The organism is Thauera aminoaromatica (genome assembly GCF_000021765.1).
Lineage (GTDB): Bacteria > Pseudomonadota > Gammaproteobacteria > Burkholderiales > Rhodocyclaceae > Thauera > Thauera aminoaromatica.
Map to the genome: position 1 here is coordinate 2478114 of NC_011662.2, position 55140 is coordinate 2533253.

The 55140-nt window shown below is 68.0% G+C and carries 54 protein-coding genes and 1 CRISPR repeat array (2 of these 55 running past the window's edge); of the genes, 34 read left to right on the forward strand and 20 right to left on the reverse strand.

Annotation, left to right across the window (positions count from 1 at the left end):
• The 5 genes from dapD to TMZ1T_RS10870 form a co-directional block, all read left to right on the forward strand.
• Positions 1–303 carry the end of a 2,3,4,5-tetrahydropyridine-2,6-dicarboxylate N-succinyltransferase gene (gene dapD, locus TMZ1T_RS10850; protein WP_012585417.1) on the forward strand. The gene continues 519 nt to the left of window position 1, outside the view, so the window shows 303 of its 822 coding nt (coding positions 520–822); its start codon lies beyond the left edge, outside the window; the stop codon is at positions 301–303.
• 73 nt (positions 304–376) lie between these two features.
• On the forward strand, positions 377–1549 hold the full coding sequence (locus tag TMZ1T_RS10855) for a PilT/PilU family type 4a pilus ATPase (RefSeq protein WP_004315100.1): 1173 nt from the start codon (positions 377–379) through the stop codon (positions 1547–1549).
• Between the two features lie 24 nt (positions 1550–1573).
• Positions 1574–2731, forward strand: coding sequence for a succinyl-diaminopimelate desuccinylase (gene dapE / locus TMZ1T_RS10860; protein WP_012585418.1), 1158 nt, complete (start codon positions 1574–1576; stop codon positions 2729–2731).
• 59 nt (positions 2732–2790) lie between these two features.
• Positions 2791–3744, forward strand: coding sequence for a 50S ribosomal protein L3 N(5)-glutamine methyltransferase (gene prmB, locus TMZ1T_RS10865; RefSeq protein WP_004315104.1), 954 nt, complete (start codon positions 2791–2793; stop codon positions 3742–3744).
• 55 nt (positions 3745–3799) lie between these two features.
• A complete protein-coding gene (locus tag TMZ1T_RS10870; protein WP_004315106.1) occupies positions 3800–4258 on the forward strand; it encodes a response regulator in 459 nt (152 codons plus the stop codon).
• Positions 4259–4366: 108 nt separating this feature from the next.
• On the opposite strand, the gene iscX is transcribed toward TMZ1T_RS10870, so the two are convergent.
• From iscX to cysE, 10 genes are all read right to left on the reverse strand, one after another.
• The gene (gene iscX, locus TMZ1T_RS10875) at positions 4367–4561 is read right to left on the reverse strand and encodes a Fe-S cluster assembly protein IscX (protein WP_004315108.1); all 195 of its coding nucleotides are present in this window, start codon (positions 4559–4561) and stop codon (positions 4367–4369) included.
• A 1-nt stretch (position 4562) separates the two neighbouring features.
• Positions 4563–4904 (reverse strand): ISC system 2Fe-2S type ferredoxin, encoded by a 342-nt coding sequence (gene fdx, locus TMZ1T_RS10880; RefSeq protein WP_012585419.1) that lies wholly within the window; start codon positions 4902–4904, stop codon positions 4563–4565.
• A gap of 10 nt (positions 4905–4914) precedes the next feature.
• Positions 4915–6783 carry a Fe-S protein assembly chaperone HscA gene (gene hscA / locus TMZ1T_RS10885; protein ID WP_012585420.1) on the reverse strand — a complete coding sequence of 623 codons (1869 nt, stop codon included), beginning with the start codon at positions 6781–6783 and terminating at the stop codon, positions 4915–4917.
• A 27-nt stretch (positions 6784–6810) separates the two neighbouring features.
• The gene (hscB, locus tag TMZ1T_RS10890) at positions 6811–7344 is read right to left on the reverse strand and encodes a Fe-S protein assembly co-chaperone HscB (protein ID WP_004315113.1); all 534 of its coding nucleotides are present in this window, start codon (positions 7342–7344) and stop codon (positions 6811–6813) included.
• Between the two features lie 10 nt (positions 7345–7354).
• Positions 7355–7678: an iron-sulfur cluster assembly protein IscA gene (gene iscA / locus TMZ1T_RS10895; RefSeq protein WP_004315114.1), complete on the reverse strand. Its 324-nt coding sequence runs from the start codon at positions 7676–7678 to the stop codon at positions 7355–7357.
• A gap of 26 nt (positions 7679–7704) precedes the next feature.
• Positions 7705–8088 carry a Fe-S cluster assembly scaffold IscU gene (gene iscU / locus TMZ1T_RS10900; protein WP_004315115.1) on the reverse strand — a complete coding sequence of 128 codons (384 nt, stop codon included), beginning with the start codon at positions 8086–8088 and terminating at the stop codon, positions 7705–7707.
• Between the two features lie 66 nt (positions 8089–8154).
• Positions 8155–9366 carry an IscS subfamily cysteine desulfurase gene (locus tag TMZ1T_RS10905; protein ID WP_004315116.1) on the reverse strand — a complete coding sequence of 404 codons (1212 nt, stop codon included), beginning with the start codon at positions 9364–9366 and terminating at the stop codon, positions 8155–8157.
• Between the two features lie 57 nt (positions 9367–9423).
• Positions 9424–10587 carry a cysteine desulfurase family protein gene (locus tag TMZ1T_RS10910; protein WP_012585421.1) on the reverse strand — a complete coding sequence of 388 codons (1164 nt, stop codon included), beginning with the start codon at positions 10585–10587 and terminating at the stop codon, positions 9424–9426.
• Positions 10588–10595: 8 nt separating this feature from the next.
• Positions 10596–11078, reverse strand: coding sequence for a Fe-S cluster assembly transcriptional regulator IscR (gene iscR, locus TMZ1T_RS10915; protein ID WP_004302094.1), 483 nt, complete (start codon positions 11076–11078; stop codon positions 10596–10598).
• A 206-nt stretch (positions 11079–11284) separates the two neighbouring features.
• On the reverse strand, positions 11285–12052 hold the full coding sequence (gene cysE / locus TMZ1T_RS10920; protein WP_004302095.1) for a serine O-acetyltransferase: 768 nt from the start codon (positions 12050–12052) through the stop codon (positions 11285–11287).
• Positions 12053–12255: 203 nt separating this feature from the next.
• On the opposite strand from cysE, the gene TMZ1T_RS10925 reads away from it, so the two are divergent.
• The 3 genes from TMZ1T_RS10925 (at position 12256) to TMZ1T_RS10935 (ending at position 14142) form a co-directional block, all read left to right on the forward strand.
• Entirely contained in the window at positions 12256–13029 is a 774-nt protein-coding gene (locus TMZ1T_RS10925; protein ID WP_004302097.1) for a M90 family metallopeptidase, read from the forward strand.
• Between the two features lies 1 nt (position 13030).
• Entirely contained in the window at positions 13031–13495 is a 465-nt protein-coding gene (locus TMZ1T_RS10930) for a flavodoxin family protein (protein ID WP_004302098.1), read from the forward strand.
• A 206-nt stretch (positions 13496–13701) separates the two neighbouring features.
• Positions 13702–14142: a host attachment protein gene (locus TMZ1T_RS10935; RefSeq protein WP_004302099.1), complete on the forward strand. Its 441-nt coding sequence runs from the start codon at positions 13702–13704 to the stop codon at positions 14140–14142.
• A 231-nt stretch (positions 14143–14373) separates the two neighbouring features.
• On the opposite strand, the gene thpR is transcribed toward TMZ1T_RS10935, so the two are convergent.
• From thpR to ispD, 3 genes are read right to left on the reverse strand one after another with little or no spacing between them, the layout of a single operon-like run.
• A complete protein-coding gene (gene thpR / locus TMZ1T_RS10940; RefSeq protein ID WP_012585422.1) occupies positions 14374–14934 on the reverse strand; it encodes an RNA 2',3'-cyclic phosphodiesterase in 561 nt (186 codons plus the stop codon).
• Positions 14927–15421 (reverse strand): 2-C-methyl-D-erythritol 2,4-cyclodiphosphate synthase, encoded by a 495-nt coding sequence (gene ispF, locus TMZ1T_RS10945; RefSeq protein ID WP_004302101.1) that lies wholly within the window; start codon positions 15419–15421, stop codon positions 14927–14929. The genes thpR and ispF overlap by 8 nt, the downstream gene beginning before the upstream one ends.
• The gene (gene ispD, locus TMZ1T_RS10950; RefSeq protein WP_187283002.1) at positions 15418–16128 is read right to left on the reverse strand and encodes a 2-C-methyl-D-erythritol 4-phosphate cytidylyltransferase; all 711 of its coding nucleotides are present in this window, start codon (positions 16126–16128) and stop codon (positions 15418–15420) included. Before ispD ends, ispF begins: the two co-directional genes overlap by 4 nt.
• Positions 16129–16257: 129 nt before the next feature.
• Between ispD and amrB the strand changes: the two genes are divergently transcribed.
• The 8 genes from amrB to TMZ1T_RS10990 all read left to right on the forward strand — a co-directional run bounded on the left by amrB (position 16258) and on the right by TMZ1T_RS10990 (position 26344).
• A complete protein-coding gene (amrB, locus tag TMZ1T_RS10955) occupies positions 16258–17082 on the forward strand; it encodes an AmmeMemoRadiSam system protein B (protein ID WP_004302104.1) in 825 nt (274 codons plus the stop codon).
• Positions 17069–17635: an AmmeMemoRadiSam system protein A gene (gene amrA, locus TMZ1T_RS10960; protein WP_012585423.1), complete on the forward strand. Its 567-nt coding sequence runs from the start codon at positions 17069–17071 to the stop codon at positions 17633–17635. The genes amrB and amrA overlap by 14 nt, the downstream gene beginning before the upstream one ends.
• Positions 17632–18756: an AmmeMemoRadiSam system radical SAM enzyme gene (gene amrS, locus TMZ1T_RS10965; protein ID WP_004302110.1), complete on the forward strand. Its 1125-nt coding sequence runs from the start codon at positions 17632–17634 to the stop codon at positions 18754–18756. The genes amrA and amrS overlap by 4 nt, the downstream gene beginning before the upstream one ends.
• Positions 18757–18774: 18 nt before the next feature.
• Positions 18775–19431: a dienelactone hydrolase family protein gene (locus tag TMZ1T_RS10970; RefSeq protein ID WP_004302112.1), complete on the forward strand. Its 657-nt coding sequence runs from the start codon at positions 18775–18777 to the stop codon at positions 19429–19431.
• A 20-nt stretch (positions 19432–19451) separates the two neighbouring features.
• Positions 19452–20084 (forward strand): putative metalloprotease CJM1_0395 family protein, encoded by a 633-nt coding sequence (locus TMZ1T_RS10975; protein ID WP_012585424.1) that lies wholly within the window; start codon positions 19452–19454, stop codon positions 20082–20084.
• A gap of 158 nt (positions 20085–20242) precedes the next feature.
• Positions 20243–23716: a transcription-repair coupling factor gene (mfd, locus tag TMZ1T_RS10980; RefSeq protein ID WP_012585425.1), complete on the forward strand. Its 3474-nt coding sequence runs from the start codon at positions 20243–20245 to the stop codon at positions 23714–23716.
• A gap of 29 nt (positions 23717–23745) precedes the next feature.
• Positions 23746–24711 (forward strand): magnesium/cobalt transporter CorA, encoded by a 966-nt coding sequence (gene corA / locus TMZ1T_RS10985; RefSeq protein ID WP_004302118.1) that lies wholly within the window; start codon positions 23746–23748, stop codon positions 24709–24711.
• A gap of 295 nt (positions 24712–25006) precedes the next feature.
• A complete protein-coding gene (locus TMZ1T_RS10990; RefSeq protein WP_012585426.1) occupies positions 25007–26344 on the forward strand; it encodes a M48 family metalloprotease in 1338 nt (445 codons plus the stop codon).
• A gap of 44 nt (positions 26345–26388) precedes the next feature.
• Here TMZ1T_RS10990 and ccoG read toward each other — a convergent pair whose 3' ends face one another.
• The gene (ccoG, locus tag TMZ1T_RS10995; protein WP_012585427.1) at positions 26389–27786 is read right to left on the reverse strand and encodes a cytochrome c oxidase accessory protein CcoG; all 1398 of its coding nucleotides are present in this window, start codon (positions 27784–27786) and stop codon (positions 26389–26391) included.
• A 214-nt stretch (positions 27787–28000) separates the two neighbouring features.
• On the opposite strand from ccoG, the gene TMZ1T_RS11000 reads away from it, so the two are divergent.
• Positions 28001–28594, forward strand: a complete 594-nt coding sequence (locus tag TMZ1T_RS11000) for a cytochrome c oxidase subunit 3 family protein (RefSeq protein WP_041589849.1) — start codon at positions 28001–28003, stop codon at positions 28592–28594.
• Between the two features lie 2 nt (positions 28595–28596).
• On the forward strand, positions 28597–28905 hold the full coding sequence (locus tag TMZ1T_RS11005) for a hypothetical protein (protein WP_012585429.1): 309 nt from the start codon (positions 28597–28599) through the stop codon (positions 28903–28905).
• Here TMZ1T_RS11005 and TMZ1T_RS11010 read toward each other — a convergent pair.
• Both TMZ1T_RS11010 and TMZ1T_RS11015 read right to left on the reverse strand, forming a co-directional pair.
• Positions 28900–30312, reverse strand: a complete 1413-nt coding sequence (locus TMZ1T_RS11010; RefSeq protein WP_012585430.1) for an aminotransferase-like domain-containing protein — start codon at positions 30310–30312, stop codon at positions 28900–28902. The genes TMZ1T_RS11005 and TMZ1T_RS11010 overlap by 6 nt on opposite strands.
• Before the next feature lie 138 nt (positions 30313–30450).
• The gene (locus TMZ1T_RS11015) at positions 30451–31050 is read right to left on the reverse strand and encodes a DNA-3-methyladenine glycosylase I (RefSeq protein WP_012585431.1); all 600 of its coding nucleotides are present in this window, start codon (positions 31048–31050) and stop codon (positions 30451–30453) included.
• Positions 31051–31317: 267 nt separating this feature from the next.
• Between TMZ1T_RS11015 and TMZ1T_RS11020 the strand changes: the two genes are divergently transcribed.
• Genes TMZ1T_RS11020 through cas2e form a run of 8 tightly spaced genes read left to right on the forward strand, consistent with a single transcriptional unit; the run spans position 31318 to position 39898 of the window.
• Complete coding sequence (locus TMZ1T_RS11020) at positions 31318–33948, forward strand: CRISPR-associated helicase/endonuclease Cas3 (protein WP_012585432.1); 2631 nt, start codon at positions 31318–31320, stop codon at positions 33946–33948.
• Between the two features lie 3 nt (positions 33949–33951).
• Positions 33952–35532, forward strand: a complete 1581-nt coding sequence (locus TMZ1T_RS11025) for a CRISPR-associated protein Cse1 (RefSeq protein ID WP_012585433.1) — start codon at positions 33952–33954, stop codon at positions 35530–35532.
• Positions 35529–36059, forward strand: coding sequence for a type I-E CRISPR-associated protein Cse2/CasB (locus tag TMZ1T_RS11030; protein ID WP_012585434.1), 531 nt, complete (start codon positions 35529–35531; stop codon positions 36057–36059). Before TMZ1T_RS11025 ends, TMZ1T_RS11030 begins: the two co-directional genes overlap by 4 nt.
• A 38-nt stretch (positions 36060–36097) precedes the next feature.
• The gene (cas7e, locus tag TMZ1T_RS11035; protein ID WP_012585435.1) at positions 36098–37282 is read left to right on the forward strand and encodes a type I-E CRISPR-associated protein Cas7/Cse4/CasC; all 1185 of its coding nucleotides are present in this window, start codon (positions 36098–36100) and stop codon (positions 37280–37282) included.
• A gap of 1 nt (position 37283) precedes the next feature.
• Positions 37284–38015 carry a type I-E CRISPR-associated protein Cas5/CasD gene (gene cas5e, locus TMZ1T_RS11040; RefSeq protein WP_012585436.1) on the forward strand — a complete coding sequence of 244 codons (732 nt, stop codon included), beginning with the start codon at positions 37284–37286 and terminating at the stop codon, positions 38013–38015.
• Positions 38012–38728 carry a type I-E CRISPR-associated protein Cas6/Cse3/CasE gene (cas6e, locus tag TMZ1T_RS11045; protein ID WP_012585437.1) on the forward strand — a complete coding sequence of 239 codons (717 nt, stop codon included), beginning with the start codon at positions 38012–38014 and terminating at the stop codon, positions 38726–38728. Before cas5e ends, cas6e begins: the two co-directional genes overlap by 4 nt.
• Positions 38722–39615: a type I-E CRISPR-associated endonuclease Cas1e gene (cas1e, locus tag TMZ1T_RS11050; RefSeq protein WP_012585438.1), complete on the forward strand. Its 894-nt coding sequence runs from the start codon at positions 38722–38724 to the stop codon at positions 39613–39615. The genes cas6e and cas1e overlap by 7 nt, the downstream gene beginning before the upstream one ends.
• Entirely contained in the window at positions 39587–39898 is a 312-nt protein-coding gene (gene cas2e / locus TMZ1T_RS11055; RefSeq protein WP_012585439.1) for a type I-E CRISPR-associated endoribonuclease Cas2e, read from the forward strand. The genes cas1e and cas2e overlap by 29 nt, the downstream gene beginning before the upstream one ends.
• Positions 39899–39957: 59 nt before the next feature.
• Positions 39958–42793: direct repeats of the CRISPR family, unit length 29 nt; unit sequence GGTTCCCCCGCGTCCGCGGGGATAGGCCC.
• 76 nt (positions 42794–42869) lie between these two features.
• Here the strand turns inward: cas2e and TMZ1T_RS11060 are convergent.
• The gene (locus TMZ1T_RS11060; protein WP_012585440.1) at positions 42870–43553 is read right to left on the reverse strand and encodes an SDR family oxidoreductase; all 684 of its coding nucleotides are present in this window, start codon (positions 43551–43553) and stop codon (positions 42870–42872) included.
• A gap of 168 nt (positions 43554–43721) precedes the next feature.
• On the opposite strand from TMZ1T_RS11060, the gene TMZ1T_RS11065 reads away from it, so the two are divergent.
• The 4 genes from TMZ1T_RS11065 to serB all read left to right on the forward strand — a co-directional run bounded on the left by TMZ1T_RS11065 (position 43722) and on the right by serB (position 46533).
• Positions 43722–43958 carry a hypothetical protein gene (locus TMZ1T_RS11065; protein WP_041589656.1) on the forward strand — a complete coding sequence of 79 codons (237 nt, stop codon included), beginning with the start codon at positions 43722–43724 and terminating at the stop codon, positions 43956–43958.
• Between the two features lie 130 nt (positions 43959–44088).
• Positions 44089–44472 (forward strand): cupin domain-containing protein, encoded by a 384-nt coding sequence (locus tag TMZ1T_RS11070; RefSeq protein ID WP_004302141.1) that lies wholly within the window; start codon positions 44089–44091, stop codon positions 44470–44472.
• A 142-nt stretch (positions 44473–44614) separates the two neighbouring features.
• The gene (locus TMZ1T_RS11075; RefSeq protein ID WP_004302143.1) at positions 44615–45691 is read left to right on the forward strand and encodes a 3-deoxy-7-phosphoheptulonate synthase; all 1077 of its coding nucleotides are present in this window, start codon (positions 44615–44617) and stop codon (positions 45689–45691) included.
• Entirely contained in the window at positions 45688–46533 is an 846-nt protein-coding gene (gene serB, locus TMZ1T_RS11080) for a phosphoserine phosphatase SerB (protein WP_004302146.1), read from the forward strand. The genes TMZ1T_RS11075 and serB overlap by 4 nt, the downstream gene beginning before the upstream one ends.
• A gap of 250 nt (positions 46534–46783) precedes the next feature.
• On the opposite strand, the gene TMZ1T_RS11085 is transcribed toward serB, so the two are convergent.
• Positions 46784–47488, reverse strand: coding sequence for an ABC transporter ATP-binding protein (locus TMZ1T_RS11085; protein WP_012585441.1), 705 nt, complete (start codon positions 47486–47488; stop codon positions 46784–46786).
• On the opposite strand from TMZ1T_RS11085, the gene TMZ1T_RS11090 reads away from it, so the two are divergent.
• Complete coding sequence (locus TMZ1T_RS11090) at positions 47472–48107, forward strand: arylesterase (RefSeq protein ID WP_041589657.1); 636 nt, start codon at positions 47472–47474, stop codon at positions 48105–48107. The two genes, TMZ1T_RS11085 and TMZ1T_RS11090, sit on opposite strands and share 17 nt — an antisense overlap.
• Positions 48108–48356: 249 nt before the next feature.
• Here TMZ1T_RS11090 and selD read toward each other — a convergent pair whose 3' ends face one another.
• Complete coding sequence (gene selD, locus TMZ1T_RS11095) at positions 48357–49397, reverse strand: selenide, water dikinase SelD (protein ID WP_012585443.1); 1041 nt, start codon at positions 49395–49397, stop codon at positions 48357–48359.
• Between the two features lie 59 nt (positions 49398–49456).
• Between selD and mnmH the strand changes: the two genes are divergently transcribed.
• On the forward strand, positions 49457–50509 hold the full coding sequence (mnmH, locus tag TMZ1T_RS11100; protein ID WP_012585444.1) for a tRNA 2-selenouridine(34) synthase MnmH: 1053 nt from the start codon (positions 49457–49459) through the stop codon (positions 50507–50509).
• Positions 50510–50722: 213 nt separating this feature from the next.
• Here the strand turns inward: mnmH and TMZ1T_RS11105 are convergent, their stop codons facing one another.
• On the reverse strand, positions 50723–51307 hold the full coding sequence (locus tag TMZ1T_RS11105) for a class I SAM-dependent methyltransferase (RefSeq protein WP_012585445.1): 585 nt from the start codon (positions 51305–51307) through the stop codon (positions 50723–50725).
• Positions 51308–51575: 268 nt separating this feature from the next.
• Here TMZ1T_RS11105 and TMZ1T_RS11110 point away from each other — a divergent pair, with 268 nt between their 5' ends.
• A complete protein-coding gene (locus tag TMZ1T_RS11110) occupies positions 51576–54050 on the forward strand; it encodes a glycogen/starch/alpha-glucan phosphorylase (RefSeq protein WP_012585446.1) in 2475 nt (824 codons plus the stop codon).
• A 154-nt stretch (positions 54051–54204) separates the two neighbouring features.
• On the forward strand, positions 54205–55140 hold the 5' end (the start) of the coding sequence (locus TMZ1T_RS11115; RefSeq protein ID WP_004302162.1) for an NAD(P)H-dependent oxidoreductase subunit E. The gene runs 948 nt beyond the window's last position; the window shows 936 of its 1884 coding nt (coding positions 1–936); it begins with the start codon at positions 54205–54207; the stop codon falls past the right edge of the window.

Consider the following 55140-nt stretch of genomic DNA (forward strand, 5'->3'; position numbering starts at 1 on the left):
GGACCGGTGATCATCGAGGACAACGTCTTCGTGGGCGCGCGCTCCGAGGTCGTGGAGGGCGTGATCATCGAGGAGAACGCGGTGCTGTCGATGGGCGTGTACATCGGCATGAGCACCAAGATCTACGACCGCGAGACCGGCGAGATCACCTACGGCCGCGTGCCGGCGGGCGCCGTCGTGGTGCCCGGCAGCCTGCCTTCGGCCTGCGGCAAGTACAGCCTGTACTGCGCGGTGATCGTCAAGAAGGTGGACGCGCAGACCCGCGCCAAGACCGGCATCAACGAGCTGCTGCGCGGCGCCTGAGCGGCGCACTCCGGGGACCGGCCTGCGCGCGGTTCCCGGGCAAATCCTTGGGTGACGACAGGAGTCCGAAGGCGTGATCTTCGACAATCTCTTCCAGTTGATGGCCGAAAAGAAAGCTTCGGACATCTTCATCACCGCCGGCACCCCGATCCACATCAAGATCCAGGGTCACACCATGCCGATCAACCAGCAGGTCATGGACCCGCTGATGATCCAGCGTATGCTGCATGAGGCGATCACCCCGGCCCAGCAGGCGGTGCTCGAACGCGAGCGCGAGCTCAACCTGTCCTTCGGTCGGCGCGATCTCGGCAACTTCCGCGTCAACGTGTTCTGGCAGCGCAACTCGATGGCCGTGGTGGTGCGCTACATCCAGAGCGACATTCCGAGCATCGGCGCGCTCGGCCTGCCGCCGGTGCTGGACGACATCGTGCTGGAGAAGCGCGGCCTGGTGCTCGTGGTGGGCGCGACCGGCTCGGGCAAGTCCACCACGCTCGCGGCCATGATCGACCACCGCAACCGCAACCGCAGCGGCCATATCCTCACCATCGAGGATCCGATCGAATACCTCTTCAAGCACCGCAAATCGGTGGTCAACCAGCGCGAGGTGGGCATCGACACCCTGAGCTGGGGTGAGGCGCTGCGCAACGCGATGCGCCAGGCGCCCGACTGCATCCTGATCGGCGAGATCCGCGACCGCGAGACCATGCAAGCCGCCATCTCGTACTCGCAGACCGGCCACCTGTGCCTGGCGACGTTGCATGCCAACAACGCTTATCACGCGCTCAATCGCATCGTCAACTTCTTCCCGCTGGAGAACCGCCAGCTGCTCTACCTCGACCTCGCGGTGGCGCTGCGCTGCGTGATCTCCCAGCGCCTGGTGCGCAAGCCCGACGGCAAGCGCATCCCGGCCGTCGAGATCCTCATGAACACGCGGCACATCGCCGAGCTGGTCGAGCGCGGCGAGCTCAATGCGATCAAGGAGGCCATGGAGCAGTCGCTCGCCCAGGGCTCGCAGACCTTCGAGCAGGCGCTCTACCGTCTCCACCACGACAACATCATCACCCTCGAGGAGGCGCTCGCCAATGCCGACTCGCCGAGCAACCTGCACTGGCTGATCAACAACGCGCAGATGCAGAGCGATCCGATGCTGACCGTCAACGGCAACAGTGCCATCTCCGGCTTCGAGGCGACCAACACGGAAGGTGCCTCCTTCCAGGAGTTCACCCTGGACCTCAACAACAACTAGGCGCCCGCGCGGCCGCCCTCCCCCATGCAGACCAGCCCCTCCAGCTCCTCCACCCTCGCGCTCGCCTGCGAGCTCATCGCCCGCCCCTCCGTCACGCCGGAGGACGCCGGCTGCCTCGAACTCGTCGCCTCCCGCCTTGCCCCGCTCGGCTTCCGCCTCGAACGCATCGACAGCGGCGGCGTCTGCAACCTGTGGGCGCGGCGCGGCATTGCGGCGCCCGTGCTGTGCTTCGCCGGCCACACCGACGTCGTGCCGCCCGGGCCGGACAGCGCGTGGTCCTCGCCGCCCTTCGCACCTACGATCCGCGACGGCGTGCTGTACGGTCGCGGTGCGGCCGACATGAAGTCCTCGCTTGCCGCCTTCGTCACCGCCATCGAACGCTTCGTCGCCGCCCATCCCGACCACGCTGGCAGCATCGCGCTGCTGCTGACGTCGGACGAGGAAGGCATCGCCACCCATGGCACGGTCAAGGTGGTCGAGGCCTTGGCCGCGCGCGGCGAGCGCCTCGACTACTGCGTGGTGGGCGAGCCGACCTCGGTGCAGACGCTCGGCGACATGATCAAGAACGGCCGCCGCGGCTCGCTGTCGGGTACGCTGCGGGTCAAGGGCCAGCAGGGCCACGTCGCCTACCCGCAGCTCGCCCGCAACCCGATCCACCTTTTCGCGCCGGCGCTCGCCGAGCTCGCGGCGAGCGACTGGGACCAGGGCAACGAGTTCTTCCCGCCCACGACCTGGCAGGTGTCGAACATCCACGCCGGCACCGGCGCCAACAACGTGATCCCCGGTGTGTGCGAGGTGATGTTCAATTTCCGCTTCGGCTCGGTGTCGAGCGCGGACGAGCTGAAAAGCCGCACTTGCGAGGTGCTCGACCGCCACGGGCTGGACTACGAGATCGACTGGCACCTGTCCGGCAAGCCCTTCATCACCGGGCGCGGCAGGCTGGTCGGCGCGCTGTCGGCCGCGATCCGGGAGACGCTGGGAGTCGAGACAGAACTGTCGACGACCGGCGGCACCTCCGACGGCCGCTTCATCGCCGAGATCTGCGCCGAGGTAGTCGAGTTCGGCCCGGTCAATGCTTCGATCCACAAGATCGACGAGCACATCGCAGCCGATGCGATCGAACCCTTGTCCGTGGTTTATGAGCGCACCTTGACCGCCCTGCTCGTCCCCGGCCGCCTGTAGGAGCGACGCAAGTCGCGATGACGGCCCCCTCCGCCCCCAATCTACCGAACAGACTTGCCATGGCCAACCAACAACACGCCGACGACGACAACCTCGCCCTTGAACAGCACGACGACCACGAGCATGAACACGGCCCGCTCGCCGAGCTCGTGACCGTGCGCGACTGGCTACGCTACGCCGTCACCCGCTTCAATCGCGCCGGCGTCTTCTGCGGCCATGGCGTGCAGGACAGCTTCGACGAGGCGGTGTGGCTGATCCTCGGCAGCCTCGCCCTGCCGCTCGACCGCCTGGAGCCGTTCATGGACGCCTGCATCCCGTCCGAGGAGCGCATCGGCCTGCTCGAAGCCATCGAGCAGCGCGTCGACGAGCGCGTCCCCACCGCCTACATCCTCGGCGAGGCCTGGCTGGGCGACTTCCGCTTCACCGTCGATCCGCGCGTGATCGTGCCGCGCTCCTTCTTCGCCGAGTTGCTCGAGGACGGCTTCGCGCCCTGGGTGGAGGATCCGGAGGCGGTAGGCAGCGTGCTCGACATGTGCACCGGTTCGGGCTGCCTGGCGATCCTGATGGCGCACGCTTTCCCGAACGCGCACGTGAGCGCGGTCGACCTGTCGGAGGACGCGCTCGATGTGGCGCGCATCAACGTTGCCGACTACGGCCTGGAGGATCGCATCGAGCTGGTGCACGGCGATGTCTTCGAGGGGCTGGAAGGCCGCCGCTTCGACCTCATCCTGAGCAACCCGCCCTACGTGACCGCAGAGGCCATGGAAGCCCTGCCGCCGGAATATCTGCACGAGCCGCAGATGGCGCTCGCCTCGGGTGAGGACGGGCTGGACGTGGTGCGCCGCCTTCTCGCCGAGGCTGCCGAACACCTCAATCCCGAAGGCATCCTGGCGGTCGAGGTCGGGCATAATCGCGCCATCGTCGAAGCCGCCTTCCCCGACCTGCCCTTCGAGTGGCTGCCTACCCGCGGCGGCGACGACATGGTGTTCGTCCTGCGGCGCAAGGACCTGTAATCCCGCCGCCTCGGCGGCCTCGGCCGCCCCTACCCCCCTCACCTCATTCAGGAACATGGCAAGCGAAAGACCGATCCTGCTGGTCGAGGACAATCCGGACGACGAGGCGCTGACGCTCCACGCCCTGTCGCGCAACCGCATCACCAGCCCGGTGGTGGTGGCGCACGACGGCGTGGAGGCGGTGGAGTACCTGTTCTCGACCGGGAGTCGCGCGGGACAGCCGCTGCCGCCGCTGCCGGCGGTCGTGCTGCTCGACCTCAAGCTGCCGCGCATCGACGGCCTGGAGGTGCTGCGCCGCATCCGCGCCGACCAGCGCACGGCGCTGCTGCCGGTGGTGGTGCTGACCACCTCGCGGGAGCCGCTCGATCTCGCCCAGGCCTACCGCCTCGGAGCGAACAGCTACATCCGCAAGCCGGTGGATTTCGACCGCTTCGAGCGCGCGATCGGCCTGATCGGGCACTATTGGCTGGAACTCAACGAGTCCACCGAAACGGTCGCGCGCGGGGCGTATTGAGCGACGCGGGAGTCCCCCGTAGGCGCGACGCCAGTCGCGATTCCAGCCGAACCGCGTCGACGACGACGCATGTCGCGTCCGGCGCTCGCGCACCGGACGCGCGCACCTTCAGGCGACCTCGTCGATCCAGGCCTGCTGGATGCCTTCGAGGATGCGTTCGCCGCAGCGCTTGGGATCGTCGTCGAAATCGGGCAGTGCCATCGTCCAGTTCATCAGGTCGACGAAATTCACCCGGGTCGGGTCGACGTCGGGGTGGGCGTCGGCGAGCTGGATGGCGATCTCCTGAACCTCGGTCCACTTCATGTCAGTGCTTTCCTTCGCGAGCCATGTTGATGGTGTAGCGCGGGATCTCGACCACCAGCGGGGTCGCGGCGACCACCGCCTGGCAGGACAGGCGCGACTGCGGTTCCAGGCCCCAGGCCTTGTCGAGCAGGTCTTCCTCCTCGTCCTCGGCGACGTTCAGCGAGGAGAACCCCTCACGCACGATGACGTGGCAGGTGGTGCAGGCACAGGACTTCTCGCAGGCGTGTTCGATGTCGATGCCGTGCTCGAGCAGCGCGTCGCAGAGGGTGGTGCCGGGGGCGGCCTCGAGGACGCTGCCGTCCGGGCAGAGTTCGACGTGGGGCAGGACGATGATCTGGGTCATGGGCGAAGTATCAGATGGGGAGTTCGTCGACCTTGTGGCCGGTCAGCGCGCTGCGAATGCTGTTGTCCATGCGGCGCGCGGCGAAGGTGTCGGTGGCGCGCGCGAGCGCGTCGATGCCGGCCTTGATGGCACGGTTGTCGGTGCCGGCGCGCAGCTCGCGCAGGCGCGCGATCACGCTGCGGATTTCGGCGGACTCGACGGCGGAGAGCAGGTGGCCGTCGTGGCCGAGCGCCTGCTCGGTGGCTTCGACGACACGGTCGGCCTCGACCTGCTGCTCGCGCAGCGCGCGCGCGGCCATGTCGTCGCCGGCGTGATCCACGCCCGAGCGCAACATCTCGGCGATCTCGTCGTCCGACAAGCCGTACGAGGGCTTGACCAGCACGCTGGCCTCGACGCCCGAGGACATCTCGCGCGCCGACACCGCCAGCAGGCCGTCGGCATCGACCTGGAAGGTCACGCGGATGCGCGCCGCGCCCGCCACCATGGGGGGAATGCCGCGCAGCTCGAAGCGCGCGAGCGAGCGGCAGTCGGAGACGAGCTCGCGCTCGCCCTGCACGACATGGAAGGCCATCGCGGTCTGGCCGTCCTTGAAGGTGGTGAATTCCTGCGCGCGCGCGATCGGCAGCGTGGCGTTGCGCGGCACGACCTTCTCGACCAGGCCGCCCATGGTCTCGAGGCCGAGCGAGAGCGGGATGACGTCGAGCAGCAGCCAGTCGTCCTGGTCGGCGCGGTTGCCTGCGAGCACGTTTGCCTGCATCGCCGCGCCCAGTGCGACGACCTTGTCGGGGTCGAGGTTGGTCAGGGGCTCCTGGCCGAAGTAGTTCGCGACCGCGCGCTGGACGTGGGGCATGCGGGTCGCGCCCCCCACCATCACCACACCCTTGATCTCGTCGGGCGCGAGGCCGGCGTCGCGCAAGGCCTTGCGCACCGGGGCCAGGGTCTTCTGGACCAGATGCGTGGTCATCTCGGCAAACTCCTCGCGGGTCACCACGAGGTCGACCTCTTCGCCCGAGGCCAGGCGCACATGCACCGGGGCCTCGTCACAGCTCGTCAACAGCTCCTTGGCCTCGCGCGCCTTCATCTGCAGGCGGCGCGCGTCTTCCAGCGAGGGCGGCGAGATCTTGGCGCGGTCGAGGATCCAGCAGAACAGGCGATGATCGAAGTCGTCGCCGCCGAGCGCGGCGTCGCCGTTGGTCGACAGCACCTCGAACACGCCGCGCGAGAGCTTGAGGATGGAGAGGTCGAAGGTGCCCCCGCCCAGGTCGTACACCGCGTAGACGCCCTCGGCCGCGTTGTCGAGGCCGTAGGCCACCGCGGCGGCGGTCGGTTCGTTGAGCAGGCGCAGCACGTCGAGCCCGGCCAGGCGCGCCGCGTCCTTGGTGGCCTGGCGCTGGGCGTCGTCGAAGTAGGCCGGCACGGTGATCACCGCGCCGACCAGCGCGCCGCCGAGGCTGGCCTCGGCGCGTTCGCGCAGGCGGCGCAGGATCTCGGCGGAGACCTCCACCGGGCTCTTGACGCCCTGCACCGTGCGCAGCCGCACCATCCCGGGGCTGTCCTCGAAGTCGTAGGGCATCGCCTCGATGTGGGTGACGTCCTTGAGGCCGCGGCCCATGAAGCGCTTGACCGAGACGATGGTGTTGCGCGGATCGACCGCCTGCGCCTTGAGCGCACCCAGACCGACCTCGATGCCGCCATCGGCGTGATAGCGCACGGCCGAGGGCAGCATGGTGCGGCCGGCCTCGTCGGGCAGGCAGATCGCGATGCCGTTGCGCACGGTGGCGACGAGCGAATTGGTGGTCCCGAGGTCGATGCCGACGGCGAGCCGGTGCTGGTGCGGCTCGGTGGACATGCCGGGTTCGGTGATTTGCAACAGAGCCATCGGTGCTGTTCCGTGCCTTTTCGAGTTCTAGTTTTCGAGCGCGAGCAGCGCTTCGTCGATTTCCTGCTGGAGCTTCTCGATGAACATCAGCCGACGCACGGTGTCGGCCGCGGCCTCGTAGTCCTGGTGCTCGTCGAGCTGCGCGGCGAGATGCCCGCGCACCTCGCGCGCATGCCCGAGCAGGCGCCTGTGCAGATCTTCGAGCTCGGAGACCTCGGCCGCCTCGCGCGCCTCCTCCACCGCCTCGCGCCACTCCATCTGCTCCATCAGGAACTCGGGGGACATCGCGGTGTTGGTCTCGAGCGCGGCGTCGACGCCGGCGAGCTCGAGCAGGTACTGGGCGCGCGCGAGCGGCTTGCGCAGCACGCGAAAGCCTTCATTGACCCGCGTCGCCCACTGCATCGAGCGCCGCTTCTCGAAGTCGGACAGGTGCGCGTGGCGGTCGGGATGCACGCGCCCCTGCAGCTCGTGCCAGGCGGCTTCGAGCGCGCCTTCGTCGAGGGCATAGCGGCGCGGGAGGCCGAAGAGGGCGAAGTAGTCCTGCGTCAGGTCGATGCTCATCGGGTCCGGCTCAGACGTTGAAGCTCTCGCCGCACCCGCACTGGTCCTTGACGTTCGGGTTGTTGAACTTGAAGCCCTCGTTGAGGCCCTCCTTGACGAAGTCGAGCTCGGTGCCGTCGAGATAGGCCAGGCTCTTGGGGTCGATGACGACCTTGACGCCGTGGCTCTCGAAGACCTCGTCCTCGTCTTCCGTCTGGTCGACGAACTCGAGCTTGTAGGCCATGCCCGAACAGCCCGAGGTCTTCACGCCCAGACGGATGCCGAAGCCCTTGCCGCGCTTGGCGATGAAGTTCGAGACGTGGCGCGCAGCCGATTCAGATAGCGTGACAGCCATGTTTCCTCCTCTTCGACGAAGGCCGCTCAGGCCTCATGCTTCTTTTTATAGTCCGCCACGGCGGCCTTGATCGCATCTTCGGCGAGGATCGAGCAGTGGATCTTGACCGGCGGCAGCGCAAGCTCTTCGGCGATCTGGGTGTTCTTGATGTCGAGCGCCTGGTCGAGGGTCTTGCCCTTGACCCACTCGGTGACCAGAGAGCTCGAGGCGATCGCCGAGCCGCAGCCGTAGGTCTTGAACTTCGCGTCTTCGATCACGCCGTCCTTGCCGACCTTGATCTGCAGCTTCATGACGTCGCCACAGGCGGGCGCGCCGACCATGCCGGTGGCCACGCCTTCTTCTTCCTTGCCGAAGGAGCCGACGTTGCGGGGGTTTTCGTAGTGGTCGAGGACCTTTTCGCTGTATGCCATGTTTTTTCTCCTGCTGGGGCGGTGAATCGCTTCACCTGCAATTTACATCATCTTCTGCACTAAAGTTCAGTGGGCTGCCCACTGCACCGCGTCGAGGTCGACGCCGTCCTTGTACATCTCCCACAGCGGCGAGAGCTCGCGCAGCTTGCCGATCTTGTCGTGCAGGAGCTTGATCGTGTAGTCGATCTCTTCCTCGGTGGTGAAGCGGCCGATGGTGAAGCGGATCGAGCTGTGCGCGAGCTCGTCGTTGCGGCCGAGCGCGCGCAGCACGTAGGATGGTTCCAGGCTGGCCGAGGTACAGGCCGAGCCGGAGGACACCGCAATGTCCTTGACCGCCATGATCAGCGACTCGCCTTCGACGTAGGCGAAGGAAATGTTGAGGTTGTGCGGCACGCGCTGCGCGAGATCGCCGTTCACGAAGGTGGCCTCGAGGTCGGTGAGGCCGGCGAGCAGGCGGTCGCGCAGCTTGCCGACGCGGGCGTTCTCCTCGGCCATCTCCTCGCGCGCGATGCGGAAGGACTCGCCCATGCCGACGATCTGGTGGGTGGCGAGCGTGCCCGAGCGCAGGCCGCGCTCGTGGCCGCCGCCGTGCATCTGCGCTTCCAGGCGGACGCGCGGCTTGCGGCGCACGTACAGTGCGCCGATGCCCTTCGGGCCGTAGGTCTTGTGCGCACAGAAGCTCATCAGGTCGACCTTGAGCCTGTCGAGGTCGATATCGACCTTGCCGGTGGCCTGCGCCGCATCTACGTGGAACACGATGCCCTTCTCACGGCAGATCTCGCCGATTTCGGCGATCGGCTGCACCACGCCGACTTCGTTGTTCACGAACATCACCGAGACCACGATGGTGTCGGGACGGATCGCCGCCTTCAACACCTCGAGGTCGATCAGCCCGTTCTCCTGCACGTCGAGATAGGTGGCCTCGAAACCCTCGCGCTCGAGCTCGCGCACGGTGTCGAGCACCGCCTTGTGCTCGGTCTTCACGGTGATCAGGTGCTTGCCCTTGCCCTGGTAGAAGTGCGCCGCCCCCTTGATGGCGAGGTTGTTCGATTCGGTCGCGCCCGAGGTCCAGATGATCTCCTTGGCGTCGGCATTGACCAGTGCGGCGACCTGTTCGCGCGCATCCTCGACCGCCTTCTCGGCCTCCCAGCCGTAGGCGTGCGAGCGGCTCGCCGGGTTGCCGAAATGCTCGGTCAGCCAGGGGATCATCTTTGCCGCCACGCGCGGATCGACCGGAGTCGTCGCCGAGTAGTCGAGGTAGATGGGGAACTTCAGCATTGTGTCTCTCCGCACTTTCTTCGTTAGCGAGTTCGGTGAATGGCCAGCGTGGCCGGTTCAGGCCCCGATCGAGGCCAGGTTCTTGAGTTCGTCCGTCACCCGGACGAAGGTTTCGATGAAGCTGCGCACGTCGTCCGCGCGCGTGTCGCGACCGAGGCTCACACGCACCGCGGCGCGCGCCAGCCCGCGCTCCACGCCCATCGCCAGCAGGGTGCGGGACGGTTCGGGGTTCGCGCTCGAGCACGCCGAGCCGCTCGCGCACGCGAAGCCTGCACGGTCGAGGCGGCCGACCAGGGTCTCGCCGTCGATGTCCTCGACCGCGAAGAATACGGTATTCGGCAGGCGCGGGGCAGCCGCCGAGAAGATCCGCGCGCCGCGCCCGGCGAGCGCGGCACAGAGTTCGTCGCGCAGGGCGGCCAGGCGCACGCCCTCGCCTTCGCGCCGCGCGACCGCGCGCTCGCAAGCCACGCCGAAGCCGACGATCGCGGCCACGTTCTCGGTCCCCGAGCGCAACCCGCGCTCCTGGCCGCCGCCGGCGATCAGCGGCGCGAGCTCGACGCGCTTGTCCAGCACCAGCGCACCCGCGCCGAGCGGACCGCCGATCTTGTGCGCGGACAGCGTCATCGCATGCACGCCGAGCGCGCGGAAATCCACCGCCACCTTGCCCAGCGCCTGCACCGCGTCGGTGTGGAACCAGGCGCCGGCGGCGCGCGCCGCGCGCGCCAGTGCGGCGACGTCCTGCAGCACGCCGGTCTCGTTGTTGGCCAGCATCACCGACACCAGGCCCGGGCGGGCTTCCAGCACCGCGCTCCAGTCGGCGGGGTCGATCACGCCCTGCGCATCGACCGCGATCTCGCGCAGCGTCCAGCCCGCGCGCCGCAGCTGGCGGGCCGGCTCGCGCACGCAGGGGTGCTCGATCGCACTCACCGCCACCACGCCCGGCTCGCGGTTGGGCGCGGCGCCCTTGAGGAAGAGATTGTTGGCTTCCGAGCCGCCGCTGGTGAAGATCACCTCGGTCGCGTGCGCGCCGACCGCCGCGGCCACCCGCGCGCGCGCCTCGTCCACCGCGGCACGCGCCTGGCGGCCGTATTCGTGGCGGCTGGAGGCGTTGCCGAAGCGCGCCGGCTCGGCGGCGCCGAGCCAGGGCAGCATGGCCTCGCGCACCGCCGGATCGAGCGGCGTGGTCGCGTTCCAGTCGAGGTAGATGGGAGCGAAGTTCATGCGCGACCTCAGACCGCGGCGATCTCGTGCACCGGCATGCGGCTGCGCCGCCGCACGCTCTTGAGCACCGTCATGTCGGCGTCGGGCCGTACCTGGTGCTTGACCAGCGCCTCCAGGCTCACCGAGTCGAGGTAGGCGTAGATGCGCTGGTTGAGGTTGGACCACAGGTGGTGGGTCATGCACACGTGATCGTCGTGGCAGTTTTCCTTGCCGCCGCACTGGGTGGCGTCCATCGGCTCGTCGACCGCGATGATGATGTCGGCCACGGTGATCTCGTCCATCGCCCGCGCCAGTCGGTAGCCGCCGCCGGGACCGCGCACGCTGTTGACCAGCTTGTGCCTGCGCAGCTTGCCGAAGAGCTGCTCGAGGTAGGACAGCGAGATGCTCTGGCGCTCGGCGATGCCCGCCAGCGTGACGGGCCCGTCCCCCTGGCGGGCAGCCAGGTCGATCATCGCGGTCACCGCAAACCGTCCCTTGGTCGTAAGTCGCATGAGGCTCTCCTCGAAGGCTGTCCGGGCTCGCGCGTGCCGGGGGCCGCCGAATATCCCATCATTTTTGTCGAGTATATGGATCCCGACAAAAACGGTCAACTAATCGGGAGACGAGTCTTGCGCTGCAAGGCGCGAGGGGCGCCGTTGCAGCCGCGGCGCCAGCCGCGAACACGGCGCTCGATCGTCCGGCACCGCAGGCGTGCGAATCAATCCACCATCCGCGACAGCCGGCCCGGGTCGAAATGGTCGCTCGGGGCGACCGTGTCGTCGAGCTTGATCCCCGCGGCCTCGAGACGGGCCAGGATGGCCTGCAGGCGGCGGTCGGTCTCAACGGAATGGTCGAGCAGGCCGTGCAGCGCCTTGGCGACCGGGTCGTCCATGTCGCGGGTCACGCCGTAGGCGCTGAAGCCGAACTGCTCGGCCTTCTGCTCGCGCGCGGCGTCGCGCTCGCTATCCTTGTCCGAGTCGAGAATGCGAGCCGGATTGCCGACGGCGGTCGCGCCGGCGGGCACGGGCTTCACCACCACCGCGTTGGAGCCGACCTTGGCGCCGTCACCTACCGTGAAGCCGCCGAGCACCTTGGCGCCCGCCCCCACCACCACGCCACGCCCCAGGGTGGGATGGCGCTTGGTGCCGCGGTAGAGGGAGGTCCCGCCGAGGGTGACGCCCTGGTAGATCGTGCAGTCGTCGCCGATCTCCGCGGTTTCGCCGATCACGACGCCCATGCCGTGGTCGATGAACACGCGGCGGCCGATCTTCGCTCCCGGGTGGATCTCGATCCCGGTGAGCAGCCGGCCGACGTGACTCGCGAAGCGCCCCGCCCAGAACCAGCCGCGGCGCCAGGCGCCGTGAGCGAGGCGGTGGAACATCAGCGCGTGGATGCCGGGATAACAGGTCAGCACCTCGAGCGTGGAGCGCGCGGCGGGGTCGCGCTCGCGGACGCTGGCCAGATCTTCTCGGAGGCGACTGAACATGATGGAAGGACTCCCGGATGTGCGGTGGAAAAAACACGGCGGACCGCGTCGAGCGGGCGCCACGCATTCAATTCCCGAGAATTTTAATCGACTATAGCGCCCCGCCGAAAGCCCGCGCTGCGACCGCTCCACCCGCAAGACGCGGCTTGCACGCGTGGCGCGGGCGGGCAATGATCGCGCGGGATCACTCCGGACCTGCGCTCATGCTCCAGCTCTTCCGCCGCCTGCTCGGCATCCCGCCCGCCCGCCCCCTGGTCGACGAGTCGCAGTGGCGGCGGGTCGAAGCGAGGCTGCCCTTCCTCGACCACCTCGTTCCCGACGATCGGTTGCGTCTGCGCGAGATGGCGCTCGCCTTCCTCGGGTGCAAGGAGTTCCATGGTGCGCAGGGGCTGGAACTCGACGACGACATGCTGCTGGCGATCGCGCTGCAGGCCTGCCTGCCGGTACTTCACATCGGCCTGCAGGCTTACGAGGGCTGGGTGGGAGTGATCGTCTATCCGGGCGACTTCCTGATCCCGCGCCGCATCGTCGACGAGGCCGGCGTGCTGCACGAATACGAGGACGAGGTGCTGGGCGAGGCCTGGGCCGGCGGGCCGGTGCTGCTGTCCTGGTTTCCCGGGAACGACGCTCCGGCGGGCGTGAACGTGGTCATTCACGAGTTCGCCCACAAGCTCGACATGGAGAACGGCGACGTGGACGGCCTGCCCCGCCTGCGCCCCGGCATGTCTCGCCGGGACTGGGCCAAGGCCTTCGGCGAGGCCTACGAGGCGTTCTGCGCCGAGGTCGACCGCGGCATCGACACCACGATCGACCCTTATGGCGCCGAGCACCCGGGCGAGTTCTTCGCGGTGGTCTCCGAGGTCTTCTTCGAGGATCCGCTCGTGCTGCACAGGCGCTTTCCTGCGGTCTACGATCAACTCGTGCACTTCTACGGAATGGACCCCGCCGCCCGCGCGGCGGCCGCTGCCGGAGGCTGACATGAGCGCGCCCAAACGCCTGCTGATCGTCCATCACACCCAGAGCGGCAACACGGGCCGGCTCGCCACCGCGGTGCTCGAGGGGGCGCTACGCGTGAGCGAGACCGAGACGCGGTTGCTGCGCGCCTTCGACGCCGGCACCGCCGACCTGCTCGCGTGCGACGGCCTGCTGCTCGGTACGCCGGAAAACTTCGGCTACATGTCGGGCGCGCTCAAGGACTTCTTCGATCGCACCTACTACCCCTGCGAGGGCAAACTCGTCGGCCTGCCCTATGCGGTCTTCGTCAGCGCCGGCAACGACGGCACCGGCGCAGTGCGCGAGATCGGCCGCATCGCCAACGGCTACGGCTGGAAGACGGTCGCCGAGGCCCTGATCGTGCGGCGCGAGATCACCCCTGCCGACCTGGAGCGCGCGCGCGAGCTCGGCGAGGCGATGGCGGCCGGGTTGGCGATGGGGGTGTTCTGAGCGTGCGAGGGGCGAGGCGTCGGGCGTGCGATGCCGCAGGGACGCGGTCGCGGCGAGCACGTCGGGTAAGTTCACGTTTGCGTCAATCGGGATCGGTTTTCACGAAGCGGTAACGATGGTCGTGGCGGAGTCGGTTCGCGTGACCTAAGCTTCGATCGTGCCCACTGCGCAGGGCACCCGGTCTTTAATCGAACGGAGGATTGCTTATGGCCATCACCTGGATTCTGGTTGCCAACGCCAGCCTGGCGAAGCTGTACGCCAACCTGGGCCCGAACAAGGGGCTCACGCTGGTCAAGGAACTGATCCACCCGGAAAGCAGACAAAAGAATGGCGACTTGGTCTCGGACCGCTCGGGCGCGAATGGCTCGAACGGCACCGGTGGCGGCTCGATGCAGCCGCAGACCCTGCCCAAGCAGCACGAGGCCAAAGTGTTCGCACAGGAGATTGCCCAGACGCTCTACCATGGACGCACCTCGAATGCATTCAAGCGTGCGATCCTGGTCGCTCCACCCGCCTTCATGGGCCTGCTCAACGCGGTCATCGACGGCCCCACCGCGCAGATGGTCACAGACCGCTTCGAAAAGGATTACACCAAGTCGACGCAGGACGAGCTGGGGGAACGCCTCGGCTCGACGATCTTTCTCTGAGGGAGGACGTTCACGAAGGCTCCAGATCCGATCAGCCAATGGCCGAGGGCACCTGCCCGAGCCAAGGAGGATGTGCTTGACCGAACCCCCGAGGATGCAGCTTTCCTGACGGATGCAGTACACACGATGAAGACATCGTCTCCACCACGGAGACCCCGGGCACGCGAGACGTGACCCGATCGAGGACGGGGCGCATTGCGCCCCGTTCGCTTTCGGCTCCGCCCGATCGAATCACCCACGCCGCTTCAACGGCCAGCGCCCGATCGTGCGGTAGTGCGCACCGGCGGCGCTGAGCTCGGAGGCGACCAGGACGAAGCTGCCGACCGTCCATCGCAGAGGCGCGAGCTGCGCCTCGCGGGGCGCCGCGTGGGCGTTGCGCACGAGGGTGACATGCGGGGAGAAGGCACGCGCCTCGAGTGCGCAGCCGTCCGCGCGCAGCCGTCCTTCCAGATCCTGCGCGAGCGCGGCCAGCGCTGGCGGCACCATCGACGGACCGGTCCACAGGATCCGGTTGCGATGCCAGCTGCCGACGCGATCGAGGTCGAGCGCGAAGCCCTCCCCCTGGACGCCCGCGGCCACCGCGCGCAATCGCTCCACCTGCCGCACAGGCGTTTCGCCGAGGAAGGCCAGGGTCAGGTGGATGGTGTCACGACGCATCGCGCGACCGCCGCACTCGGAATGCAGCGCCCGTGCACGCGCATGCAGCCCGGCGCGGGTGGCGGCATCCGGCCACAGCGCGAAGAAGAGCCGCAGATTCGGCGCCCTCCCCGCGTCCGCTGCAGCTTCAGCCATGCTCCGCGCGCGCGATCAGCGCGACCACCTGCGCGGCGATGCCTTCGCCACGTCCGGTGAAGCCGAGCTTCTCGGTGGTCTTGCCCTTGATGTTGATCGCCGTCGCGTCCATCTCCAGGTCGGCGGCCAGGTTGGCCACCATCGCCGGGGCGTGCGGCAGGATGCGCGGCGCCTTGCAGATCAGCGTGGCATCGAGGTTCACGACCTCCCAGCCCGCTGCGCGCACGCGCGCGAAGGCCTCGCGCAGCAGCACGCGGCTGTCGGCGCCGGCGTGGGCCGGGTCGGTATCCGGGAAGAGCCGGCCGATATCGCCCAGGCCGGCGGCGCCGAGCAGCGCGTCCGTCACCGCATGCAACAGCACGTCGGCATCCGAGTGGCCGAGCAGTCCATGCCCGAAGGGAATGTCGACGCCGCCGACGATCAGCGGCCGGCCGGGGACCAGGGCGTGCACGTCGAAGCCCTGGCCGATGCGAAAGGGGATGCTCATGCGTTGTGGCCCTCACGGTTCTCGAGGATCCACTCGGCCAGGTGCAGGTCGAGCGGATAGGTGACCTTCAGGTTGGTGGCGTCGCCCTGCACCAGGCGCGGACGCAGGCCGGCGGCCTCGATCGCGCTCGCCTCGTCGGTGACCTCGCGCGCGCCTTCGAGCGCGCGTCGCAGCATGGCGTAGCGGAACATCTGCGGCGTCTGCGCCTGCCACAGGCTGTCGCGCGGCACGGTCTCGCACACATGGCGGTGCTCGTCGGCACGCTTGAGGGTGTCGGCCACCGGGACTGCCAGCAAGCCGCCGACCTCGTCGTGGGCGAGCTCGCGTACGAGCTTGTCGACATGCCAGGGCGCCAGGCAGGGGCGCGCGGCGTCGTGCACCAGCACCCAGTCCCCAGCCGCCGCCTCGCCGGCGATTGCGCGCAGGCCGCCGAGCACGCTGTCGGCGCGCGTGGCGCCACCGCAGAAGAGCGGGCGCAGCTTGGGGCCGAGCGCGCTCCAGTCGTGCGTTGCCCACTCCGTGTCGTCCACCGAGAGCACGACGAACACCGCGTCGATCGCAGGCGCGGCGCACAGCACCGAAAGCGCATGATGGATCAGGGGGCGACCGAGCAGCGACAGATACTGCTTGGGACGCGCGGCGGCCATGCGCGAGCCGCTGCCTGCGGCGGGCACGATGGCGAAGTGGCGTGGGTGGCTGATCTGCATGGCGCGCATTCTAGCCGCGCCGCCCGCCGCGCGGGCTTGTGCAAGCACGGGTTTCGATGCGGGACGATCCCGGCCGGGCTGCCTATAATGGAATCTGTTCCAACGATGACATCCCCGCAGGATTCCTCCATGGCACTCGCTTCGATCCGCCCGGCAGCCGTGGCCGGGCAGTTTTATCCTCGCGACGAGCGCGTGCTGCGCACCCAGCTCGCCGAGATGCTCTCCACCGCGGTCGCCTTCGAGTCGGCGCCCGCGCCCAAGGCGATCATCGTGCCGCACGCGGGCTACATGTACTCCGGGCCGGTGGCGGCGAGCGCCTATGCGCTGCTCGCACCGCTGCGCGAGCGCATCCGCCGCGTCGTCATGCTCGGCCCCACGCATCGCGTGGCAGTGCGCGGCTTCTCGCTGCCGGCAGCGCAGCGCTTCGCCACCCCGCTCGGCGAGGTCCCGGTCGCACGCGGCGACTGGGAGGCCCTGCAGGCGCGCGACGATGTCCTGGTCGACGATCGCCCGCACGCGCTCGAGCACTGCCTCGAGGTGCAGTTGCCCTTCCTGCAGGTCTGTCTCGAGCGCTTCGAGATCGTCCCGGTGCTGGTCGGCGACGCCTCGCCCGAAGCCACCGCCAGCCTGATCGAGCGCCTGTGGGGCGGCCCCGAGACCCTGATCCTGATCAGCTCGGACCTCTCGCATTACTTGAGCTACCGCGAGGCGCAATGGTCCGACCGCGCAGCGGTGGACCAGGTGCTCGAACTGCGCCCCGGTCTCGACCACGAGCAGGCCTGCGGCGCCACCCCGATCAACGGGCTGCTGCTCGCCGCCCGCAAGCACGACCTGCAGGCCCACCTGCTGGACCTGCGCAACTCCGGCGACACCGCGGGCGACCGCTCGCGCGTCGTCGGCTACACCAGCATCGCCTTTTGTGAAGCGGAACCCCCAAGCCATGCCCGACACTGATTTCGGTACCACCCTGCTCGCGCTCGCGCGCACCGCGATCGCCCACCGCCTCGGCCGCGGCCCCGCCCCGGTCATCCCGGACGATCCCCGCCTGAACGAGAAGGGCGCGACCTTCATCACCCTCGCCAAGGACGGCGAGCTGCGCGGCTGCATCGGCAGTCTGCGGCGCTCGCGCGAGCTCGGCGAGGACGTGATCCACAACGCGCTCGCGGCGGCCTTCGAGGACTCGCGCTTCGAGCCGCTCGCGCCCGAGGAGCTCGGCGCGGTGGCGATCGAGGTCTCCATCCTGTCCGAACCGGAGTTCCTCGACTTCTTCGGCGAGGAAGAGCTGCTCGCCCAGCTGCGCCCCGGCGAGGACGGGCTGATCATCTTCTCCGGCTGCCACAGCGCCACCTTCCTGCCCCAGGTGTGGGAGCAGCTGCCCGAGCCGCGCCAGTTCCTCGCCGCGCTCAAGCACAAGGCCGGTCTGCCCACCAACCGCGAGGTCGTCGAGCTGATGGCCGCGCGCTATCACGTGGAAAAGTTCAAGGAGACCGAACGGGAGCCCTCATGAACACGAAGCCCGCGCCAGCCGCCGAGGTCGGCAGCCGCCATCCCGCGCGCTACTGGCACCGCATCGACGACGGTCGCTACCAGTGCGACCTGTGTCCGCGCCTGTGCAAGCTGCACCCCGGCCAGCGCGGGGCCTGCTTCGTGCGCATGCGCGAGGGCGACGACATGCTGCTCACCACCTATGGACGCAGCTCGGGCTTCTGCATCGACCCGATCGAGAAGAAGCCGCTCGCCCACTTCTACCCGGGCAGCAAGGTGTTCTCCTTCGGCACCGCCGGCTGCAACCTGGCGTGCAAGTTCTGCCAGAACTGGGACATCTCCAAGTCGCGCGACCTCGACACCCTGATGGACGAGGCCTCGCCCGCGGAAATCGCCGAGACCGCGCTGCGCTGGGGCTGCCACAGCGTCGCCTTCACCTACAACGACCCGGTGATCTTCGCCGAGTACGCGATGGACGTGGCCGACGCCTGCCATGCGCGCGGGCTGAAGACCGTGGCGGTGACCGCCGGCTACATCTCCGAGTGCGCGCGGCGCGATTTCTTCTCGCGCATGGATGCGGCCAACGTCGATCTCAAGGGCTTCACCGACGACTTCTACGTCAAGCTGTGCGGCGCCCATCTGCAGCCCGTGCTCGACACCCTGGTATGGCTGCGCCACGAGACCGACGTGTGGGTCGAACTCACCACCCTGCTGATCCCCGGCCACAACGACTCCGACAGCGAGGTCACCGCGCTGGCGAACTGGGTGCGCAAGGAGCTGGGCGCCGAGGTGCCGCTGCACTTCAGCGCCTTCCACCCCGACTTCAAGATGGACGAGCTGCCGCCCACGCCGCCCGCCACGCTCGCGCGCGCGCGCCGCATCGCCCTCGACGCCGGCCTGAAGCACGTCTACACCGGCAACGTGCACGACATCGAAGGCGACACGACCCGTTGCGCGAGCTGCGGCGAGCCCCTGATCGTGCGCGACTGGTACGAGATCCGACGCTACGCCCTCGGCAACGATGGCCACTGTCCGCACTGCGGCAGCGTGCTCGCCGGTCGCTTCGCTGCAGTGGGCGCCGCGGTCGGCGACGCCTTCGGCGCGCGCCGCATCCCGGTCGCCATCCACCGTCACGGCACCTGAGCGCATTCGACCCCCAACGTGAAACTTCGAAACACCCTCATCAGCATCCCCGCACAGGGCGCGTGGCTCGACGGCCTGCTTGCACACGCGCCGGACGTGCGCGGGCTCGCCATCCTCCCGCAGTCGAGCGGACACCCTGCGCTCGACAGCGGGCCCCGGCCGGTCGATGTCGCCCTGCAGTCGCGCGGCTTCGCCACTCTCCGGGTCGACCTGCTGACCCGGCAGGAGGCGCTGCGCGACCCCGATGCGTCGTACAACATCGCCCGCCTGACCGAGCGCATCCTCGCGGCGGTCGAGTGGATCGCCCACCAGCCGCCGCTCGCCGGGCTGCAGCTCGGCCTCGTCACGCAGGACACCGGCTGCGCCGCCGCGATCCGCGCGGCGGTCAAGGCGCCGGAGACCTTCGCGGCGATCGCCTGTGTCGACGGCCGCGCCGACCTCGCGGGTGCCGAGCCCTTGCGCCAGCTGCGCTGCCCGGTGCGCTTCATCGTCAGCCCCGGCGCCCCGGAGAGCGCGATCCTGGAGAAAGCCTTTTCCCTGCTCGGGGGGGCGCGCCACTGGCTCGCCCTGCCCGACACCGGTGACGCCCGCCAGCAGGAGATCCTGCAGGCGCGGGCGGTGACGAGCTGGCTCGAACAGCACCTCGCCGCGGCCGAGCGCACGCGGGTGGAATAGGATCGGAGCGCGCCCGCTTCATGTCCGCAATGTCGATTTCCTCGCTCGGTGGCGGTGACGCGGCGTGGCGCCAGGGCACGGCGATGAATGCCGCCCGCCCTGCCGGCGCCTCCGGCGGGCCGGCGACGGCGGGGGCCGGCGGCAAGGCGCAAGAGGCAGGAGCGGGGGCGGCCGACACGCTCTCCGAGGCCGAACAGCGCCAGGTCGCCGAGCTCGCGGAACGCGACCGCGAGGTCCGTGCCCACGAGATGGCCCATGTCGCCGCGGGCGCCGGCCTGGTGACCCGGGGCGCCAGCTACACCTATCAGACCGGCCCGGACGGCCAGCGCTACGCGATCGGCGGCGAGGTCGGGATCGATACCTCGCCGGGCCGCAGCCCCGAGGAGTCCCTCTCCAAGGCCGAGCGCATCCGCGCCGCAGCCCTCGCCCCCGCCGAGCCGTCGGGCCAGGACCGCCAGGTCGCCGCGCAGGCTTCCCGCATGGCAAGCGATGCGCGCATGGAGATCGCCCGCCGCGAATTCGAGCAAGGCGGCGCGGGCACCGAGGCGGCGGCCACGCGCGATGGCCCCGGCTATCGCGGCATGCGAGCGGCGCAGGCCTATTCGGCAGCGCTCGCTCCAGGCCAGGGGCCCACCCTTTCAGCCACCGCCTGAGCCTTCCGCTCCGCGTTCGAGCGATCACGCCGTGCGCTGGCGGGCCGGGATGAACGATAATTCTCTCTTTGCCGGCCCCGCGTCCCTACCGCCATGCTGCCCGCCTCCGCCACGGTGACGGAGGGTCGCAGTCCGCAGACGACGCTCGAGAAACCACGATGTCCCTCTCCCTCGACGCCCTCCTCTCCCGGCTCGCCACGGTCAAGCTGCCCAAGCCCGGCGGCCGGCTCGAACTCGAGCCGCTCGCCGGCTCGGCAGACGCCCTCGCCATCGCCCAGCTCGCCAGCCGCGGCCGCATGCTGGTGGTGATCACGGCCAACCCGCTCGACGCCCAGCGCCTGCAGGACGAGATCGCCTGGGTCGCACCCGGCCTGCGCGCGCACCTGCTGCCCGACTGGGAGACCCTGCCCTACGACAGCTTCTCGCCCCACCAGGACCTGATCTCCGAGCGGCTGTCGACGCTCTACGCCATCAGCCGCGGCGAGACCGACATCGTGCTGGTGCCCGCCTCCACCGCGCTGTACCGCATGGCGCCGCCGGGTTTTCTTGCCGCGTACACCTTTTTCCTCAAACAGGGCGAGAAGCTCGACGTCGAGCAGTTCAAGGCGCAGATGGCGCTCGCAGGCTATGCGCACGTCACCCAGGTGGTGAGCCCGGGCGAGTTCTCGGTGCGCGGCGGGCTGGTGGACCTGTTCCCGATGGGTTCGCCGCTGCCCTTCCGTATCGACCTCTTCGACGACGAGGTCGAGAGCATCAAGACCTTCGACCCCGACACCCAGCGCACGGTGTATCCCACCAAGGAGATCCGTCTGCTGCCGGCGCGCGAGTTCCCGCTCGACGACAAGGGGCGCACGCGCTTTCGCAGCCGCTTCCGCGAGACCTTCGAGGGCGACCCGACGCGCGCGTCGATCTACAAGGACGTCTCCAACGGCATCGCCCCCGCCGGCATCGAGTACTACCTGCCGCTGTTCTTCGACGAGACCGCGACGCTGCTGGACTACCTGCCCGCCGAGACGCCGGTGCTGCTGCACCGCGACGTGCCGGCGGCGATCGCCGAGTTCTGGAAGGACACGCGCTCGCGCCACGACCTGTTGAAGGGCGACCGCAGCCGCCCGGTGCTGGCACCCGAGCAGCTCTTCCTGACCGACGAGGCCTTCTTCATCGCGCTGAAGAACCTGCCGCGCCTGGCGATCGGGGCCGAAGTGGGCGCCAAGGCGGGCGCCGAGCCCGCGGCCGCCCGCACCGACGCGCTCGCCCTGCCCCCGCCCGAGGTCGCGGTCGAGCGCAAGGCCACCGACCCGCTGCACAAGCTCAAGGCCTTCCTCGACGGCTTCGACGGTCGCGTGCTGCTGCTGTCGGACTCGCCCGGCCGGCGCGAGACCATGGCCGAGTTCTTCGCCGAGTACGACGTGCGCCCCGAGGCCACGGCCGATTTCGGCGCCTTCCTGGATTCCGACGCCCGCCTCGCGCTTGGCGTCGCCCCGCTCGCGCGCGGCTTCGTTCTACCGGCTGCAAGGCTCGCGGTGCTGACCGAGACCGAGCTCTACGCCGCCACCGCGCGCAGCCGCGTGCGCCGCGACGCGCGCAAGGCCGCCACCATGGAAGGCTGGCTGCGCGACCTGTCCGAGCTCAAGATCGGCGACCCGGTGGTGCACGTCTCGCACGGCATCGGCCGCTACCTGGGCCTCCTCCACATGAACCTCGGCGAGGGCGACACCGAGTTCCTGCATCTGGAGTACAACGGCGGCGACAAGCTCTATGTGCCGGTGTCGCAGCTGCACGTGATCACCCGCTACGCCGGCGCCGACCCCGAGGCGGTCGACCTGCACCGCCTCGGCTCCGGCCAGTGGGAGAAGGCCAAGAAGAAAGCCGCGATGCAGGTGCGCGACACCGCCGCCGAACTGCTCGCGCTCTATGCCCAGCGCGCTGCCCGCCCCGGCCACCGCTTCGACTTCAAGCAGCATGACCTCGAAGCCTTCGCCGAGGCCTTCGGCTTCGAGACCACGCCCGACCAGCAGGCCGCCATCGACGCGGTGGTGGCCGACATGAAATCCGGCCGCCCGATGGACCGCCTGGTGTGCGGCGACGTCGGCTTCGGCAAGACCGAGGTCGCGCTGCGCGCCGCCTTCATCGCGGTGGCCGACGGCAAGCAGGTGGTGGTGCTGTGCCCGACCACCCTGCTCGCCGAGCAGCACTACCAGACCTTCGCCGACCGCTTCGCCGACTGGCCGATCAAGCTCGCCGAGCTGTCGCGCTTCAAGTCGGCCAAGGAGCAGGCCGAGGCCCTGCAGCTCCTCGCGGAGGGCAAGGTCGACATCATCATCGGCACCCACCGTTTGCTGCAGAAGGACGTGATCTTCAAGCGCCTCGGCCTGGTGATCATCGACGAGGAGCACCGCTTCGGCGTGCGCCAGAAGGAGGCCTTGAAGCAATTGCGCTCCGAGGTCGACATCCTGACCCTGACCGCCACGCCGATCCCGCGCACCCTGGGCCTGGCGATGGAGGGCCTGCGCGAGTTCTCGGTGATCGCCACCGCGCCGCAGAAGCGCCTGGCGATCAAGACCTTCGTCCAGCCCTCCAGTCGCGGCCTGATCCGCGAGGCGGTGCTGCGCGAGTTCAAGCGCGGCGGCCAGGTTTACTTCCTGCACAACGAGGTCGACACCATCGACAACATGAAGGACGACCTCGAGGAGCTGCTGCCCGAGGCGCGCATCGTCGTCGGCCACGGGCAATTGCCCGAGCGCGAGCTCGAACGCGTGATGCGCGACTTCACCCAGCAGCGCGCCAACCTGCTGCTGTGCACCACCATCATCGAGACCGGCATCAACATCCCCACCGCCAACACCATCATCATCAACCGCGCCGACCGCTTCGGCCTGGCGCAGCTGCACCAGCTGCGCGGCCGCGTCGGGCGCAGCCACCACCAGGCCTACGCCTACCTGCTGACCCAGCCGGGCGCCAAGCCCAGCGCGCAGGCGCAGAAAAGGCTCGAAGCCATTGCGATGATGGAAGACCTCGGCTCCGGCTTCTACCTGGCGATGCACGACCTCGAGATCCGCGGCGCCGGCGAGGTGCTGGGCGAGAACCAGTCGGGCGAGATCCAGCAGGTCGGCTTCAGCCTGTACACCGAGATGCTCAAGCGTGCGGTCAAGGACCTGCAGGCCGGCAAGGAGCCCGACCTGTCGCAGCCGCTGGAGGTCGTCTCCGAGATCAACCTGCACACCCCGGCGCTGCTGCCCACCGACTACTGCCCCGACGTGCAGGAGCGCCTGACGCTGTACAAGCGCCTGGCCAACTGCGAGATGGAAGAAGATTTGCGTGCGCTGCAGGAAGAGCTCATCGACCGCTTCGGCGAGCTCCCGGCGCAGACCGCCGCGCTGATCGAGACCCACCGCCTGCGCATGCTGGTGAAGGACTACGGGGTGCACAAGCTCGATGCGTCCGATGCGCAGATCAGCGTGCAGTTCGCCAAGGACGCGCCGATCGACCCGGTCAAAGTCATCTTCCTGATCCAGAAGGACCGCAGCACCAAGATGGCCGGCCCCGAGAAGCTCGTGCGCCGTGCCAGCCTGCCCAACCTCAAGGAGCGCGTGAAGGCGGTGAAGGACCTGCTCGAGGCGGTGAAGGCCTGATCCGGCGAAGGCGCAAGCGACCCACGACCATGCTCATCAACTGCATCGCCTACCAGCACGGCCGCAAGCTCGCCGACATCCCGGTCGAGGACATCAGCGAGTACATCCAGCAACCCGAGACCTTCGTCTGGGTCGCGCTCAAGGACGCCACCGCCGAGGAACTCGCGGTGATGAAGGAGGAGTTCGGCCTCCACGAGCTCGCCGTCGAGGACGCCAACCACCGCCACCAGCGCCCCAAGGTCGAGGAGTACGACGACGAGCTCTTCGTCGTCATGCACCTGATCGAGGAGCGCGAGGGCAAGCTCGAGGTCGGCGAGGTGCACGTCTTCGTCGGGACCAACTACATCCTGTCGGTGCGCAACAACCACGCCCGCGACTTCCTCGGCGTGCGCGCACGCTGCGAGCGCGAGCCGAAGATGCTCGCCAAGGGCCCGGGCTACGTGCTGTACGCGCTCATGGACGCGGTGGTCGACGGCTACTTCCCGCTCATCGACAAGCTCGAGACCGAGGTCGAGGCGCTCGAGGAGCGCATCTTCACCAAGGGTGCGGGCAACACCAACATGCGCCGCCTCTATCGCCTCAAGCGCAAGGTCACCCTGCTCAAGCACGCCGTGCTGCCGCTGATGGAGGCCGCCGGCAAGCTGCACAGCGGGCGTGTGCCCGAGGTCTGCGCCAAGAGCCGGCACTACTTCCGCGACGTGTATGACCACCTCGCCCGTATCGACGCCTCGCTCGACAGTGTCCGCGAGACCATCGGCACCGCGATCCAGGTGAACATCTCGCTGGTCACCATCGACCAGACCGAGGTCAGCAAGCGCCTCGCGGCCTGGGCCGGCATCTTCGCGGTGGCCACCGCCTTCGCGGGGATCTGGGGCATGAACTTCAACCACATGCCCGAGCTGGAGTGGGAGTACGGCTACTTCGCCGGCCTCGGCATCATCGTCAGCGCCAGCACCTTCCTGTGGTGGCGCTTCCGCAAGGCAAGGTGGCTGTAGCGCGCAGCCGATGCGTAGGAGCGACGCAAGTCGCGATTGCCGCCGCTCCGTCCCGCCGACACCCCTTCCCGCTCCACCGCCCGATCGCGACTCGCGTCACTCCCACAAAACCCCGGCACGCCGGCCGATCGCGACTCGCGTCGCTCTTCCAAATCACCGCTTGGCGTGCCGTAGGAGCGACGCAAGTCGCGATTGCAGCGCCTCGGTCCCCATCGACGCCCATCGCCCCTGCCCTGCCCCAGACCTTTCCTCCGCGCCGCTACAATCCCCGCATGTCCTTCGACGAGCGAATGCCATGAGCTTCTTCGACGACCTCGCCCGCAGCCTCGAACGCAACCGCATCACCCGCCGCCAGGCGCTGTGGCTGCTCGGCGCGGGCGCGGCGGCCGGCCTGTCGGGCTGCGCCACCTCCCCGGTCACCGGCGAGACCATCCTCGTCGGCATGAGCGAGGCGCAGGAGAAGCAGACCGACGCCCAGGTCGCGCCGCACCAGTTCTCGCAGGACCTCGGCGCCATCCAGGACGAGGCGGTCAACCGCTACGTCGCCGGCATCGGCCAGCGCATGGGCACGCTCACCCACCGTCCGCAGATGCCCTACTCCTACCGCGTGCTCAACGCCAACTACGTCAACGCCTACACCTTCCCCGGCGGCGCGATGGGCGTGACGCGCGGCATCCTCGCCGACCTCGACGACGAGGCCCAGCTCGCCGCCCTGCTCGGCCACGAGCTCGGCCACGTCAACGCCCGCCACGCCGCCCAGCGCCAGGGCCAGAACCTGGTCGCGCAGGCGGCGCTCGCCGGGCTCAACGTGGCGGCACAGAGCTCCGACTGGGGCGGGCTGATGAGCATGGGCGGACAGATCGGCGCCAGCGCCCTGCTCGCCGGCTACTCGCGCGAGCACGAGCGCGAGGCCGATGCGCTCGGGCAGGAATATCTCGTCAAGGCCGGCTACCCGGCGACCGGCATGGTGCGCCTGCACCAGTTGCTGGTTGCCGAGGAAAAATCCGCCCCCTCGCTGCTGCAGACGATGTTCTCCACCCACCCGATGAGCAGCGAGCGCATGCAGGCCGCGCAGGCCGCGGCCGACGCGCGCTACCGCATCAGCAACAGCCTGGACGCCCGCCGCGAGCGCTTCATGGACAGCACCGCCAGCCTGCGCCGCATCCGCCCCACCATCGACGCCTGCAAGAACGGCGAAACCGCGATGGCCGCCAGGCAGTACCCCAAGGCGCAGGCCGAATTCCAGACCGCGCTGGCCAGGACCCCGCGCGACTACGCCAGCAACCTGCGCATGGCCCAGTGCCTGCAGGCCCAGGGCCAGACCGCGAAGGCGGTGGACTACGCCGACAACGCGCGCGAGATCTACCCGCAGGAGGCGCAGGCCTACAAGCTCGCCGGCGTGCTCGCCCTGCAGCAGCGCGACGCCGGCCGCGCCTACCAGAACCTCGACCGCTTCGACCGCCTGCTCCCCGGCGACGCCGGCATCACCTTCCTGAAGGGCATCTCGCTCGAAGGCATGGGCAACCGCCAGGCCGCCGCCCAGCACTACGCCGCCTACCTGCGCCAGAGCCAGCAGGGCAACGCCGCGCAGTACTCGTACAACCGGCTCAAGGCCTGGGGGATGGTGAAGTAGCGCAGGAGCAGCCCGCCGCGATCCCGCGCCTGCGAGCCACCATTTCAACGGAAGGGCAGGATGAAGGTGCCCTTCTCACGCACCGCAAGGCTTGCGTCGTGCAGCGCCACCGTCTCGAACACGATCGGCTGCACGCCGGACGGCATGCCTTCGAACGGGGATGACAGGGTGAGCGTGACGCTCTGCACCTGGCCCGGCCCGACCGTGAATTCGCCGGCGCCCTCGATCCGCAGCCCGGGCAGGCCGCTCACGCCGATGCGGAACTGGCGGGTCGTCTCTTCCATGTTGATGAGCTTGAGGGTGTAGCTGTTCTCGATCCGGCCCGCGCTCGTCTCCTGCATGAGGGCGCCGCGATCCCGGTGCACTTCCACCCGCAACAGCACGCGCTCGTTCAGTGTCCACACCCCGAGCGCGGCGAACACGAGCAGCAGGCCGACATAGACCAGGGTCCGCGGCCGCGACCAGGCTGGGGCAACCTGTGCCTGGCCGGCAAGCTCGCGCTCGCTCATGAAGCGGATCAAGCCGCGCGGTGCGCCGATCCTGTCCATGACCTCGTCGCAAGCGTCGGCGCACAACCCGCAGTCGATGCACTGGTATTGCAGTCCGTCGCGAATGTCGATGCCCGTCGGACACACCTGCACGCAGATTCCGCAGTCGATGCAGTCGCCCTTGTCGCCCGACTGCCGCAAGGCGCCGCGGGGCTCCCCGCGCTTGACGTCGTAGGCGACGTTCGCCGTATCCGGATCGATCATCACGCCCTGGAAGCGCGAGTACGGACACATGTGCTGGCATACGGCCTCGCGTGCGAGCCCGGCCTGCAGATAGGTGAAGCTCGCGTAGAAGAGCAGCCAGAAGGTTTCCCACGGGCCGGTCCGGAGGCCGACGATTGCCGGCAGCAGTGCGCGGATGGGAGTGAAGTAGCCGACGAAGCTGATCGCGGTCCACGCCGCGACCAGCGCCCAGATGCCGTGCTTGACCGACTTGATGAGCAGCTTGCGCGCCGACATCGGGCCCTGGTCGAGGCGCAGGCGCGCGAGGTGGTCGCCCTCGATCCTGGCCTCGATCCACACGAAGATCGACGTATAGACCGTCTGCGGACAGGCAAAGCCGCAGAACAGGCGCCCGGCGATCGCGGTGGTGAAGAACAGCGCGGTCGCGGCCAGGATCAGGACGACGGCCAGCAGCAGCGCGTCCTGCGGCCACAGGACCAGGTCGAACAGGTAGAACTTCTCGTCGACGATGTCGAACAGGATCGCCTGCCGCGTGCCGGTCTCCGTCGTCCACGGCAACCAGCACGCGCCGTAGAACACGACCTGGGTGAGCCAGACCATGGCCCAGCGCAGGCTGTTGAAGCGGCCCTGCACCGCCTTGGCGTGGATCTTTCCCTTCTTGCGATAGAACTCCAGCTTGGCTTCGCGCACCTTGCTGACGGGTGGGTTCATGCGGGCTGCTCCGGCTCTGACGATGGCCTGGAGTACATCACCCCGGACGGCGCAGCTTCAGTTGCAGATCGTACGATTTGGAACAGGTACAGATCCGCCGCCACAGCTCGTCTGTGCCGGACGACTATCCACTCGACTGTTCCTGTCCGCTCATCTGCAAACGCCCAAAATCGCGCTATCGAATCAGGAGTGGAACACCGTGATCGCCAATACGATGAGTTTGCCCACCACCGCGGGTGACGCGCCCCCCTGCACCGGCAGGGTGCCCGGCAACAAGGGGATCTGGGTCGGGATCTGCTGCGAGTTCGTCGAATTCCTGGTGCTGTTCATCGTGTACTTCGTCGCCCGCGCGCACTTTCCCGACGCCTTTCACTCCGGGGCGGAGCGGCTCTCGCAGACGGCCGGCGTGGTGATCACCTTGTTGATGGTGAGCAGCAGCTTTTTCATCGCCTGCTCGGTCACCCGTCTGCGCACCGGGCGCAGGCGCGAATCGATCGGCTGGCTGATCGCGGGCCTGATCGTGGCGTTGGGCTATCCGGTGGCGAAATACCTCGAGATCCAGTGGAACCTCGCGCACGGTATCGATGGCGAGTCGGGCATCTTCTTCACCGTCTATTACTACCTGACCTTCACCCATATGGTGCACGCCTTCTGGGGCATCCTCGGCATCCTCTGGGTCCTCGCCCGGCATGGATTCGGAATCTATACCGCCGACGAGCACAGCGGTCTGGAAGCGCTCGCCAGCTACTGGCACGCCACCGACATCATCTGGCTGGTCATCTTCCCCTTCTTCTACGTGCTGGCCTGATCATGGACTCCATCGAGCGCAAACCCGCCACTTCACTCCGGCCCCTGGTCCTGACCTGGCTGGCCCTGGTCGGGCTGACCCTCGTCAGCCCGCAACTCGGCAAGGGTGTCTGGGGGCAGGAAGCCGTCCAGTGGATCGTGGCCGCAATCATCTGGATCAAGGGCCACCTGGTCGCGCGCCACTTCATCGAGGCGGAACGGACTCACCCCTTCCTTCGCAACGTGCTGCGGTTCTTCATCGCCTTCACGCCGATCGCGATCGTGCTGACGACCTTCTTCCGCGACGGTTTCGCCCGCCTCGCGAGCCTATAGCTGGCGCTTGATCAGCCGGCCGAGCGTCGCCAGCGCATCATCCTGGCGAGTTGTTGCGGGATGGCCGAAGTTGAGCCGCAGGTAATTGGAGAACTCGCGCTTGGCGGAAAAGATCGGCCCCGGTGCGATGCTGACCCCCTGCGCGAGCGCCTCTTCGTGCAGCCGCAGCGTATCGATCCGAGGCGGCAGTTCCAGCCAGAGAAAATAGCCGCCGTCCGGACGGGCCAGGCGGATACCGGGGGGAAAGTGTTCTTCGATGCCGGCCAGGAGTTGTGCTTCCTGGCGCGCAAGTTGCCGGCGCAAGTGGCGCAGGTGATTGTCGAAGCCGCCATGCTTCAGGTAGTCGGCCAGCGCGATCTGCATGGGGACCGCCGTCGCCAGGCTGGTCGAGTATTTCTGCCGCTGCACCTCCTTGGCGTAACGCCCCGCCGCGACCCAACCCAAGCGGTATCCCGGCGCGAGGCACTTCGAAAACGAGGACACGTGCAGCACCAGACCCTCCGTGTCCATCGCCTTGCTGCATCGCGGCGCCTCGGGTCCGAAATACAATTCGGCGTAGACATCGTCTTCGATCAGCGGGACCTGATGCTGGTGGAGAAGCTCGACCAGCGCACGCTTGTTGTCGTCCGGGACGCGACTTCCCGTCGGGTTCGCGAAGTTCAACATGAACAGGCAGGCCTTGATCGGATGATGGCGCAGCGCATCGGCCAGCGCATCCAGGCTCACCCCTTCGCGCGGGTGGCTCGGGATCTCGATGACCTCGAGTCCTAGGCGTTCGCTGGCCTGCAGCCCCGCATAGAAGGTGGGCGACTCGACGGCGATCAGGTCGCCGGGTCGGGTCAGGGCCTGCAGGCAGAGGTTGAGCCCTTCCATCGCACCCGACGTGACGACGATCTCCTGCGGCGAAACCGAGGCACCATGGGCCAGGTAACGCAGCGCGAGTTGTCGGCGCAGCTCGTCGTTGCCCGGGGGAAGGTCGGTGACCGTTGCCAGCGGATCCAGGTGACGCGCCGCTGCCGCGAGGAAGCGCCCGAGCTTGTCGAGCGGGTAGAGGCGCGCGTCGGGAAAGCTCGACCCCAACGGAACGATGGCGGGATCCCGCACGCTGTCGAGGATCTGGAAGATGAAGTCGCTGACCTCGAGCGCCGTGGAGCCGCCCGCTGGATGGGTCATCTCCGGCTCGGGCAGTCTGCTGCCAAGCCGGGCGCGCACGAAGTAGCCCGACTTCGGCCGCGCCTCGATCAGGCCTCGGCTCTCGAGCAGGTGGTAGGCCTGGGTGACCGTGATCGGGCTGATGCCGTGAGTCTTGCAGGCCTGGCGGACGGAGAGCAGTTTGTCGCCCGGGCGCAAGACACCCTCGGCGATCCGCTGTGCGGTCCGGTCGGCAAAATCCTGGTAGAGGCTCATGGGGACGATCCTAGCGATGCGCAGCGAACCCGGCCTTGCCATGGATCACTTCGATCGCTGCCGCTTCGCAAGCAGGCGATGCCGCCTGGCTGCGCCCGAGCCTGCAGGGCAACGCCGCGAGGCGTTCCTGCAACCGGCTCAAGGGCTGGGGGGTGGTGACGTCGCGCAGCGCAGCGCCGCGATATCGCGCTGGCGGAAGCACCCCTCCACATGGTCGTTGACCATCCCCACCGCCTGCATGAAGGCGTAGCACACCGTCGGCCCCACGAAGCGGAAGCCCAGGCGCTTCAGCTCGCGGCTCATCGCCTGCGACGCCGCCGTCTGCGCCGGAATCTCCGCCAGGCTGCGCGGCGGCGCGGTCGGCGCCGAACCCTCGGCGAAGCGCCACAGCAGCGCATCCAGCGATCCGAAGCGCTCCTGCGCCGCCAGCGTCGCGCGCGCGTTCGCCACCGCCGACTCGATCTTCAGCCGGTTGCGCACGATGCCCGCGTCGGCGAGCAGGCGCGCGAGATCCGCCTCGCCATAGCGCGCGACACGCTCGGCATCGAAGCCGTCGAAGGCGCGGCGGTAGTGCTCGCGCTTGCGCAGGATGGTGATCCAGCTCAGCCCCGCCTGCGCGCCCTCGAGCACGAGCATCTCGAAGAGGTGGCGATCGTCGTGATTGGGCACGCCCCACTCGGTGTCGTGGTAGGCGACGTAGAGCGGATCGGTGCCGCACCAGGCGCAGCGCTCGGACATGGATGGTGCTCCTCCTGAGGGAGTCGTGGATTCTAGTCCCGGGCGCTGCGCTCGAGGTTTAGATGAAGTTCGGCGACTAATGAAGATACCGTCGGAGAGTCCTTTTGAAGCCATGTGCTGTTCGGCCAAAGCCCTGTTCCATGGGATCTTGCCAGCCCTGCTGAACCGGAGCAGGCCGGTACTCCCGAACTAGATATTCAGGGCACAATGCGTTGTATCACCAACGCATGTTGGTCGGACATATCGAGGCTGGATGAAACAAATCCGATGCGCCATAACCTGAGTGAAGCCTTCGCATTTGGCAAGCTGGACCGTTCCGAGGACGCTATCAAATGGCATCCTCTGGTCGATCATTTAGCGGACGTCGCGGCCGTTTTTGAGGCGCTGTGCGCATGCCGAGCCATCCGCCGATCCATCGAGGCAGTTGCTGGGCGTAGCCTCGACCATCGTGACTTCGCGCGGCTTGCTGCCCTCGCCTTTCTTCATGACCTTGGCAAAGCGAACGCGGGGTTCCAGGCAAAGCGCTGGCTAAACGAGGAACGGCCGCGCGGCAGGCTGACCGCCGGGCACAGCGCGGAGGCAATCGCGCTGCTCGAAGCAAGTAATCACAGCGACGAAGCCGAGGCGCTGCTACTGCACCTGCCTATTCTTGAAATCTGCGGCTGGGGGAAGCCTGAGACCCTGGACAACTTGCTACGCGCCAGCATTGCGCACCATGGACGGCCGATCGCCAACGCACCCGACTGGTTCAACGCCAGGATCCATTGGTCCAGGCAAGGTGAGTATGACCCCGCCGAACAACTAAAGAGCATTGGCGCCGCCCTCCAACGCTTCGTTCCAGAGGCATTCGTCGAAGGGGGCCTGCCACTTCCCGATACGCCGCGCTTCGCGCATTACTTCGCCGGCCTCGTCCAATTGGCCGACTGGTTGGGTTCGGACACTCGATTTTTCCCCTTCACGAATGTGGGCGATCGAGATCGCATCGGCAATAGCCGTGAACTGGCATCGACAGCGGTGCGCGAGATCGGCCTCGATCCTGAGCCTTGCCGTAAGCGGTTCGAGCAGGCATCACCAGATTTCGGCGACGTATTCGATACGACCACTCCCTATCCCGCCCAGTCCGCAATGTCCGACCCGGCGCTTGGTCAGGTTGTCGTGCTCGAAGCCGAGACTGGCAGCGGCAAGACCGAAGCCGCGCTGTGGCGCTACCTTCATCTGTTCGCGCGTGGCGCAGTCGACGGGCTTTACTTTGCCCTACCGACCCGCGTGGCCGCATCACAGGCCTACCGGCGCGTGCGCGAGGCGCTTTCGCGCGCTTGGCCCGAGGGCGCTCCGCTCGCGGTTCGGGCATTGGCCGGTTATGCCGCCGCGGATGGGGAAACAGCTCGGGCGCTGCCCGATTTCAAGGTGTTGTGGAGCGACGATCCGTCCGATGCCGAAGCGGGTCGGCGATGGGCGGGCGAGAGTTCGAAGCGCTTCCTCGCCGCACCGGTTGCCGTCGGCACGGTCGACCAGGCACTGCTCGGCACGCTGCAGGTAAAGCATGCTCACTTGCGCCATGCGCTGACGGCGCGTTCGCTGCTTGTCATCGACGAAGTGCACGCATCGGACGCTTACATGGCCGTGTTGATCGAACAGCTCATCAACGCACAAATTGCGCTCGGCGGCCATACGCTACTGTTGTCCGCGACACTCGGCGCAGCGGCCCGGACTCGCTACCTCGCTGCCGGCAACCGCAAGGCGCAGCATCTGCCGTCACTCGCCCAAGCGAGCGGCCTACCCTACCCTGCCATAAGCGATGCTTGGGGCATTCGTTCCACAAGCGGCGCACCGCGAGAGAAGCGGGTCGCCTGGCAGTGTGAGGACGCCATCGATGACCCGCAGCGCGTCGCCGCCCTTGCGCTCGAAGCCGCCGAACAGGGCGCCCGCGTGCTGGTGATCCGAAACACCGTGCCGGCAGCCGTCGCCACCCTTGCAGCGCTCGAAGCGGCCACACCCAACGTAACCTGGCTCTTCAATCGTGACGGCGTCATCACGCTGCATCACAGCCGCTTCTCGCGCGAAGACCGGCTCATGCTCGACGCGACGGTCGAAGCCCAACTCGGCAAAGGACGCTCCAGCGGACCGCTGATCGTGGTCGGCACCCAGACGCTGGAGCAAAGCCTGGATCTCGACGCCGACTTCCTGATCACCGACCTGTGCCCGATGGACGTGCTGTTGCAGCGCATCGGCCGATTACATCGCCATATGCGCCCCGTCGAGGCTCGACCCAACGCGTTCAGGGAGGCGCGTGTGCTTGTGCTGACGCCCGAAGGGGGCGACCTCACACCGTGCCTTACCCGCCCGCGGCACGGACTCGGCCGCTTTCACGACGGCGGCGGCGTGTATGCCGACACCCGCATCCTCGAAGCTACGCGCAAGCTGATTCACTCCGAATCTCAGGTCCGCATCCCGGCCGACAACCGGCGACTGGTCGAGTCCGCCACGCACCCGGAGGCGCTGCACGCCATCGAATCGCTGGACACAGCTTGGGCGACACATGGTCAGCAGATTGACGGCGACACGGGTGCCCGCCGCACCAGCGCCAAGCTGGGACTCCTGCCCCTCGACACCGCATTCGTCGAACTTGGCTTCCCCGACGAAGTAAAGCTCGCAACACGCCTCGGCGCTGCTGACCGTCTGCTCACTTTCGATTCGCCCCTCCAAGGGCCTTTTGGCCGGACGGTGCGGGAGCTTCCAATTAGGCACCACTTGCTGCCGCGCGCCCTCCCACTTGAAGCGTTACCCGACGAGATCGTCGTCGAGCATGGCGGCTTTAGGTTCCGCCTGGCCGACACGCACTATCGCTACAGCCGCATCGGCCTTGAAAAACTTCCGCAAACTGCCGCCTCGGAGTAACGAATGGACCGCACCCGTCTGAACATACTCGACGAACCGCTGATTCGCGTCCGCGATCTCGGTGGGCAACCGCAACGACTCACATTGCCGCAACTCCTGGTTGCCCTCGGTCGTGATGCGGTGCGCGACTACCCTGCACTGCGCCCCCATCAGCGCCACCCCTGGCACGCGCTGCTGGTGCAACTGGCCGCTCTTGCGCTGCACGCCGCCGACGAGGACTGTCCTTGGGATGAGGCTACCGATTGGCGCGCGGCACTACTCGCTCTGACGCCCAATCATCCGGACGGTTGCGCCTTTTGCCTCGTTGCCCCGCACGACCGTCCAGCTTTCCTTCAACCCCCTGTGCCAAGCGGAAAGTTGGATGGTTGGAAATACATTGCCACCCCTGACGCACTCGACATGCTGGTCACGTCGAAGAACCATGATCTTAAGAGCGAGCGAATGCGGCACGCGGAGGCGGACGACTGGCTGTTTGCCCTGGCAAGCCTGCAAACGCAAGAGGGGTTCCTCGGGAAAGGGAACTACGGCATTTCTCGCATGAACGGAGGTTTTTCGAGCCGTCCCGCCCTCGGCGTCGCACCCGCAGGTGGAGTCGGTGTGCGATGGCGACGCGATATTGGCGCACTTCTCACCGAACGTGACGACATCACCGAGACCATAGGTTTTCAGCGCGACGGCGGCATGGCACTGCTCTGGATACCCCCATGGGACGGCACAAAGAGCCTCGCCTTCACGGCGCTCGACCCGTTCTACATCGAAATCTGTCGGCGGATCCGATTTGTCCTTGACTCGGATGGCCGCCTGAAGGCGCACGGAATTGGAACCTCTGTAGCGCGCGTAGATGCGGCGGCGCGCAAGGGTGTCACTGGCGACGCATGGACGCCGGTCGAAGAAGATAAAGCGCTTACGCTTGGTGCCGACGGTTTCAACTACGGCCTTGCTGCGGAGTTAGCATGGGGCTCGAAGTACCGTAAGACCCTCGCTCAAGCACTTCGCGCAGAAGATGGCATCGCGGGAATTTCTCTGCTTGCACAAGGGGTGGTACGAGGCCAGGGAAAGACGGAGGGTTACCACGAGCGCCGAATTCCTCTCACGAAAAAGGCCATCGGCTATTTGCGTGGTGGACAGACTGACCTTCCGGCAGCAATCGCCGCTGCCCGAGTGAAAGCTGTGGCGACGATGCGTGGTTCTATCTTGCGCACCGCACTGTTCTACTTGCTCGAAGCCGGTACTGAGAAGATCGATTTCGACCGTCGCACTGCCAAACAGCAGATCGAAGCCTTCATACGAGCCTTTGAACGCACCGAAGATGCGCGCTTTTTCGAGGACCTGAATCGAGAGATTGAAACCGAGGACAGGAACGCCGAGCGGCTCGCGTGGATGCTCGGGCTCGCTGAACGCGCCGAAGTTGTGCTGAAGGGCGCTTTCACGATCGGCCCCCAAAGCGGCGAGCGTCGATATCGTGCGCGGTCGCGGGCGCTATCCTATTTTCATGGCGCGCTACGCAGTGGCAAACACCCTGAACTCGTCGCACTCGCACAGCACCTTCGCTCTCACCAAGCGGCAGAGGAGGCCGCGTTATGAACCAGACCGACACGACACCGCCCGCATCACCGCTAGGTCGGCTTGCGCAAGTCATCACGCGGCGGCAGCACTTCCGCGGGGACGCCAACGCACTCGACACGGGTGAGCAGGCCGCGCTCGCACGTCTCGATCCCGAGGCGCCGCGGCCTCACCAGATCGGTGCGCTAGCCCATGCGCTGGTGCTGGCCGGCATCACACCGGATGACTGGCAGCACACAACCTGGCGACGCTGGGCCTTGTTGGCGCAAGGCATGGCACTGGCAGGTCACGACGGCTCCGCCCGACTCGGGACCCAACTCGCCCACGCCGCAGTGTCCGAAAGCCGTGTCACCCGTCTGCTTACTGCGCGCGGTGACGCCTTTAGCCAGCAGGTGCCGCGTGTGGTGCGGCTGATGGCGAGCCGCAGCACTTCACCCAACTGGCTTGAGTTCGGTGCGCTGATTCTCGCCACCGACCACGACGAAGCCCGTGCCGAGACCCTACGCCTACGTATCGCCGGCAGTTACTACTCGACTACCCATTCCTGAACCGAATCCACACGATCGAACACCGACAGGACATCGCCATGAGTCTCCCGCGCTTCATCCAGATCCACACCCTGCACACCTACCCCGCTGCCCTGCTCAACCGTGACGATGCCGGACTCGCAAAACGCCTCCCCTACGGCGGCGCGATCCGAACGCGCATTTCCTCACAGTGCCTCAAGCGCCACTGGCGCGTCGCCGACGACGCGTTTTCGCTGGCGAAACTGGGCGTGCCGATGGCCACGCGCACACGCTACGTCGCCGAATTGATTCGCCAACGCCTTATCGAGCAAGGCATCGACGAAGCGCGCGCCTACGCTACCGCCGAGGCCCTGCTTGAGGCCCTGTTCGGCGAGAAGGCCGACAAGAAGAAGGAAGGCGTCAAGGCACTTCAAACCGGGCAGGCGGTGCTCTTCGGCAACGAAGAAATCGCTTACCTTGCGCGCCGCTGCCGAGACATCACTGGCGACTTTTCCGATCCAGTCGCGCTGAAGGCAGAGGTGGCGAAGTTCCTCAAAGAGGAAAAGAAGAACATCGAGGCGATGAAGCTCGGCAGCGGCCTCGAATCGGCTCTCTTCGGTCGCATGGTTACCTCTGACCTGCTTGCCAACCGCGACGCATCGGTGTCGGTCGCCCACGCCTTCACGGTGCATGAAGCGCAGGTCGAAAACGACTACTTCACCGTAGTCGATGATTTTGCCCAGGCGGAAGATGGTGCGGGCTCGGCCGGCATCTTCGATACCGAACTCGCCTCGGGGTTGTACTACGGATACGTGGTTATCGACGTGCCGCAACTCGTTGCAAACCTCGAGGGCATCAAAGTCGAGGATGTCTTCACGATCGGGGCCGACAAGCGTGGTTTGGCCGGCAAGGTCGTCCAACATTTGCTGCACCTTATCGCCACCGTGAGCCCCGGCGCCAAGCGTGGATCCACTGCACCATACGACTGGGCAAAGTTCGTCTTGGTCGAGGCCGGTGACTGGCAACCGCGCAGCCTTGCAGCAGCTTTCCACGATCCAATACCGCTCAAGGGCGACTCTTCGATCCGTGGCCGCGCCGCTAGCAAACTGGCCAAAGAGATCGCGGCCTTCGACGCAGCATACGGAATGCCTACGGCGCGCCGGTTCCTGTCGCTGGACGAGTTGGCTGTTCCCGCCGCGGAGCGCGCGACGCTCTCACAACTGGGTGAGTGGATCGCACAAACCGTTCGCGACGGCGCGTGCTGAGATGGCAAACCACCTGCTCATCCGCCTCGAAGGGCCGTTAATGGCCTTTGGCGGCGAGACCATCGACAACATTGGCGTGATCCGCGACTTCCCGGCGCAGTCGATGCTGACCGGTCTGATCGCCAATGCACTCGGCTGGCGGCGCGAGGATGCGGGAGCGCATGACCGACTTCAGGCTCGAGTCGTGTTCGGGGCAAGACTCGACCGTGCCGGTTCGCGCATGCGGGAATATCAGACGGCCTTGTTAGGGATGAACGATAGTGGTTGGACGACTGGTGGGTTACCCGAGGGGCGCGAGCAAAGTCCGTCATATCGGGCTGACCGAGCCGGCAAAAAGGTGCTGACGTTGCAACGTTATCGAGACCACCATACGGACGCTGCCGTGCTCGTCGCCCTGCGCCTCGAACCAGCCAACGAAACCCCTACGCTGGACGCTGTTGCCAACGCTCTGCAGCGCCCAGCGCGCCCACTTTTCCTTGGGCGCAAGCCCTGTCTGCCAGCTGCGCCGCTGTTTGCAGGCTGGATCGACGCGCCGGACGTACTCACTGCGCTACGAGACGCTGTCCCACTGGCTGCCAACGCCCGACCTCGCGTGATGTGGCCGGCTGGCGAAGGTGAAATGCCCGGCGCCCGCCAGATTGACCTGTGCGATGAACGCAACTGGACCAGCGGTGTGCATGGCGGCTGGCGCCCCGTTTGCGAGGGCAACCTGAAGTTGGAGGAGCGAACGTGAGTTTGACGCTTTTACAATGCCATCCCGACCCGCACCGGCTCGCCGCCTGGGCGACGCGCTTCGGACTGACCGCTGGCGGTGACGACCTTGGCTACGCGCTGCACACACTGCTGGCGGCAGCCTTCGGCGACCTCGCGCCCAAGCCCTTCCGACATTTTGGCGATGTGCGCGGCCTGTTGGCCTACAGCGGGCAAGGCGCCGACCGTATCCACACGGCTGCCCAAATGGCCGCGCCCGACGTCCACGCCGTTCTGGGCCTTGAGCGCTTTGCTGCTCGCAGCTTCCCGACCGACTGGGCAGCGGGCAGGCGGCTGGGTTTCGAGTTGCGGGTGCGGCCGGTGCTGAGGACGAAAGATGGACGCGAACGTGACGTTTTCCTCTCCCAGGCCGAGAAACGTGGCGTAGCGGAGAAAGAGCTGTCGCGTGAGGCTGTGTACTTGGAATGGCTTCAGCGCGAGTTGGCACGCGGCGACGCCGCAAACGTCGACCGCGCACAACTGGATGGTTTCCGTCTCACTTCCAGCTTGCGCAAGGGAAGCGCAGTCGTTGGCCGGCGCCCCGCTCAGCGTGTAACGGGCCCCGACGCATTGTTTTCCGGCGAACTCACGGTGCGCGACCCAGCGGGCTTCGCGGCACTGATTGCGCGCGGGGTTGGACGCCATCGCGCCTTCGGATTCGGCATGCTGCTTCTGCGGCCACCCTCTGAATGCTGAAAGGCCGCCTTGGGCTTGAGACCGCACGCATCCCCCACGCTGACCGGCACGGCCTGCTATGGCTCGAGCGCGGAGAGTTGTGTGTGGTCGACGGCTGTCTGCACTTCATGGCGGGAAAAGACAGCCTCACGCCCTACATCGATCAGATCCCGCATCAAGCAGTGTCGATGATCCTGCTGGGACCAGGCAGCAGCGTCACCCACGACGCCCTGCGCCTGCTCGCCCGACATGGCACGCTGATGGCGGCGGTTGGCACGGATGGCGTACGCAGCTACACCGCGCCAGCCCTGCTGCCCGACCGCTCGGACGTCGCGCGCCGACAAGCGGAGCTGTGGGGCAATCCGCGCCGGCGCATTGCCGTCGCCCGCCGCATGTACGCCCTGCGCCTGGGCGAAATATTGCCTCACCGTGATCTGGACACGCTGCGTGGCATCGAAGGCTCGCGGGTGAAGACGCTTTACCGGCTAACCGCCGAGCGCTACCGCATTCCCTGGAACGGTCGCCATTACGACCGCGCTGCGCCCGAAGCGACCGATACACCGAATCAGGCAATCAATCATGCGGCCACTGCTGTGCAGGCCGCGGCGGCGATCGCAGTACAGTCGCTGGCTGCAATTCCGCAGCTTGGCTTCATTCACGAGGACTCGGGTCAGTCCTTCGTTCTCGACATTGCCGATCTGTTTCGCGATTCGATCACGTTGCCGATCGCATTTGCCGCGGCACGCAAGGCACTCGACGGTGCGCCAGACACTATCGACCGATTGGTGCGACGCGAGGCGGCAGCGGTTTTCAGGAAGCAGTCCGTGATTCCAACAATGATCGACAAGATCAAGGCTGTGTTGCGCATGGAGGAAGTAGATGCCGCTGGTGGTGATAGTGACGCGTGATGTCGCCGATCGTTTTCGAGGCTTTCTCAAATCGGTGATGCTTGAGGTTGCCCCTGCAGTCTACGTATCACCACGTATGAGTAAGGGCGTGCGGGATCGGACTTGGAACGTACTCGCCGAGTGGCACGACTTCGAGCCGCGCGGCAGCATCGTCATGGTCTGGCGCGACAACAATGAAACTGGCGGCGTCGGCCTCGCTCATCTCGGAGAGCCGCCGCGAGAACTGGTCGAGATGGATGGGATGTGGGTCGCCCGGCTGAGGCGACAAGCTCAATCTCTTTAACAAATTGGGAATATGGTTTCTTGAGTTTTCCTTTTTGAGTCATGGGCTTGACTTCAAGAGGTTCCCCCGCGTCCGCGGGGATAGGCCCCCAGGCGCAGAACGCCCGGTCGGCCTCGGCGAGGTTCCCCCGCGTCCGCGGGGATAGGCCCTCGAACACGTAAGCCATGCCGCCGCACTGCTGGGTTCCCCCGCGTCCGCGGGGATAGGCCCTCGCCCTGCTCCATGCTCTCGAATGCGAGCGAGGTTCCCCCGCGTCCGCGGGGATAGGCCCTCGTTGATCGTGATCGGCTCGTCGGCGTCTTGGGTTCCCCCGCGTCCGCGGGGATAGGCCCCTCGAAGAAGCGCCGCCAGGCGACAAGCCCGTGGTTCCCCCGCGTCCGCGGGGATAGGCCCGCGACCTTCTCAGCGTCATACAGGCCGTCCGTGGTTCCCCCGCGTCCGCGGGGATAGGCCCCATCGACATCATGTGGGAGGCCCCTACGGTCGGGTTCCCCCGCGTCCGCGGGGATAGGCCCAGGGCGCGCCGTGCTCGATGATCCGGCGTCGGGGTTCCCCCGCGTCCGCGGGGATAGGCCCCTGCTCGAGGCCTGACATGGACAAGATCACAGGGTTCCCCCGCGTCCGCGGGGATAGGCCCTCGCGCAGGCCGCGGGCGATCCACGTCGGGCCGGTTCCCCCGCGTCCGCGGGGATAGGCCCGTGCCGGCGGTGTCGTGCTGGTGCCAGGCGCCGGTTCCCCCGCGTCCGCGGGGATAGGCCCTCGGCGACGAAGTTCCGGTAGGTCGCGCCCGGGGTTCCCCCGCGTCCGCGGGGATAGGCCGCTGTCGCGGCGCTTGTCGGCCTCGTCTTCCACGGTTCCCCCGCGTCCGCGGGGATAGGCCCGCGGGAAGGGCGCGATAGATCTGCGCAGCGCGGGTTCCCCCGCGTCCGCGGGGATAGGCCCCTCCGCCCGCTATGACGGGCAACCGTAACACCGGTTCCCCCGCGTCCGCGGGGATAGGCCCTTGAGTTGCTCGATCGTGGCGGCCTGAACGACGGTTCCCCCGCGTCCGCGGGGATAGGCCCCGCGACTACTACATGCCGCTGTGCATCCTCAAGGTTCCCCCGCGTCCGCGGGGATAGGCCCTTGCCGATGATGGCGACCGTCTGCTCGAGCGAGGTTCCCCCGCGTCCGCGGGGATAGGCCCGTGTTCCGTGCCGATTCGGTTGCCCCATTACCGGTTCCCCCGCGTCCGCGGGGATAGGCCCGTCCACGAAAAAATACCTATGGATTGCAATCAGGTTCCCCCGCGTCCGCGGGGATAGGCCCTGTACCTGAATCGAGTTTCGTCGCCGGAGTGGGGTTCCCCCGCGTCCGCGGGGATAGGCCCGAGCCCGGGCGGGGGGATTGCACTGTTTGCCGGGTTCCCCCGCGTCCGCGGGGATAGGCCCGTCCAGGCATAGGTCGGGCTAGTGACGCCACTGGTTCCCCCGCGTCCGCGGGGATAGGCCCTGGATCGGGTCTTCGGGCATTCCGACCTCAACGGTTCCCCCGCGTCCGCGGGGATAGGCCCTGTACTGGGTGATCAGATGCACGCCCCAGACGGGTTCCCCCGCGTCCGCGGGGATAGGCCCGGACAGACCGCTACCGTCCTCGCGTCGTACAAGGTTCCCCCGCGTCCGCGGGGATAGGCCCGGACAGACCGCTACCGTCCTCGCGTCGTACAAGGTTCCCCCGCGTCCGCGGGGATAGGCCCGGACAGACCGCTACCGTCCTCGCGTCGTACAAGGTTCCCCCGCGTCCGCGGGGATAGGCCCTCAGCCAGGAACAGCGCGACAGTCTGCGCCGCGGTTCCCCCGCGTCCGCGGGGATAGGCCCGTGCGCTCCCACGGATAGAGTTGCGCCGCCCGGGTTCCCCCGCGTCCGCGGGGATAGGCCCCTGAGCCGCCAGGCTGTCATCAATGACGACCTGGTTCCCCCGCGTCCGCGGGGATAGGCCCGAATCTCGCCTGCCTTTCATTGAGCGCCATTCGGTTCCCCCGCGTCCGCGGGGATAGGCCCGGCGGCGTTGTAGATCGGCTGTCCCACATCCAGGTTCCCCCGCGTCCGCGGGGATAGGCCCTCGGAGGTGGCGCCCCCGTTTTGGCCTTCGGCGGTTCCCCCGCGTCCGCGGGGATAGGCCCCATTCCGGCGTCGGATAGAACTGGTGCGACTTGGTTCCCCCGCGTCCGCGGGGATAGGCCCTGCTGTGTTGCGTAATTCGCCGACAGCACGCCGGTTCCCCCGCGTCCGCGGGGATAGGCCCGCCGACGAACGTCCAAGTGTGGTCCTCACCCTGGTTCCCCCGCGTCCGCGGGGATAGGCCCGAATACCAGATCCCGCGCGGTCGGGTCTATTTGGTTCCCCCACGTCCGCGGGGATAGGCCGCCGATCGACGCCGTCACCGGCGCCACCATCGGGTTCCCCCGCGTCCGCGGGGATAGGCCCCACCTCACGGCCGCCCCGCGATCACGTGGTCAGGTTCCCCCGCGTCCGCGGGGATAGGCCCCTCCACTCGTGTGTACGGGATGCCCGTTCCACGGTTCCCCCGCGTCCGCGGGGATAGGCCCGGCTCGGTGTGCGCGGCAAGGAGGCTCGGTCTGGTTCCCCCGCGTCCGCGGGGATAGGCCCGGAGTCGCTCACGGTGTTCTCGGTGTAGGCGGGGGTTCCCCCGCGTCCGCGGGGATAGGCCCGGAGTCGCTCACGGTGTTCTCGGTGTAGGCGGGGGTTCCCCCGCGTCCGCGGGGATAGGCCCGAGCGGCCCGAGTATCCGCCGGTGCTGACCGGGGTTCCCCCGCGTCCGCGGGGATAGGCCCCAGTACTTTGGCCTCACCACGCCCGAGCTGCAGGTTCCCCAGCGTCCGCGGGGATAGGCCCTTCCCTTCTAGATGTGATCTTGAGAGGGCGAGCGTATGACCTCACAGGCATGCTGCCTACGATCACGAATATCCGCTCACCGGTTCACCCACCCCCCGCACACCGGAAACACCTGCCCCACGAAGCAGTTCGCCGCCTCGCTGCACAGATAAACCGCAAAGCTGGCGTCCTCGTCCGCCGTGACCAGGCGCCCCAGCGGCACCTGCCACTTCAGGCGGTCCTTGAACGCCGGCGTGGCCTGGACCTCGGGCGGGAAGTAGGTGGGGTTCTCGACGAAATTCTGCGCAATGGCGTTGACCTGGACGCCGTGCGCCGCGGCCTCGACGCCCACCGCCTGGATGTAGGCCAGTTGCGCACCGCGCGCGGCGGCGTAGCTCGAGCGCAGGGCCATCCCGCGCAGGGCGGCGGCGCTGCCCATCAGGAGGATCTTGCCCGCCTTGCGTTCGATCATCTGCGGCAGGACGGCGGCGACCATCTCCCGCATGGGATGGACCAGGGCGGCGAAGGTGGTCTCCCATTCGCCGTCCGACACCTGATGGACGGGCGTGCTCGGCGCGGGAATCGCCAGGTTGAGGACCAGCACGTCGATGCGGCCGGCCGCCTCGATGACCGCGCGCCCAGCCCCCCGCTCCAGCAGCGCGCTTTGGTCGGGGACGACTTCGGCGCCGGCGGCGCGGAAGGCCTCGCACAGTGCCGGGCCCATGAACGCGTCGGCCTGCGTGACCAGCACCCTGCGGCCGCTCAATGAATTCGCATGCATGTCGTTTCTCCTCGGCTGCTGGGCGGGGCAGCCTCCCCACGGGGCGCGGCACGATCATCGGCGAAGCGGCGGCCCGGCAGCCGACTGTTTTCTCCTGCGCGAGCGCGATTCCGGCCCCTACGTTCCATCCTAGATGAAGACGTCTAAACTGCATCGAGAGGGATCGATGTGACACAGGCGCACGCCGCCGCCACGATTTCAACACACCGGCACCGTTTCGATCTCGCGCTCGTCGTCACCACCTTGTGCGAAGTGGAGCGCCTGCTGCTGGATGCGGGCTTTTCCCTGCGGTCGTGGGCGCAGACGCTGGCCCGGCCGCTCGCGGAGAACGGGCACATCGAGCCGGCGCGCCCGGGGCGGGGCGAAGGCGCCTTCGTGGTCGTCGATGCGGTGCGCCCCTCGTGATCTGTCGCCGGCCGCGGATGAGGACGGCAGCGCGCGGGAGCGCGACATCGGAATCTTCACGGCGGAAAGGCATCCACAACATGCGCCACACCCACTTCCAAGGGATCGTCCCTGCGCGGAGGAGATCGACATGAAGCAAGTGCAAGCGATACGACCGGACCGTGAAGTCCTGACGCGTCAGCGGCTGCCGTATTTCATCGGGATCTCGGGGCAGACGGTCGGGGCAAGCGGGCTGAGCATGCATCTGGTGACGATCCCGCCCGGGGCCCGGTCGGAGCCGCATGTCCACGTCGGCTACGAAACCGGAATCTATGTGCTCGAAGGCAGGGTCCTGACGCGCTGGGGCGCGAAGCTGGAAAATGAGGTGATCAGCGCGGCGGGGGAGTTCCTGTTCGTTCCGGCGGGGGTTCCCCACGAGGCGATCAATCTCAGCGCCACTGAAGCGGCGCGCGCGGTGGTGGCCCGCAACCATCCGGCAGAGCAGGACCAGGTTCAGCCCTACGTTGCCGGGTAGGGGCTCGGCGCGGCGGATCCATCAAGCGGCGCGGCTTCGATGCGTGCCGGCCAATCCCTTGCGCCGCGCAAATCTCCGCGGACATGCCCCGGCACGGGCGTTACAATTGCAGGCTTTCCAGGCAGCAATCGGAGTGCCCGCAATGCCCACCCAGACCGAAAACCTCAACGTCCTCGCCTTCGACCACATGCCCTCGCCGGACGAGGTGAAGGCGCGCGTGCCGCTGACCGAGCGCGCCGCGGCTGCGGTGGTGGCCGGGCGCAAGGCGGTGATGGACATCCTCGATCGCAAGGATCCGCGCGTGTTCGTGGTGGTCGGGCCGTGCTCGATCCATGACCCAGTGGCCGGGCTGGATTATGCGCGACGGCTGAAGGCGCTCGCCGACGAGGTCTCCGACGTGCTGCTGCTGGTGATGCGGGTGTATTTCGAGAAGCCGCGCACCTCGACCGGGTGGAAGGGCTACATCAACGATCCGTTCATGGACGACTCCTTCCGCATCGACGTGGGCATGGAGCGTGCGCGCAAATTCCTCCTCGACGTGTGCGAGCTCGGCCTGCCCACGGCCACCGAGGCGCTCGACCCGATCGCACCGCAGTATTACGGCGACCTCATCGCCTGGACCGCGATCGGCGCGCGCACCTCCGAGTCGCAGACCCATCGCGAGATGGCCTCGGGCCTGTCGACGCCGGTCGGCTTCAAGAACGCCACCGATGGCGACCTCGAGGTGGCGATCAACGCGATCATTTCGGCCGGCAGTCCGCACAGCTTCCTCGGCATCAACAGCCAGGGCCAGTCGGCGGTTACCCGCACGCGCGGCAACCGTTACGGCCACGTGGTGCTGCGCGGCGGCGGCGGCCGGCCCAACTACGACACGGTGTCGGTGTCGCTGGCCGAGCAGGCGCTCGCGAAGGCCAAGCTGGCGAAGAACATCGTGGTCGATTGCTCGCACGCCAACTCGTGGAAGAAGCCCGAATACCAGCCCCTGGTGATGAAGGACGTGATGCATCAGATCCGCGAGGGCAACCAGTCGATCGTCGGCCTGATGATCGAGAGCAATATCGAAGCCGGCAACCAGCCGATTCCGGCCGACCTGTCGCAGCTCAAGTACGGCTGTTCGGTCACCGATGCCTGTGTCGATTGGGCGACGACCGAGGACATGATCCGCAAGTCCGCCGCCGTGCTGCGCGACGTGCTGCCGAAGCGGGAGCGGCGCGCATGAACCTCGTCGTGCTGGCCGAGGACGTCGACAGCGTCGCGCTCAAGAACGTCGCCAAGGTGTCGGAGGCGAGCGCGATCGAGCAGATCACCACGCGCTCCTTCCGCCTCGTCGGCGCGAAGCCGGTCGAAGGTCTGGTGGCCGCGTGCGCGGCCGGGGGGCTCGACCACGTGTGGCTGCCCGAGGGCCGCCAGCTGCGCGATTTCGGCCTCTTCGTGACCGACATGGACTCGACCCTGATCAACATCGAGTGCATCGACGAGATCGCCGACATGCAGGGCTTCAAACGCGAGGTGGCGGCGATCACGGAGGCGGCGATGCAGGGCGAGATCGACTTCCGCGAGTCGCTGACGCGTCGCGTGGCCCTGCTCGCCGGCCTGCCCGAGAGCGCGCTCGCCGAGGTCTTCGATCACCGCCTGCAGCTCAACCCCGGGGCGGAGCGCCTGCTGCAGGGGTTGCAGCGCGCGGGTATCCGCACGATGCTGGTGTCGGGCGGCTTCACGTATTTCACCGAGCGGCTGAAGTCGCGGCTGGGCTTCGACTATGCGTGGGCGAACCAGCTCGAGGTGTATGACGGAAAGCTGACCGGAAAGGTGCTCGGGGACATCGTGGACGGCGAGGCCAAGGCCGCGCACCTGGAGCAGGCGCGCGACGAGTTGGGCCTCAGGCCCGAGCAGGTGATCGCCGCCGGCGACGGCGCCAACGACATCCCCATGCTGCGCGCGGCCGGCTTCGGTGTCGCCTTCCACGCCAAGCCGGTGCTGCGCGACGTCGCCCACTGCTGCCTCGACCACACCGGCCTGGACGGCATCCTCGACCTGTTCGGCCCTGGCGGCGAAAGCTGAAGCCGCACGCGGCCCCCGTTTTCGTAGGAGCGACGCAAGTCGCGATTCCGGCCCCCGCACCTCCACCGCCGCGTCAGCGCCACCGCGCCTCCCGATCGCGACTCGCGTCGCTCCCACGGCGCGCTGCACCGTCTCGCCCCCCCCGACCCGCGCCGGTTTTGTAGGAGCGACGCAAGTCGCGATTCCGGCCCCCGCACCTCCACCGCCGCGTCAGCGCCACCCCACCGCCCGATCGCGACTGGCGTCGCTCCTACGGGGCCTCGCTGAGGCGGCCGGAGTCCATGCGTAGCACGCGGCCGCAGCGGCGGGCGAGGGACTCGTCGTGGGTCACCAGGATCAGCGTGGTGCCCTGCTCGCGGTTGAGCGCGAACATCAGCTCGATGATCGCCCTCCCCGTCTCGGCGTCGAGGTTGCCGGTGGGCTCGTCGGCGAGCAGCACCCGGGGATCGGGCGCGAAGGCGCGCGCCAGCGCCACGCGTTGTTGCTCGCCGCCCGACAGGTGCTTGGGATAATGCGTGAGCCGGCTGCCCAGGCCGACGCGCTGCAGCCATTGGGTGGCGATCGCGCGCGCGTCGTCCACGCCGGCGAGCTCCAGCGGCAGCATCACGTTCTCCAGCGCGGTGAGCGCCGGCAGCAGCTGGAAGGACTGGAACACGAAGCCGATCGCCTCGCCGCGCAGCGCTGCGCGCGCGTCCTCGTCGAGCGCGAAGAGGTCGCGGCCCTGCACCCGCACCGTGCCGTGCGCGGGAACGTCCAACCCGGCGAGCAATCCCAGCAGGGTCGATTTGCCGGAGCCGGAGGCGCCCACAATCGCCACCGACTCGCCCGCACCCACGGCAAAGCCGATGTCCTGCAAAATCCGCAGCTCGCCCTGGCCGTCGGCCAGCGCGACCTGCTTGCACAGGTCATCGACCTCGATGACCGGATTGGAGAGCTCGATGCCGTTGCGTTTCATCATTCCCTTCGCGTTCATGTTCCTTTTCGGCGCCGTCGCCCGCGCCGACACCATCCTGGTATGGGGCGACAGCCTGTCGGCCGGCTACGGTCTGGAAAGGGGCCAGGAATGGCCCACCCTGTTGCAGACGCGTCTGCAGGCCGAAGGGTTCCGCCATGTCGTGGTCAACGCCAGTGTATCCGGCGAGACCTCGTCGGGTGGCCTCACCCGCCTGCCCGCCGCCCTGGCCGAACATGCGCCCACGCTGGTGATCCTGGAGCTCGGCGCCAACGACGGCCTGCGCGGACTCAAGCCGCAGCTGCTCGCGGACAACCTGGCCGCGATGATCGACGCTGCGGACGCGGCGGGCGCGCGCGTCCTGCTGATCGGCATGCGCATGCCGCCAAACTATGGTCCGGCCTACACGCAACGCTTCGCAGAGGTCTTCGCCAACGTGGCCGCGGAGAAGAAGGTGCCGCTCGTGCCCTTCCTGATGGACGGCTTCGCCGACCGCCCCGAGCTCTTCCTGCCCGACGGCATCCACCCGGCCGCCGAGGCGCAGCCGCGCATCGTCGACACGGTATGGGCCGGCCTTCGCCCGCTGCTTGCCGCGAAGGAGACGAAGGCAGCGCGCAAGTGAGGCTCGAAGCGCTGGGGGGAATTCAGCCGCAGGAGCGCTGCGAGGCGCGATCGTGGCGCACGGGATCCGACCGACGCCCGTCCCGGCACGATCGCCCGATCGCGACTCGCGTCGCTCCTACGAAGAACCGAAACACCGAGGGCTGGCTGTAGGAGCGACGCCAGTCGCGATCGCACTGCCCGGTCGCGCGTCGCGGCCGAAGGCAGGGGAGCACGGCGCCCGATGCCGAACGGCAGCCGCCCGTGGCGCCTACCCCACCACCACCCGCGCTGCGCCCGCCTTCATCTCGCCGACGATCGTCCCCGCCTCGCCCTGCTCGGCGCGCACCGCGGCCTGCACGGCCTCGACGGCTTCCGGCGCGCAGGCGATCAGCAGGCCGCCGGAGGTCTGCGGGTCGGTGACGAGCTTGCGCTGCCACTCCGGGGCGTCCACCGGCAGCTCCACGCTGGCACCGTAGCTCGCCCAGTTGCGCGTCGACGCGCCGGTGGCGACGCCGTCCCGGACCAGGGCGCGCGCCTCCTCGATCACCGGCAGCGCATCGAAGCGCACCGCGCCGGTCAGCGACGCGCCGCGGCACATCTCCAGCAGGTGCCCCGCGAGGCCGAAGCCGGTGACGTCGGTCACCGCGTGCACGCCGTCGAGGTCGGCGAGCCTGGCGCCGACACGGTTGAGCGTCGTCGTCCAGCGGATCATCTGCGCGTAACCGTCTGCCGACAGCCGGCCCTTCTTCAAGCCCGCCGAGAGGATGCCGATGCCGAGCGGCTTGGTGAGGATGAGCACGTCGCCCGCCTTGGCGCCGGCGTTGGTGCGCACGCGCGCGGGGTCGACCACGCCGAGGCCGACCAGACCGTAGATCGGCTCGAGCACGTCGATCGAGTGCCCGCCGGCGACCGGGATGCCCGCGTCGCGGCAGACCTCGGCGCCGCCCTTGAGGATCTCGCCGATCACCGCGGGCGGCAGCTTGTCGAGCGGCATGCCGACGATCGCCAGCGCCAGGATGGGCTGGGCGCCCATCGCATAGACGTCGGAGAGCGCGTTGGTGGCGGCGATGCGGCCGAAGTCGCGCGGGTTGTCCACGATCGGGGTGAAGAAGTCGGTGGTGGCGACGATGGCCTGGCGATCGTTGAGCTTGTAGACGGCGGCGTCGTCGGCAGTGTCGGTCCCCACCAGCAGCTCGGGTGGCACGAGGCCGGCGGGCATGGTGGCGAGCAGCTCGGCGAGCACGGCGGGGGCGATTTTGCAGCCGCAGCCGCCGCCGTGGGAGAATTCGGTCAGTCTGATTTCGTTCATGTTTCCGGGAGAGAAAGCGACGCGCGGCGCAAGTGGGCGCCGCGCGTCGTGTCAACATCATGCAAAAAGGCGTCGCGACCGTAGCACAGCTGTCCGGCTTTGACGAGATCATCGACGCGCGCACGCCCGCCGAGTTCGCCGAAGACCACATTCCCGGCGCGATCAACCTGCCGGTGCTCGACAACGACGAGCGCATCGTCGTCGGCACGATTTACAAGCAGCAGTCGGCCTTCGACGCCCGCCGCCTCGGCGGCGCGCTGGTGGCCGCCAACATCTCGCGCCACATGCTCGCCACGCTGCAGGACAAGCCCAAGAACTGGCGCCCCCTCATCTACTGCTGGCGCGGCGGCCAGCGCAGCGGCTCCTTCACCACCTGGCTGCGCATGGTGGGCTGGGACGCCTGCCAGCTCGAGGGCGGCTACAAGGCCTTCCGCCACCTGGTGATCGCCGAGATCGAGCGCATCGTACCCACGCTGGCGTTGCGCATCGTGTGCGGCCCGACCGGCAGCGCGAAGACGCGCGTGCTCGAGGCGCTCGCGGCACAAGGGGCGCAGGTGCTCGACCTGGAGGACCTCGCCGCGCACAAGGGCTCGGTGCTCGGCGCCCTGCCCGACCGTCCGCAGCCGGCGCAGAAGCGCTTCGAGACCCTGCTGTGGGATCGCCTGCGCCGGCTCGATCCGGCGCGCCCGGTGTATGTCGAGGCCGAGAGCCGCAAGATCGGCCTGGTCTTCGTGCCCGAGGCGCTGATCCTGGCGATGCGGCGCGCGCCCTGCATCCTGATCGACGCCACGCGCGCGGCCCGCCTCGAGTTTCTGGTGCGCGACTACGCCTACCTCGGCGACGACGTGGGCGCGCTGCAGGACAAGCTGCACCGCCTGCGCGAGCACCAGAGCCGCGAGACGCTCGAGCGCTGGAAATCGCTCGCCGCCGCACACGCGCTCCCCGAGCTGTTCGCCGAGCTGATCGACCAGCACTACGACCCGCTTTACCATCGTTCGCAGAATCACAACTACGTGCACTACGCCGACGCGCTGCGGGTGGAGAGCGCCGACCTGAGCGCGGCCGGGGTGCGCGCGCTGGCCGGTCGCATTCTCGCCGAAGCTGCGGAGTGAAGCGTCCGGGGCGAGCCCGAGCAGCCCCGCCACCCCAATCGGGACGCGCGTTTCCTCAAAGAACCGGCGCGTTCCCTGTGGCGCCGACGTCCGCATCGGCCGGTGGGAGCGACGCGAGTCGCGATCGGGTCGGCCCGTTGCGGCGACGCAGGTCGCGATCTCTCCGGCCGAGGGGCGGACACCGTCGCATCTTCGCCCAGGTGGCCGCCAAGCCTAGACGGATTGTGCCAGGCGGCCCGGCGATGCGCCGCGGGTCGCGCACAGGCGCTGGATCATCGCCGGACGCTCGATCTCGCCCTGCTCGAAGGCCACCACGCTCCAGCCCTCCGGAAGGCAGTCGAGCAGTTCGCGCGGACGGAGCAGGAAATCGGGGTTCGAGGGCTTGCCGAAGCGCTCGTTGCCGAGCATGAAGGTCTCGTAGATCAGCACGCCGCCCGGGCGCACCAGCTCGAAAAGCTCCGCCAAGCGCGGCCGGTACAGGTAATTTGCGACCACCACGGCGTCGAAGCGCTCGCCGCCGAGCGGCCAGTCCGTACCCTCGAGCTCGAGTACTCGCGTCGCGATCCCCGCCACCCCATCCAGCGTCGCCAGCGCCGCCGCGTCCCGATCGACCGCGGTGACGCTGCAGCCGCGCGCGGCAAGCCAGCGCGCATGCCGGCCGCCCCCCGCGGCGAAGTCGAGCACGCGCGCGCCGTCCGCGAGCAGCGCGGTGAAGCGCCGTACCCAATCGGAGGGGGCGCCGCCGGCACCGTGCAGGCTGGGGTGACGGCGGGGTTCGGGGACGGGATCGGAAGACATGGGGGCTCCTTGGATGCAAGCCTCGTCGCGGGGGCGCGGCAAGACCGGGCGTGGCCACCGCATTCTAGCGACGCTCGGCATGCCGTGCGCCGCAGGCTTGCCTTCCCACCTCGCGCTGCCCGCGCGCCCCATGCCGGGACCGACGCACAGGCACGGGCGGGCGATCGAGCGCCATTGCAGGCGAAAGGCCTAAACTAGCGGATTTAGCCACGTCACCACGCCGGCCGCGGCCGCGCCACCCGATTACCGGACCTTCACCGACGTCACCATGGATCTTGCCCAGTTCACCCTCCAGTACGACCGCCCCAGCACCGACGTCGAGTCGCTCAAGCGCGCGATCGCCAACAAGCTGATGTACCAGATCGGCAAGAACCCCGAGTCGGCGCTGCCGGAAGACTGGCTGCACGCAGTCGCCTACACCGTGCGCGACCACCTGGTCGAGCGCTGGATGAAGACCACACGGGCGAGCTACGCGCAGGACGTCAAGCGCGTCTATTACCTGTCGATGGAGTTCCTCATCGGCCGCAGCCTGGGCAACGCCATGCTCGCCCTCGAACTCGCCGGCCCCGTGCGCGAGGCGCTGCGCTTGCTCGACATCGACCCCGACAGCCTGCCCGAGCTCGAGCCCGACGCCGCGCTCGGCAACGGCGGCCTCGGTCGCCTCGCCGCCTGCTTTCTCGACTCCATGGCCACGCTCGGCGTGCCCGGCTTCGGCTACGGCATCCGCTACGACTACGGCATGTTCCGCCAGCAGATCGTCGACGGGCAACAGGTCGAGGTGCCCGACTACTGGCTCACGCACGGCAACCCGTGGGAGTTCCCCCGCCCCGAGATCCGCATGCGCATCCGCTTCGGCGGCCACCTGCAGGAGGATGGCGGGCGCGTGCATTGGGTGGGCACCGACGACGTGCTGGCGATGGCCTACGACTCGATCATCCCCGGCTACGGCACCGAGGTGACCAACACCCTGCGCCTGTGGTCAGCACGCGCCACCGAGGAGATCGACCTGTCGGCCTTCAACCGCGGCAACTATTTCGGCGCGGTGGAGAGCAAGAACCACTCCGAGAACGTCTCACGCGTGCTCTACCCGGACGACTCCACCCTCGAGGGTCGCGAACTGCGCCTGCGCCAGGAGTATTTCTTCGTCTCCGCCAGCCTGCAGGACATCCTGCGCCGCTACCGCGTCGGCCACACCGACTTCGACGCCCTGCCCGACAAGGTCAGCATCCACCTCAACGACACCCACCCGGTGCTCGCGGTGCCCGAGCTGATGCGCCTGCTGGTCGACGAACACGGGCTGGAATGGGCGCGCGCCTGGGCGTTGTGCCGGCGGGTGTTCTCCTACACCAACCACACCCTGATGCACGAGGCGCTCGAGACCTGGCCGCTGGAGATGCTCGGCCGCGTGCTGCCGCGCCACCTGCGCATGATCTTCGACATCAACGCGCACTTCCTCGCCGAGCTCAACGCCGAGCTCGGGCCCGACGTCGAGCGCATGCGCCGCATGTCGCTGATCGATGAACAGGGCGAGCGCCGCGTGCGCATGGCCTACCTCGCGATCGTCGCCTCGCATTCGGTCAATGGCGTTTCGGCGCTGCATTCGGCGCTGATGCGCGAGTCGATCTTCGCCGACTTCGCGCGCGCCTGGCCGCAGCGCTTCAACAACAAGACCAACGGCGTGACGCCGCGGCGCTGGCTGGCGCACGCCAACCCAGGGCTGGCGGCGCTGATCGACAGCCGCATCGGTCCAGCCTGGCGGCGCGACCTCGAGCAGCTCCAGGGCCTGCGCGCGCACGCCGACGACGCCGACTTCCTGCACACGCTGCGCGCGGTCAAGCAGGCCAACAAGCTGCGTCTGGCGCAGTGGATCGGCCAGCACTGCGGGCTCCACGTCGATCCGGCCGCGCTCTTCGATGTTCACGTCAAGCGCATCCACGAGTACAAGCGCCAGCTGCTCAACGTGCTGCACCTGGTGAGCCGCTACCAACGCATCCTCGCCGAGCCGAACGGCGAACACGTGCCGCGGGTGGCGATCTTCTCCGGCAAGGCGGCCTCGGCCTATCGCATGGCCAAGCTGGTGATCCGCCTCATCAACGACGTGGCTGCGGTCATCAACGCCGATGCGCGCGTCGGCGAGCGCCTCAAGGTGGTCTTCGTGCCCAACTTCAGCGTCAGCCTGGCCGAGCTCATCATTCCGGCCGCAGACCTCTCCGAGCAGATCTCCACCGCCGGCACCGAGGCCTCGGGCACCGGCAACATGAAGCTCGCACTCAACGGCGCGCTCACCATCGGCACGCTGGACGGCGCCAACGTCGAGATCCGCGAGCAGGTCGGCGAGGACAACATCTTCATCTTCGGCCACACCGCAGCCGAGGTCGCGCAGATCCGCAACGGCGGCTACCAGCCGCGCCAGTACTACGAGCGCGACGCGCGCCTGGCCGCGGCGCTCGACGCGATCCGGGCGGGCCTCTTCAGCCCGGACGAGCCGGGGCGATACCAGGCGATCTTCGACACCCTGGTGAACTGGGGCGACCACTACCTGCTGCTGGCCGACTACGCCAGCTATCTCGACGCCCAGGACCAGGCCGACGCGCGCTACCGCGATCCGCTGCAATGGAGCCGCTGCAGCCTGCTCAACATCGCCGGCATGGGGGCGTTCTCGTCCGACCGCACCATCGCCGAGTACGCGCGCACGATCTGGCACACCGAGCCGCTGCGCATCGGCAGCCCGGGCGGGCTATGAAGGCACGCGGGCGGCGGCATGGGAGCCGCCCGCGGCGCGATCGGCACGAATAAGTGCAATGCATCGGCCCCGCGCACGCTTTCCATGAGCGTCGCGGAGTGCGGCGGGCGATAATCGCGCGGCAGGGGCACGCAATCACAGGGAGCTTGCGGCGATGACGGCAGAACTCGAAACCATCCTGGAGCGTCACCGGCGCGATCCGCTGCAGTTGCTGCAGATCCTGATCGAGCTCCAGGCCCGTGACGGCTGGCTGCCGCCGGCCACGCTCTCCGCGCTGGCGGGCGCGCTCGGCATCCCGCGCGCCCGCGTCGAGAGCACCGCGAGCTTCTACAGCTTCCTGCACACCCGGCCGGCGGGCGAATACCGCATCCTGTTCTCCGACAACATCACCGACCGCATGCTCGGCAACCAGGCGCTGATGCAGACGCTGTGCGACAAGCTCTGGCTGCAGCCGGGCAAGGTGTCGGAGGACGGCCTGGCGAGAGTGTCGACCACCTCGTGCACCGGCATGTGCGACCAGGGGCCGGCGCTGCTGGCCAACGGGCGCACGATCACCCGCCTCACGCTCGAGCGCATCGACGAGATGGCGCACCTGATCCGCCGCCGGGTGCCGGTGGGCGACTGGCCGCCGGAGTGGTTCCATGTCGAGGACAAGCTCCGCCGCCGCGACGTGCTGCTCGACCATGGCCTGGCGCCGGGTGCGGCGCTCGCCGCGGCGCTCGAGCGCGGCCCCACCGGGCTGCTGTGGGAGATCGAGCGCTCCGGACTGCGCGGCCGCGGCGGCGCGGGTTTCGGCAGCGACATCAAGTGGCGCTCGTGCCGCGACGCCTGGGGCGACGCGCACTACGTGATCTGCAACGCCGACGAGGGCGAGCCCGGCACCTTCAAGGACCGCGTGCTGCTGTCGAGCTACTTCGACCTGGTGGTCGACGGCATGTGCATCGCCGGCATGGCGATCGGCGCCAACAAGGGCTTCATCTACCTGCGCGGCGAATACCGCTACCTGCTCGACCGCCTGGAAACACGCCTCGCCCAGCGCCGCGAACAGAACCTGCTCGGGCGCAACATCCTGGGCCGCGGCTTCTCCTTC

Bases quoted from the DNA above. Each gene is read 5' to 3' on its own strand.
- dapE (WP_012585418.1), top strand. From the start codon at position 1,574: ATGCAGACCAGCCCCTCCAGCTCCTCCACCCTCGCGCTCGCCTGCGAG.
- prmB (WP_004315104.1), top strand. From the start codon at position 2,791: ATGGCCAACCAACAACACGCCGACGACGACAACCTCGCCCTTGAACAG.
- TMZ1T_RS10870 (WP_004315106.1), top strand. From the start codon at position 3,800: ATGGCAAGCGAAAGACCGATCCTGCTGGTCGAGGACAATCCGGACGAC.
- iscX (WP_004315108.1), bottom strand. From the start codon at position 4,561: ATGAAGTGGACCGAGGTTCAGGAGATCGCCATCCAGCTCGCCGACGCC.
- fdx (WP_012585419.1), bottom strand. From the start codon at position 4,904: ATGACCCAGATCATCGTCCTGCCCCACGTCGAACTCTGCCCGGACGGC.
- hscA (WP_012585420.1), bottom strand. From the start codon at position 6,783: ATGGCTCTGTTGCAAATCACCGAACCCGGCATGTCCACCGAGCCGCAC.
- hscB (WP_004315113.1), bottom strand. From the start codon at position 7,344: ATGAGCATCGACCTGACGCAGGACTACTTCGCCCTCTTCGGCCTCCCG.
- iscA (WP_004315114.1), bottom strand. From the start codon at position 7,678: ATGGCTGTCACGCTATCTGAATCGGCTGCGCGCCACGTCTCGAACTTC.
- iscU (WP_004315115.1), bottom strand. From the start codon at position 8,088: ATGGCATACAGCGAAAAGGTCCTCGACCACTACGAAAACCCCCGCAAC.
- TMZ1T_RS10905 (WP_004315116.1), bottom strand. From the start codon at position 9,366: ATGCTGAAGTTCCCCATCTACCTCGACTACTCGGCGACGACTCCGGTC.
- TMZ1T_RS10910 (WP_012585421.1), bottom strand. From the start codon at position 10,587: ATGAACTTCGCTCCCATCTACCTCGACTGGAACGCGACCACGCCGCTC.
- iscR (WP_004302094.1), bottom strand. From the start codon at position 11,078: ATGCGACTTACGACCAAGGGACGGTTTGCGGTGACCGCGATGATCGAC.
- cysE (WP_004302095.1), bottom strand. From the start codon at position 12,052: ATGTTCAGTCGCCTCCGAGAAGATCTGGCCAGCGTCCGCGAGCGCGAC.
- TMZ1T_RS10925 (WP_004302097.1), top strand. From the start codon at position 12,256: ATGCTCCAGCTCTTCCGCCGCCTGCTCGGCATCCCGCCCGCCCGCCCC.
- TMZ1T_RS10930 (WP_004302098.1), top strand. From the start codon at position 13,031: ATGAGCGCGCCCAAACGCCTGCTGATCGTCCATCACACCCAGAGCGGC.
- TMZ1T_RS10935 (WP_004302099.1), top strand. From the start codon at position 13,702: ATGGCCATCACCTGGATTCTGGTTGCCAACGCCAGCCTGGCGAAGCTG.
- thpR (WP_012585422.1), bottom strand. From the start codon at position 14,934: ATGGCTGAAGCTGCAGCGGACGCGGGGAGGGCGCCGAATCTGCGGCTC.
- ispF (WP_004302101.1), bottom strand. From the start codon at position 15,421: ATGAGCATCCCCTTTCGCATCGGCCAGGGCTTCGACGTGCACGCCCTG.
- ispD (WP_187283002.1), bottom strand. From the start codon at position 16,128: ATGCAGATCAGCCACCCACGCCACTTCGCCATCGTGCCCGCCGCAGGC.
- amrB (WP_004302104.1), top strand. From the start codon at position 16,258: ATGGCACTCGCTTCGATCCGCCCGGCAGCCGTGGCCGGGCAGTTTTAT.
- amrA (WP_012585423.1), top strand. From the start codon at position 17,069: ATGCCCGACACTGATTTCGGTACCACCCTGCTCGCGCTCGCGCGCACC.
- amrS (WP_004302110.1), top strand. From the start codon at position 17,632: ATGAACACGAAGCCCGCGCCAGCCGCCGAGGTCGGCAGCCGCCATCCC.
- TMZ1T_RS10975 (WP_012585424.1), top strand. From the start codon at position 19,452: ATGTCCGCAATGTCGATTTCCTCGCTCGGTGGCGGTGACGCGGCGTGG.
- mfd (WP_012585425.1), top strand. From the start codon at position 20,243: ATGTCCCTCTCCCTCGACGCCCTCCTCTCCCGGCTCGCCACGGTCAAG.
- corA (WP_004302118.1), top strand. From the start codon at position 23,746: ATGCTCATCAACTGCATCGCCTACCAGCACGGCCGCAAGCTCGCCGAC.
- TMZ1T_RS10990 (WP_012585426.1), top strand. From the start codon at position 25,007: ATGAGCTTCTTCGACGACCTCGCCCGCAGCCTCGAACGCAACCGCATC.
- ccoG (WP_012585427.1), bottom strand. From the start codon at position 27,786: ATGAACCCACCCGTCAGCAAGGTGCGCGAAGCCAAGCTGGAGTTCTAT.
- TMZ1T_RS11000 (WP_041589849.1), top strand. From the start codon at position 28,001: ATGAGTTTGCCCACCACCGCGGGTGACGCGCCCCCCTGCACCGGCAGG.
- TMZ1T_RS11005 (WP_012585429.1), top strand. From the start codon at position 28,597: ATGGACTCCATCGAGCGCAAACCCGCCACTTCACTCCGGCCCCTGGTC.
- TMZ1T_RS11010 (WP_012585430.1), bottom strand. From the start codon at position 30,312: ATGAGCCTCTACCAGGATTTTGCCGACCGGACCGCACAGCGGATCGCC.
- TMZ1T_RS11015 (WP_012585431.1), bottom strand. From the start codon at position 31,050: ATGTCCGAGCGCTGCGCCTGGTGCGGCACCGATCCGCTCTACGTCGCC.
- TMZ1T_RS11020 (WP_012585432.1), top strand. From the start codon at position 31,318: ATGCGCCATAACCTGAGTGAAGCCTTCGCATTTGGCAAGCTGGACCGT.
- TMZ1T_RS11025 (WP_012585433.1), top strand. From the start codon at position 33,952: ATGGACCGCACCCGTCTGAACATACTCGACGAACCGCTGATTCGCGTC.
- TMZ1T_RS11030 (WP_012585434.1), top strand. From the start codon at position 35,529: ATGAACCAGACCGACACGACACCGCCCGCATCACCGCTAGGTCGGCTT.
- cas7e (WP_012585435.1), top strand. From the start codon at position 36,098: ATGAGTCTCCCGCGCTTCATCCAGATCCACACCCTGCACACCTACCCC.
- cas5e (WP_012585436.1), top strand. From the start codon at position 37,284: ATGGCAAACCACCTGCTCATCCGCCTCGAAGGGCCGTTAATGGCCTTT.
- cas1e (WP_012585438.1), top strand. From the start codon at position 38,722: ATGCTGAAAGGCCGCCTTGGGCTTGAGACCGCACGCATCCCCCACGCT.
- cas2e (WP_012585439.1), top strand. From the start codon at position 39,587: ATGCCGCTGGTGGTGATAGTGACGCGTGATGTCGCCGATCGTTTTCGA.
- TMZ1T_RS11060 (WP_012585440.1), bottom strand. From the start codon at position 43,553: ATGCATGCGAATTCATTGAGCGGCCGCAGGGTGCTGGTCACGCAGGCC.
- TMZ1T_RS11070 (WP_004302141.1), top strand. From the start codon at position 44,089: ATGAAGCAAGTGCAAGCGATACGACCGGACCGTGAAGTCCTGACGCGT.
- TMZ1T_RS11075 (WP_004302143.1), top strand. From the start codon at position 44,615: ATGCCCACCCAGACCGAAAACCTCAACGTCCTCGCCTTCGACCACATG.
- serB (WP_004302146.1), top strand. From the start codon at position 45,688: ATGAACCTCGTCGTGCTGGCCGAGGACGTCGACAGCGTCGCGCTCAAG.
- TMZ1T_RS11090 (WP_041589657.1), top strand. From the start codon at position 47,472: ATGCCGTTGCGTTTCATCATTCCCTTCGCGTTCATGTTCCTTTTCGGC.
- TMZ1T_RS11085 (WP_012585441.1), bottom strand. From the start codon at position 47,488: ATGAAACGCAACGGCATCGAGCTCTCCAATCCGGTCATCGAGGTCGAT.
- selD (WP_012585443.1), bottom strand. From the start codon at position 49,397: ATGAACGAAATCAGACTGACCGAATTCTCCCACGGCGGCGGCTGCGGC.
- mnmH (WP_012585444.1), top strand. From the start codon at position 49,457: ATGCAAAAAGGCGTCGCGACCGTAGCACAGCTGTCCGGCTTTGACGAG.
- TMZ1T_RS11105 (WP_012585445.1), bottom strand. From the start codon at position 51,307: ATGTCTTCCGATCCCGTCCCCGAACCCCGCCGTCACCCCAGCCTGCAC.
- TMZ1T_RS11110 (WP_012585446.1), top strand. From the start codon at position 51,576: ATGGATCTTGCCCAGTTCACCCTCCAGTACGACCGCCCCAGCACCGAC.